Below are 57671 nucleotides of genomic sequence, written 5' to 3' on the forward strand. Positions count from 1 at the left end.
ACTGATGGGCATATTGTTGCTGCTGTTACTGCAAAGGGTAAGGTAGAAGAATATAAGAATGGTAGTCATAAAAGAACCTACTAGAAAATAGGGTAATAGCGACAAAAGTTTTGATACATTCAGCTAGTGGGGGGTGTTGCTGTTTTTTTGGCAGTATTTTAATGAGCAGTTGCGATAGAAAAAGTCTTTATTGGCAATAGGGGGGGTTGTCTCGTTGTTTTAATGAAGCGATTGATAGGGCGTGCGGTGTTAAAAAACGATCATCGTTTCACATAGGATTGATTAGTTGGTTTTAAGATTATTGTAATTGTGGGGGTTAAGACTTATTCATAATCAAGTTATGTTACAATACATAAAATTTAATTTTAATAATAGCCATACTTATTTTAAAGAAGCATACAAACACGGATCAATGAACTATATCGGCTCTAAATACAAGCTCATTCCCTTTATTAAGGAAAATATCCATGCGGTTGTAGGGGACAACCTTTCTGGTGCGATTTTTTGTGATCTGTTCGCTGGGACGGGCATTGTGGGGCGCGCGTTTAAAAAAGCCGTTAATAAGGTTATTTCTAATGATTTGGAATATTATAGCTTTGTTTTGAATCAAAATTATATCGGCAACATTCAAGAAATCCCTAACCAAGAAGAGCTTATTGATGAGATTAATAGCGTTGCTTTAAAAAAAGGCTTTATCTATTCGCATTATTCTTTAGGGGGGAGTTCAAGGCAGTATTTTAGCGAAACAAACGCTCAAAAAATTGATGCGATGCGTTTAAAAATTGAAGAGCTTAAGCTTTCTCAAAACATTGATAATTGCACGTATTATTTTTTGCTCGCATCGTTATTGGAGAGCGCGGACAAGGTGGCTAACACCGCTTCAGTTTATGGGGCTTTTTTAAAACGCCTTAAAAAAAGCGCTCAAAAAAAACTCATTTTAAAAGGCGCTCATTTTGATGTGAGTTTAAACGCTAATGAAGTGTATCAACAGGATTCTAATGATTTGATTGGAAAGATTTCAGGGGATATTTTGTATTTAGACCCTCCTTATAATGCGAGGCAATACGGGGCGAATTACCATTTATTGAACACGATTGCTGCTTATACGCCCTTTATTCCAAAAGGCAAAACCGGCTTGCCCAGTTACCAGAAATCCTCTTTTTGCTCTCGTTCTCAAATCTTAAACGCTTTTGAAAATTTAATCAAAAAAGCGCGATTCAAATATATCTTTTTAAGCTATAACAATGAAGGGCTTATGAGCGAGACAGAGATTAAAAATATCTTAAAAAAATACGGCGCTTACTCCTTAGTTACTAAAACTTACATGCGTTTTAAAGCGGACAACAAACGCGCCCATAAAGCCGCGCACACCAAAGAGTGTTTGCATATTCTTATCAAATAAGAGTCAAAATAACCCAACCTTTAAAAAGGGGCTTTAAGTTAAAAATCTAAAGAGCGTTAGAGTTTTTAAATAAGGCTTTAGCCGGCAGTATTTGATTAAAACCAATCCAAACACTTCAATGATGGCAAAAATAATCGCTTAAATAAGGTAAAATGAAACCAAAATAAGCCTATAAAAAGGGGAAATCATGGCGCTTGAAGTGGTTTTATGGGATTTTGATGGCGTGATTTTTGACAGCATGCATTTAAAATATGAAGGGTTTAAGGCGTTGTTTCAAAAGCATGGCAACGATAGTAAAGAGGATTTGAAACAATTTGAAGTTTATCACTATCAAAGTGGGGGGATTTCAAGGAATGAAAAGATCCAATACTTTTATAATGAGATTTTAAAAACCCCTATCGCTCAAGAAGAAATAGATGCATTAGCCCTAGAGTTTGGCGCTATCATAGAGCAAAAGCTTTTTGATAGGGGGCATTTGAACAGCGAAGTGATGGCGTTTATTGATAAGCATTATCAAAATTACATTTTCCATATCGCTTCAGCGGCCTTGCATAGCGAATTGCAAGTGTTGTGCGAGTTTTTAGGGATCATTAAGTATTTTAAGAGCGTTGAAGGGAGTCCGCCTAATAAACCCAAAATCATCGCTAATATCATTCAAAAATACGCCTATAACCCAAGCCGCATGCTAATGATAGGCGATAGCATCAACGACTATGAAAGCGCTAAGGCTAATAAAGTGGCGTTTTTGGGCTATAACAGCAAGGTTTTGAAAAATTTAGTGGGTCAAAACGGCTATCAAGGGGAGTATTTAGAGGGCTTTAAGGGGTTTGATTTGCAAAATTTCATGAAAGAGTGAAGCCGCTTGATCAGCCAAGCTTGTCTTTGTGCTGGCTCATGTCAATGATGACTTCACAGCGTTCAATCGTGCTTAAGCGGTGGGCGATAACGATTAGGGTTTTATTTTTGGCAATTTGATAGATTTCATCCATGATTTTACTCTCGGTTTCATTGTCTAGGGCTGAAGTGGCTTCATCTAAAACCAAAATTTCTGGGTTATCGTATAAGGCTCTTGCGATGCCTATGCGCTGTTTTTGACCGCCGCTAAGCTTAGCGCCCCCTTCGCCCACTTGGGTTTTAAGGCCCTCATGCTCGCATAAAAAATCATAGATATGAGCCATTTTACACACCTTAATCAAGCGTTTTTCATCAATCGTGCTCCCAAAAGCGATATTATCCCCCACAGTGCCATCAAAAAGGTAAATATTTTGGGGGATATAGCCTATTTTTTTACGCCATGATCGTATATTTTCTTTGGTTAAAAGGGTGTTGTCAATAAAAATTTCCCCACTTTTAGGGTAGGTAAGCCCCATAATAATATCCGCCAGCGTGGATTTCCCGCACCCGCTATGGCCTATAAGAGCGATTTTTTGACCTTTTTGAATGGTGAGGTTGAAATCCTTTAAAACCGGGTGTTTTGACTTGTAAGCGAATGAAATGTTTTGGAGAGTGATTTTTTCATTAAAGTCTAAAGGGACTAAATCCTCTTCAACGATGGTCTTAGAAAGGCTTTTAAAAACAACATTGGTTGCAAGCTGGTTGTAAGCGATTTCATTGTAATAGCTGATCACTCCAGTCACAGAAGGGAGTATGCGATAAAGCGCTAGGGCATACATAGAAATGGTAGGGAGCACCATTCTAGCTTCGCCGTATTTGAATAAGATGTAAGCGACCGCTAAAATCAACAAACTAAAACCCACGGTTTCTATTGAATACCTGGGGACCACTTGCAAAGTGGAGTAAATGATCTCAGTGTCATGGGCTTTACGGCTATTTTCTCCAAAAAGCTTGTGGGCTTCTTCGTGGTTGTCTTTGAGTTTAGTGATCTTGAAATTGCTGAAAAATTTTGAAAAGACTTTAAGCGTTTGCGCTTTGGATTTGGCGGCCATCTCACCCTTTTTTTTGATAAGGACGGTGACTTTTTTGACAATAAAAAAAATTTGTAAGGCGAGGATCGTGGTAAAAACGAGCGTTATTTTCCAATTAGTCAATATGAGCGTGGAATAGAAAAAAACGATCACGGTTATTTCGGTCAATAAACTCAAAAAAGCGTTAAAGCTCATAAACATGCCCTCCGCTTTATTGTTGATAATGTCTCTTAAAGAATCCAGGTTGTGGTTGAGATGCGATAAATAGTTGTTTTTGATGTGTTGCAAGAAGAGTTGTTGTTTGATTTGATAAGCCTTCTTGTTTGAAAAACGCCCTCTTAAATAGGTAAAAAACACCCCATAAAACATCCTAAACAAATAAATCCCCACCAAACAGAAACTAAAGAAATACATGAGACGAACAGGAGATGAAAAATGGAAAAAATCATAGACCATTTTCCAATCTTTATCGTCTAAAGCCCTGCTAGGATCGGAAGCGAGAGTGATGAAAGGCATCAGAAGAGTTAGGGACATCACTTCCACAAAAGAAGAAAAAACAGCCATCAACACAAGCAGGAAAAAAATCATTTTTTCCTTGAAAGTGATGAGCCTATAGATTTGCTTTAAAGAACGTAAAAAATATTTTAAAGTAGGAATTTTATGTTTTTTTTTCGCCATAATTTAAGTGTCCATAAATTCTTTTATATGTAATAAGTTTGAGCTGTGTTAAGCCAAATTGAGCTAGATTATAGCTAAAATTTTAACCATGCTCTGTGCCATACTAATAATTTAGCTTTCTGTCATCATTTCTTGACAAATTAAGTATAAAACTGCTATAATCCCAAGTCTTTGATTATTTAATTTAGTCGCTGGCTTAGCTCAGTTGGTAGAGCAGCTGCCTTGTAAGCAGCAGGTCGGGGGTTCAAGTCCCTTAGCCAGCTCCAGTTGAAATGTTATTTTGCAAAGTTTTTGGTGAGATACTCAAGTGGCCAACGAGGGCAGACTGTAAATCTGCTGACTATGTCTTCCGTGGTTCGAATCCACGTCTCACCACCATTTTGTTTTATAGATGCGGGAATAGCTCAGTTGGCTAGAGCATCAGCCTTCCAAGCTGAGGGTCGCGGGTTCGAGTCCCGTTTCCCGCTCCATTTTTAGGATAACATTTTAGTTTTTGAGACGCCTATATAGCTCAGAGGCAGAGCACTTCCTTGGTAAGGAAGAGGTCGGCGGTTCAATTCCGCTTATAGGCTCCAGTTTATAATCTCTTGAATGGCGATAAGACAAAAATGTCTTAAATTTTGTGGTAGCATTTAGGAATACTTAGGATTTTGTTTAGTATAATTCTAAAATCCATTTCAAAAAATTAAGGAGAAATACAAATGGCAAAAGAAAAGTTTAATAGAACTAAGCCGCATGTTAATATTGGAACCATTGGGCATGTAGACCATGGTAAAACGACTTTGAGTGCAGCGATTTCAGCGGTGCTTTCTTTGAAAGGTCTTGCAGAAATGAAAGACTATGATAATATTGATAACGCCCCTGAAGAAAAAGAAAGAGGGATCACTATCGCTACTTCTCACATTGAATATGAGACTGAAAACAGACACTATGCGCATGTGGATTGCCCAGGACACGCTGACTATGTAAAAAACATGATCACCGGTGCGGCACAAATGGACGGAGCGATTTTGGTTGTTTCTGCAGCTGATGGCCCTATGCCTCAAACCAGGGAGCATATCTTGTTATCTCGTCAAGTAGGCGTGCCTCACATCGTTGTTTTCTTAAACAAACAAGACATGGTAGATGACCAAGAATTGTTAGAGTTGGTAGAAATGGAAGTGCGCGAATTATTGAGCGCGTATGAATTTCCTGGCGATGACACTCCTATCGTAGCGGGTTCAGCTTTAAGAGCTTTAGAAGAAGCAAAGGCTGGCAATGTGGGTGAATGGGGCGAAAAAGTGCTTAAGCTCATGGCTGAAGTGGATACTTATATCCCTACTCCAGAAAGGGACACTGAAAAAACTTTCTTGATGCCGGTTGAAGATGTGTTCTCTATTGCGGGTAGAGGGACTGTGGTTACAGGTAGGATTGAAAGAGGCGTGGTGAAAGTGGGCGATGAAGTGGAAATCGTTGGTATCAGAGCTACACAAAAAACGACTGTAACCGGTGTGGAAATGTTTAGAAAAGAGTTAGAAAAAGGTGAGGCCGGCGATAATGTGGGCGTGCTTTTGAGAGGAACTAAAAAAGAAGAAGTAGAACGAGGTATGGTTCTATGCAAACCAGGTTCTATCACTCCGCACAAGAAATTTGAGGGAGAAATTTATGTTCTTTCTAAAGAAGAAGGCGGAAGACACACTCCATTCTTCACCAACTACCGCCCGCAATTCTATGTGCGCACGACTGATGTGACTGGCTCTATCACCCTTCCTGAAGGCGTGGAAATGGTTATGCCTGGCGATAATGTTAAGATCACCGTAGAGTTGATTAGCCCTGTTGCGTTAGAGTTGGGAACTAAATTTGCGATTCGTGAAGGCGGGAGAACCGTTGGCGCTGGTGTTGTGAGTAATATTATTGAATAATCTTACTCATATGGAAGTAAAAAAGTTACCATAAAGGTCGCTAATAAAGGGTTATCATGAAAGTTAAAATAGGGTTGAAGTGTTCTGACTGTGAAGACATCAATTACAGCACCACTAAGAACGCCAAGACTAACACTGAAAAACTGGAGCTTAAAAAGTTCTGCCCAAGGGAAAATAAGCACACTCTTCATAAAGAAATCAAATTGAAGAGTTAGCTCTTTCTTTTGCGTTGCAATTTAAAGGGAGGGGAGGTTAGGTCAGTAACTCCAATGGTAGAGTGTCGGTCTCCAAAACCGGTTGTTGGGGGTTCGAGTCCCTCCTGGCCTGCCATCTACTAATTTATTCTATCAAATTTTATGTTTCAATTGGGTTGTTTTTTAATTTTAGTTTAAGCTATTTTGGATAAAATTGAAAACTCTTTTAATTAAATGTATTAAGTTTAAGTGAGGGCAACAAGAGACTATGGATAAATGGCTCATGCAATACAGATTGGCTAGAGAAGAGCTTTCTAAAGTGATATTTCCCATTAAAGAGCAGATACGCAACGCGCTTGTTTCTGTTTTAGTGGTGGTGAGTGCGATCACGCTATTTTTAGCTTTGTTGGATTTTTCTCTAGGGGCTTTTGTCTCTAGTGTTTTATAGGTTGGTGGCTTTAAATAAGGAGAATGATAATGGATTGGTATGCCATACAAACTTATTCAGGGAGCGAGCAGTCCGTTAAGAAAGCGATTGAGAATTTAGCGAATGACCATGATATAAGAGATAGGATACAAGAGATCATTGTGCCTACTGAAGATATCATAGAGGTTTCTAAAAAAAGCAAGACAAAGGTAACGGAACGAAGCCTTTATCCTGGATATGTGTTTATTAAGGTGGATTTAGATACGGTTTTGTGGCATAAGATACAATCTTTGCCAAGAGTGAGCCGTTTTATTGGAGAAAACAAAAAGCCAACCCCATTGAGTGAAGCGGATATTGGGCATATTTTAGAAAAAATGAATAACCGGGCAGCCCCCAAGCCCAAAATCTTTTTTGAGCAAGGCGAAGTGGTACGCGTGGTGGAAGGCCCTTTCGCAAACTTTACCGCTACGGTGGAAGAGTATGATGTGGAGCATCGTAAGCTCAAGCTCAATGTTTCTATTTTTGGTAGGAACACTCCAATAGAGATTTTGCATTCGCAAGTGGAAAAAATTATATAACTTTTTAAGGAGACAACATGGCTAAAAAAGTAGTCGGAGAAATCAAACTTCAAATCCCTGCCGGTAAGGCAAACCCTTCACCTCCCGTAGGGCCAGCATTGGGTCAAAGAGGGGTTAATATCATGGAGTTTTGTAAAGCTTTTAACGAAAGAACTAAAGACATGGGGAGTTTTAATATCCCGGTCATTATCACGGTTTATCAAGATAAGAGTTTCACTTTTATCACTAAAAAGCCCCCAGTAACGGATTTGATCAAAAAAGCTTCTGGGGTTGAAAAAGGCTCTGATAACCCGCTTAAAAACAAGATCGCAAAGCTCACCCACAAGCAAGTAGAAGAAATCGCGCAATTGAAAATGGAAGATTTAAACACAAGCACCATGGAAGCGGCTAAAAAAATCGTTATGGGCAGTGCTAGGAGCATGGGCGTAGAGGTTGTGGATTAATCTTATTATTGGTTTTGTTGGAATTGAAAGAAATTTTTAAGGATTAGAATCGTGGCAAAAAAAGTATTTAAAAGATTGGAAAAACTTTTTTCTAAAATTCAAAACGATAAAGCGTATGGCGTAGAACATGGCGTAGAGGTGGTTAAATCTCTCGCTTCAGCCAAATTTGATGAAACCGTGGAAGTGGCGTTGAGACTAGGGGTTGATCCAAGGCATGCGGATCAAATGGTGCGCGGTGCGGTGGTGCTTCCTCATGGGACAGGGAAAAAAGTAAGAGTGGCTGTTTTTGCAAAAGACATTAAGCAAGATGAAGCCAAAAACGCTGGGGCTGATGTCGTTGGCGGAGACGATCTGGCTGAAGAAATCAAAAACGGCCGTATTGATTTTGACATGGTGATTGCAACGCCTGATATGATGGCGGTTGTCGGTAAAGTGGGTAGGATTTTAGGCCCTAAGGGTTTGATGCCAAACCCTAAAACCGGAACCGTTACGATGGATGTTGCTAAGGCGGTTACCAACGCTAAAAGCGGTCAAGTGAATTTTAGGGTGGATAAAAAGGGTAATGTTCATGCCCCTATTGGCAAGGCGAGTTTTCCTGAAGAAAAAATCAAAGAAAACATGCTTGAGTTGGTTAAAACGATCAACCGCCTAAAACCCAGTAGTGCGAAAGGCAAGTATATTAGAAACGCCGCCCTTTCACTCACCATGTCGCCTTCAGTGAATTTGGATGCGCAGGAATTGATGGACATTAAATAGCGTTAGGAGTTTTTAATCTTAGGCTGAAGATCGTAAGAGCTAAAAAGCTTAAAATTTCTTTTTTAAAAAGATAATCTTGCAGAGGTCTAGTCTAGAAAGGAGGAAAAGATGCAAAAACAACATCAAAGGCAGCATAAAGTAGAGCTAGTCGCTAACTTAAAGTCGCAATTTGTAGATGCCAAAGCCCTTTTAATTTGCGATTACAAGGGTCTTAGCGTGAGAAAGTTGGAAGCTTTAAGGAATAAGGCTCGCATTCAAGGCATTAAAGTGCAAGTGATTAAAAACACGCTTGCTCATATTGCCATGAAAGAAGCGGGTTGCGCTGATTTGGATTTGAAAGAAACCAATGTGTTTTTGTGGGGCGATGATCAAATCGCTCTCTCTAAACTCGTGTTTGATTTCCAAAAAGAGCATAAAGATCACTTTGTGTTGAAAGCGGGCTTGTTTGATAAAGAAAGCGTTAGCGTAGCTCATGTGGAAGCGGTTTCAAAACTCCCAAGCAAAGAAGAGCTTATGGGAATGTTGCTTTCTGTTTGGACGGCTCCAGCACGCTATTTTGTGACCGGTTTAGACAATTTGCGTAAAGCGAAAGAAGAAAACTAAGAGCCTTACGGCTTAATTTAAAAAAATTTGAAGGATTGGATTATGGCAATTTCAAAAGAAGAAGTGTTAGAGTATATTGGTTCATTGAGCGTTTTAGAGCTTTCTGAATTGGTTAAAATGTTTGAGGAAAAATTTGGCGTGAGTGCGACTCCAACGGTCGTAGCCGGTGCGGCTGTAGCCGGTGGTGCTACGGCTGAGAGCGAAGAAAAAACCGAATTTAATGTGATTTTAGCCGATAGCGGTGCTGAAAAAATTAAGGTGATTAAAGTGGTTCGTGAAATCACCGGGCTTGGCCTGAAAGAAGCTAAAGACGCTACCGAAAAAACCCCTCATGTGCTTAAAGAGGGCGTGAATAAAGAAGAAGCTGAAACCATCAAGAAGAAACTTGAAGAAGTAGGCGCTAAGGTTGAAGTCAAGTAAGACTTAAACAATAGAAAGGCCTTTTGCGCCTTTCTCTGCTCTAGTGTGGCAGATTTTGCTCCATGATTTTGTTTGTGAGCGTGTGGCCTAAAGTGGTTAGTATTGCAAGTGGGTTTGGTATTTTTATCATGGTATGGTTATGAAGTTTGGAAATCCTTTTGCAATGCTTACTTGAATTAATGCATTAATAACTCAAAATTTTTGATCAAAGGCTTGAAATATGTCAAAAAAAATTCCCCTAAAAAACCGCTTGAGAGCTGATTTTACAAAAACCCCAACAGATTTAGAAGTTCCTAATTTATTATTATTGCAACGAGACAGCTACGATTCTTTCTTGTATTCTAAATATGGTAAAGAGAGTGGGATTGAAAAGGTTTTTAAATCCATTTTCCCTATCCAAGATGAGCATAACCGCATCACTTTGGAATATGCGGGTTGCGAATTTGGCAAGTCTAAATACACTGTTAGAGAAGCGATGGAGAGGGGCATTACCTACTCTATCCCGCTCAAAATTAAAGTGCGCTTGATTTTGTGGGAAAAAGACACCAAAAGTGGCGAAAAGAACGGAATCAAGGATATTAAAGAGCAAAGCATTTTCATTCGTGAGATCCCTTTAATGACGGAACGCACTTCGTTTATCATTAATGGGGTGGAGCGCGTGGTGGTCAATCAGCTCCACAGAAGCCCTGGTGTGATTTTTAAAGAAGAAGAATCTAGCACTTCTTCAAACAAGCTCATTTACACAGGGCAAATCATTCCTGATAGGGGTTCGTGGTTGTATTTTGAATACGATTCTAAAGATGTTTTGTACGCTCGTATCAACAAACGCCGTAAAGTGCCTGTTACTATTTTATTCAGGGCGATGGATTATCAAAAACAAGACATCATTAAAATGTTCTACCCGCTTGTGAAAGTGCGTTATGAAAACGATAAATATTTGATCCCGTTTGCTTCATTAGACGCCAATCAAAGAATGGAATTTGACTTGAAAGACTCTCAAGGCAAGATCATTCTTTTAGCGGGTAAAAAGCTCACTTCAAGAAAGATTAAAGAGCTTAAAGAAAACCATTTAGAATGGGTGGAATACCCTATGGATATTTTAATCAATCGTCATTTAGCTGAGCCTGTTATGGTAGGGAAAGAAGTCTTATTGGACATGCTCACGCAGTTGGATAAAAACAGACTAGAAAAAATCCACGATTTAGGCGTGCAAGAATTTGTGATCATTAACGATCTAGCGTTAGGGCATGACGCTTCCATTATCCATTCTTTCTCAGCCGATCATGAGTCTTTGAAATTGCTCAAGCAAACTGAAAAGATTGATGATGAAAACGCTCTAGCGGCGATTCGTATCCATAAGGTTATGAAACCAGGCGATCCTGTTACGACTGAAGTGGCTAAGCAATTTGTCAAGAAACTTTTCTTTGACCCTGAACGCTATGATTTGACCATGGTGGGGCGCATGAAAATGAATCACAAGTTAGGCTTGCATGTGCCTGATTACATCACGACTTTAACGCATGAAGATATTATCACCACCGTTAAATACCTCATGAAGATCAAAAACAATCAGGGCAAGATTGATGACAGGGATCACTTAGGCAATCGTAGGATTAGGGCGGTAGGGGAATTACTAGCCAATGAATTGCATTCAGGCTTAGTGAAAATGCAAAAGACCATTAAAGACAAACTCACCACCATGAGCGGGGCTTTTGATTCGCTCATGCCCCATGATTTAGTCAATTCTAAAATGATCACTAGCACGATCATGGAATTTTTCATGGGCGGTCAGCTCTCGCAATTCATGGATCAAACCAACCCTTTGAGTGAGGTTACGCACAAACGACGCCTTTCAGCGCTCGGTGAAGGGGGGTTAGTGAAAGACAGGGTAGGGTTTGAAGCCAGGGATGTGCACCCCACGCATTATGGCCGAATTTGCCCCATTGAAACCCCAGAAGGTCAAAATATCGGTTTGATCAACACCCTTTCCACCTTCACAAGAGTGAATGATTTAGGCTTTATTGAAGCCCCTTATAAAAAGGTTGTGGATGGCAAGGTGGTAGGCGAGACGATTTATTTGACCGCTATTCAAGAAGACAGCCACATCATCGCTCCCGCAAGCACCCCCATTGATGAAGAGGGGAATATTTTAGGCGATTTGATTGAAACGCGCGTGGAAGGCGAGATCGTTTTAAACGAAAAGAGTAAAGTTACCTTAATGGATTTAAGCTCTAGCATGCTAGTAGGGGTCGCCGCATCGCTCATTCCTTTCTTAGAGCATGATGACGCCAACCGCGCCTTAATGGGGACTAACATGCAACGCCAAGCCGTGCCTTTATTAAGAAGCGACGCTCCCATTGTAGGCACAGGGATTGAAAAAATTATCGCTAGGGATTCTTGGGGAGCGATCAAGGCCAATCGCGCAGGCGTTGTAGAAAAAATTGATTCTAAAAACATTTACATTTTAGGCGAAGGCAAAGAAGAAGCCTATATTGACGCGTATTCTTTGCAAAAAAACTTGCGCACCAACCAAAACACCAGTTTCAATCAAGTCCCTATCGTTAAAGTGGGCGATAAAGTGGAAGCCGGGCAAATCATCGCTGATGGCCCTAGCATGGATAGAGGCGAGTTAGCGTTAGGGAAAAATGTGCGCGTGGCGTTCATGCCTTGGAATGGCTATAACTTTGAAGACGCGATCGTGGTGAGTGAGCGCATCACTAAAGATGATATTTTCACTTCCACCCACATTTATGAAAAAGAAGTGGATGCTAGGGAGCTTAAGCATGGCGTGGAAGAATTTACCGCTGATATTCCTGATGTGAAAGAAGAAGCGCTCGCTCATCTTGATGAAAGCGGGATCGTTAAAGTCGGCACTTATGTGAGCGCTGGCATGATTTTAGTGGGCAAGACTTCTCCTAAAGGCGAGATTAAAAGCACGCCTGAAGAGCGGCTTTTAAGGGCTATTTTTGGGGATAAAGCCGGGCATGTGGTCAATAAGAGTTTGTATTGCCCCCCAAGCTTGGAAGGCACGGTGATTGATGTGAAAGTCTTCACTAAAAAAGGCTATGAGAAAGACGCGCGGGTTTTGAGCGCGTATGAAGAAGAAAAAGCCAAGCTTGATATGGAGCATTTTGACCGCTTGACCATGCTCAATAGAGAAGAATTGTTGCGCGTTAGCTTGCTCCTTTCTCAAGCGATTTTAGAAGAGCCTTTCAGCCATAATGGCAAGGATTATAAAGAAGGCGATCAAATCCCTAAAGAAGAAATCGCTTCAATCAACCGCTTCACTTTGGCCAGTTTGGTGAAAAAGTATTCTAAAGAAGTGCAAAACCACTATGAAATCACTAAAAACAATTTCTTAGAACAAAAGAAAGTTTTGGGCGAAGAGCATGAAGAAAAGCTTTCTATTTTAGAAAAAGATGATATTTTGCCTAATGGCGTGATCAAAAAAGTCAAGCTCTATATCGCTACAAAACGAAAGCTTAAAGTGGGCGATAAAATGGCAGGAAGGCATGGGAATAAAGGGATTGTGTCTAATATCGTGCCGGTTGCGGATATGCCTTATACCGCTGATGGCGAGCCTGTGGATATTGTCTTAAACCCTTTAGGCGTGCCAAGCCGCATGAACATCGGGCAGATTTTAGAAATGCATTTAGGCTTAGTGGGGAAAGAATTTGGGAAACAAATCGCTAGCATGCTAGAGGATAAAACCAAAGATTTTGCCAAAGAATTGCGCGCTAAAATGCTAGAAATCGCTAACGCCATTAATGAAAAAGACCCCTTGACAATCCATGTTCTTGAGAGTTGTTCTGATGAAGAGCTTTTGGAATACGCTAAAGATTGGAGCAAGGGCGTTAAGATGGCTATCCCTGTGTTTGAAGGCATCTCGCAAGAAAAATTTTATAAACTGTTTGAGTTAGCCAAGATCGCTATGGATGGCAAAATGGATCTGTATGATGGGCGCACCGGCGAGAAAATGAGGGAGCGCGTGAATGTGGGCTATATGTATATGATCAAACTCCACCATTTAGTGGATGAAAAAGTCCATGCCAGAAGCACAGGTCCTTATAGCTTAGTAACGCACCAGCCTGTGGGGGGTAAAGCGCTCTTTGGGGGTCAAAGGTTTGGGGAAATGGAAGTGTGGGCGCTAGAAGCTTATGGTGCAGCGCACACTCTAAAAGAAATGCTCACCATTAAATCTGATGATATTAGAGGCAGAGAGAACGCTTATAGGGCTATCGCTAAAGGTGAGCAAGTGGGCGAGAGCGAAATCCCTGAGACTTTCTATGTTTTGACTAAAGAATTGCAATCACTCGCTTTGGATATTAATATTTTTGGGGACGATGTGGATGAGGATGGAGCGCCTAAACCCATTGTCATTAAAGAAGATGACAGGCCTAAAGACTTTAGCTCTTTCCAGCTCACACTAGCCAGCCCTGAAAAAATCCATTCTTGGAGTTATGGGGAAGTTAAAAAGCCAGAAACGATCAATTATCGCACCTTAAAACCTGAACGAGACGGCTTGTTTTGCATGAAAATCTTTGGCCCCACTAAAGATTATGAATGCTTGTGCGGTAAATACAAAAAGCCTCGCTTCAAAGACATTGGCACATGCGAAAAATGCGGCGTAGCGATCACGCACTCCAAAGTCAGGCGTTTTAGAATGGGGCATATTGAATTGGCCACTCCTGTAGCGCATATCTGGTATGTCAATTCCTTGCCTAGCCGTATCGGCACGCTTTTAGGCGTTAAGATGAAAGACTTAGAACGCGTGTTGTATTATGAAGCTTATATCGTTAAAGAGCCAGGCGAAGCCACTTATGACAATGAAGGCACTAAGCTTGTGATGAAATACGATATTTTGAATGAAGAGCAGTATCAAAATATCTCACGAAGATACGAAGACAGGGGCTTTGTAGCGCAAATGGGCGGCGAAGCGATCAAGGATTTGCTAGAAGAAATTGATTTGATCACCTTATTGCAGAGTTTGAAAGAAGAAGTGAAAGACACTAATTCTGATGCGAAAAAGAAAAAACTCATTAAGCGTTTGAAAGTGGTAGAAAGCTTTTTAAATTCTGGTAACAGGCCTGAATGGATGATGCTCACGGTGTTACCGGTATTGCCACCGGATTTAAGGCCTTTAGTCGCGCTAGATGGCGGGAAGTTTGCGGTCAGCGATGTGAATGAATTGTATCGCCGTGTCATCAATCGTAACCAACGCTTGAAACGCTTAATGGAGCTTGGGGCGCCAGAAATCATTGTACGCAATGAAAAAAGGATGTTGCAAGAAGCCGTGGATGTGCTTTTTGATAACGGCCGCAGCACCAATGCGGTTAAAGGGGCTAACAAGCGCCCTTTAAAATCGCTCAGTGAAATCATTAAAGGCAAGCAAGGGCGTTTCAGGCAAAACCTTTTAGGCAAGCGCGTGGATTTTTCAGGCAGAAGCGTGATTGTGGTTGGGCCAAATCTCAAGATGGACGAGTGCGGATTGCCTAAAAACATGGCGTTAGAACTCTTCAAACCGCATTTATTATCCAAGCTTGAAGAGAGAGGCTATGCCACCACGCTCAAACAGGCTAAACGCATGATTGAACAAAAAAGCAATGAAGTGTGGGAGTGCTTGCAAGAAATCACAGAAGGGTATCCGGTGCTACTCAACCGCGCTCCTACCTTGCACAAGCAATCCATTCAAGCGTTCCATCCAAAGCTTATTGACGGCAAAGCGATCCAATTGCACCCGTTGGTGTGTTCAGCGTTCAACGCTGATTTTGACGGGGATCAAATGGCGGTGCATGTGCCTTTAAGCCAAGAAGCGATCGCTGAATGCAAGGTGCTCATGCTAAGCTCTATGAATATCCTTTTGCCTGCTAGTGGTAAAGCCGTAGCCATTCCTAGCCAGGATATGGTTTTAGGGCTTTATTATCTTTCTTTAGAAAAGAGCGGGGTCAAGGGCGAGCATAAGCTTTTTTCTAGCGTGAATGAAATCATCACCGCTATTGACACGAAAGAATTAGACATCCACGCAAAGATTAGGGTTTTAGATCGAGGGAATATTATCGCTACGAGCGCGGGGCGCATGATCATTAAGTCCATTTTGCCTGATTTTATCCCTACTGATTTGTGGAACAGACCCATGAAGAAAAAAGATATTGGCGTGCTTGTGGATTATGTGCATAAAGTCGGTGGTATCGGCATTACCGCAACCTTTTTGGATAATTTAAAAACGCTTGGCTTTAGGTATGCGACTAAGGCTGGTATTTCTATCTCTATGGAAGATATTATCACGCCAAAAGACAAGCAAAAAATGGTGGAAAAAGCCAAAATAGAGGTTAAAAAAATCCAGCAACAATACGATCAAGGGCTGCTCACTGACCAAGAGCGTTACAATAAGATCATTGACACTTGGACTGAAGTCAATGACAAAATGAGTAAAGAAATGATGAGCGCTATCGCACAAGATAAAGAGGGCTTTAACTCTATTTATATGATGGCAGATAGCGGTGCAAGGGGGAGCGCGGCGCAAATCCGTCAGCTTTCAGCGATGAGGGGCCTTATGACAAAGCCAGATGGTAGCATCATTGAAACGCCCATTATTTCTAACTTTAAAGAGGGGTTGAATGTCTTAGAATACTTTAACTCCACGCATGGCGCTAGAAAGGGATTAGCAGATACAGCACTAAAAACAGCCAATGCGGGGTATTTGACCAGAAAACTCATTGATGTTTCGCAAAATGTCAAGGTGGTGTCTGATGATTGCGGCACGCATGAAGGGATTGAAATCACGGATATTGCGGTGGGGAGTGAGCTGATTGAACCTTTAGAAGAGCGTATTTTTGGGCGCGTTTTATTAGAAGATGTGATCGATCCTATTACGAATGAAATCTTGCTTTATGCGGACACTTTGATTGATGAAGAGGGCGCTAAAAAGGTGGTTGAAGCCGGGATTAAATCCATTACGATCCGCACCCCAGTAACTTGTAAAGCGCCAAAGGGCGTGTGTGCGAAATGCTATGGCTTGAATTTAGGCGAAGGCAAGATGAGCTATCCGGGTGAAGCGGTGGGCGTGGTAGCTGCGCAATCTATCGGGGAGCCTGGAACGCAGCTCACTTTAAGGACTTTCCATGTGGGCGGGACAGCGAGTAGGAGTCAGGATGAGCGCGAAATCGTGGCGAGCAAAGAAGGTTTTGTGCGTTTTTACAACCTTAGGACTTACACGAATAAAGAGGGTAAAAACATTATCGCTAACCGCCGTAACGCTTCTATTTTAGTGGTAGAGCCTAAGATTAAAGCGCCTTTTGATGGGGAATTACGCATTGAAACGGTCTATGAAGAAGTTGTTGTGAGCGTGAAAAATGGCGATCAAGAAGCTAAATTCGTTTTAAGAAGAAGCGATATTGTCAAACCAAGCGAATTAGCCGGCGTTGGCGGTAAGATTGAAGGGAAAGTGTATTTGCCTTACGCTAATGGGCATAAGGTGCATAAGGGGGGAAGTATCGCTGACATTATCCAAGAGGGCTGGAATGTGCCTAATCGCATCCCTTATGCGAGCGAATTGCTGGTCAAAGATAATGACCCTATCGCGCAAGATGTGTATGCCAAAGAAAAAGGCGTGATCAAATACTATGTTTTAGAGGCCAATCATTTAGAGCGCACCCATGGAGTCAAAAAGGGCGATATGGTGAGCGAAAAAGGCTTGTTTGCGGTGGTAGCTGATGATAACGGTAGGGAAGCCGCTCGCCATTATATCGCTAGGGGTTCTGAGATCTTGATTGATGATAATAGTGAAGTGAGCGCTAATAGCCTTATTTCTAAACCCACGACCAACACTTTCAAAACGATTGCCACATGGGATCCTTACAACACCCCTATCATTGCGGACTTTAAGGGTAAGGTGAGTTTTGTGGATATTATCGCAGGGGTTACGGTCGCTGAAAAAGAAGACGAAAATACCGGTATCACCAGCCTAGTGGTGAATGATTACATTCCAAGCGGGTACAAACCAAGCTTGTTTTTAGAGGGGGCTAATGGCGAAGAAGCGCGTTATTTTCTAGAGCCAAAAACTTCTATCGCTATTAGCGATGGTTCTAGCGTGGAGCAGGCTGAAGTGTTAGCGAAAATCCCTAAAGCGACCGTTAAATCCAGGGATATTACCGGAGGTCTCCCAAGGGTTTCTGAACTCTTTGAAGCGAGAAAGCCTAAACCTAAAGACGTGGCGATCCTTTCTGAGGTTGATGGGATTGTGAGTTTTGGCAAATCTATCCGTAATAAAGAACACATCATCGTAACTTCCAAAGATGGTCGTCTCACAGATTACTTTGTGGATAAGGGCAAGCAAATTTTAGTGCATGCCGATGAATTTGTGCATGCGGGAGAGGCGATGACGGATGGGGTGGTTTCAAGCCATGATATTTTAAGGATCAGCGGCGAAAAAGAGCTTTATAAATACATTGTGAGCGAGGTCCAGCAAGTGTATCGCAGGCAGGGGGTAAGCATTGCGGACAAACACATTGAAATCATTGTGTCTCAAATGTTAAGGCAAGTGCGCATCTTAGACAGCGGGGATAGCAAGTTTATTGAAGGGGATTTGGTCAGTAAAAAACTCTTCAAAGAAGAAAACGCTCGTGTGATCGCTTTAAAAGGCGAGCCAGCGATTGCTGAACCGGTGCTTTTAGGGATCACTAGAGCGGCTATTGGGAGCGATAGCATCATTTCAGCGGCCTCTTTCCAAGAAACGACTAAGGTTTTAACAGAAGCCAGTATTGCGATGAAAAAAGACTTTTTAGAGGATTTGAAAGAGAATGTGGTGTTGGGGAGGATGATCCCTGTGGGAACGGGCATGCATAAGAATAAAAAAATCGTGTTAAGAGCGCTTGAGGATAACTCTAAATTTTGATATAAAAAATCGGTTAAGATTTTTAAAAGAAAAATTAGGGTAAAATGGGGGAACTTTTAGTTTTAAATTTTTAGAATAAGGAAGAATAGTGCCTACTATCAATCAGTTGATTAGAAAAGAAAGGAAAAAGGTGGTTAAAAAAACCAAATCACCTGCATTAGTGGAATGCCCTCAAAGGAGAGGGGTTTGTACTAGGGTTTATACGACTACCCCCAAAAAGCCTAACTCGGCTTTAAGAAAGGTCGCCAAAGTTCGTTTGACCAGTAAATTTGAAGTGATCAGTTATATCCCTGGTGAAGGGCATAACTTGCAAGAACACTCCATTGTGTTAGTGCGTGGGGGTAGGGTTAAGGATTTACCCGGTGTGAAATACCACATCGTTCGTGGTGCTTTAGACACTGCAGGGGTGAATAAAAGAACGGTTTCACGCTCTAAATATGGGACTAAAAAAGCTAAAGCGACCGACAAGAAAGCGACCGACAACAAGAAAAAATAAGAGGAAAACAAAAGCATGAGAAGAAGAAAAGCACCCGTTAGGGAGGTTTTGGGCGATCCTGTTTATGGGAACAAGGTGGTAACGAAGTTTATCAATAAAATGATGTTCGATGGCAAGAAAAGCGTAGCGGAAAAAATCATCTACAAAGCTTTCAATAAGATTGAAGAAAAAAGCGGTGAAAAAGGGATTGAAGTGTTTGAAAAAGCCCTAGAAAGAGTGCGTCCTTTAGTGGAAGTGCGCAGCAGGAGAGTGGGTGGGGCTACCTATCAAGTGCCGGTAGAAGTGAGGGTGAGCCGCCAGCAGTCGCTATCTATCCGTTGGATTTTAGAAGCGACCAGAAAACGCAATGAAAGAATGATGGTGGATAGATTGGCTAACGAGCTTATGGATGCGGCTAACGATAAGGGTGCGGCTTTTAAGAAAAAAGAAGATGTGCATAAAATGGCAGAAGCGAATAAAGCGTTCGCGCACTATCGCTGGTAATTGGAGTTAGAATGGCTAGAAAAACCCCATTAAACAGGATCAGAAATATCGGTATCGCCGCTCACATTGATGCCGGGAAAACCACCACTTCTGAAAGGATTTTATTCTATACAGGCGTGAGCCATAAGATTGGCGAAGTGCATGACGGCGCGGCGACAATGGACTGGATGGAGCAAGAAAAAGAAAGAGGGATCACTATCACTTCTGCGGCAACGACTTGCTTTTGGAGGGATCACCAAATCAATTTGATCGACACCCCAGGGCATGTGGATTTCACTATTGAAGTGGAGCGATCCATGCGCGTGCTAGATGGCGCGGTTTCGGTGTTTTGCTCGGTGGGGGGCGTGCAGCCTCAAAGCGAGACCGTGTGGCGTCAAGCGAACAAATACGGCGTGCCTAGGATTGTTTTTGTCAATAAAATGGATAGGATTGGGGCGAATTTCTATAATGTGGAAAACCAGATCAAGCAACGCTTGAAAGCTAATCCTGTGCCTATTAATATCCCTATTGGGGCTGAAGACACTTTCATTGGCGTGATTGATTTAGTCCAAATGAAAGCGATTGTTTGGAATAATGAAACCATGGGAGCCAAATACGATGTGGAAGAAATCCCTAGCGATTTGTTAGAAAAAGCTAAAGAATACCGAGAAAAGCTTGTAGAAGCCGTAGCCGAGCAAGATGAAGCCTTAATGGAAAAGTATTTGGGCGGTGAGGAATTAAGCGTTGAAGAGATCAAAAAAGGCATTAAAACAGGTTGTTTGAACATGAGTCTTGTCCCCATGCTTTGTGGTTCTTCTTTTAAAAATAAGGGCGTGCAGACTTTATTAGATGCGGTGATTGATTACTTGCCAGCACCCACAGAGGTTGTGGATATTAAGGGGATTGATCCAAAGAGCGAAGAAGAAGTTTTTGTGAAGTCCAGCGATGATGGCGAGTTTGCCGGTTTGGCGTTTAAAATCATGACGGATCCTTTTGTGGGCCAACTCACTTTTGTGCGCGTGTATCGTGGCAAGCTAGAGTCCGGTAGCTATGTGTATAACTCCACCAAAGACAAAAAAGAGCGCGTGGGAAGACTCCTTAAAATGCACTCCAATAAGAGAGAAGACATTAAAGAAGTTTATGCGGGCGAGATTTGCGCGTTTGTGGGCTTAAAAGACACGCTGACTGGGGACACGCTTTGCGATGAAAAGAACGCCGTTGTTTTAGAAAGGATGGAATTTCCTGAGCCGGTCATTCACATCGCTGTAGAGCCTAAAACGAAAGCAGACCAGGAAAAAATGGGCGTAGCGTTAGGCAAGCTTGCTGAAGAGGATCCAAGCTTTAGGGTGATGACTCAAGAAGAAACCGGGCAAACTCTCATTGGCGGTATGGGTGAATTGCACCTAGAAATCATTGTGGATAGGTTGAAGAGAGAATTTAAGGTGGAAGCTGAAATCGGTCAGCCGCAAGTCGCCTTTAGAGAGACTATCCGCTCAAGCGTGAGCAAAGAACATAAATACGCTAAGCAAAGCGGTGGTCGTGGGCAATACGGGCATGTGTTTATCAAGCTTGAACCTAAAGAGCCTGGCAGTGGGTATGAATTTGTGAATGAAATTTCTGGGGGCGTGATCCCTAAAGAATATATCCCTGCGGTGGATAAGGGTATCCAAGAAGCGATGCAAAATGGCGTTTTGGCAGGCTATCCGGTGGTGGATTTTAAAGTTACCCTTTATGATGGGAGCTACCATGATGTGGATTCTTCAGAAATGGCGTTTAAAATCGCTGGCTCTATGGCGTTTAAAGAAGCGAGTCGCGCGGCTAACCCGGTGTTACTAGAGCCTATGATGAAAGTGGAAGTGGAAGTCCCTGAAGAATACATGGGCGATGTGATTGGCGATTTGAATAGGAGAAGAGGGCAAATCAATTCTATGGACGACCGATTAGGCTTGAAAATCGTGAACGCTTTTGTGCCGTTGGTGGAAATGTTTGGTTATTCTACGGATTTACGATCAGCCACTCAAGGGCGTGGGACTTACTCTATGGAGTTTGATCATTATGGCGAAGTGCCTAGCAATATCGCTAAGGAAATTGTAGAAAAGCGCAAAGGCTGATTTTATCATAACGCTCTCTTGTGAGAGGGTGTTGTAGGTGGTTTTTAAACTTTTTCTCTTTTGGATTTGAAAAGACTTTTTGAGGGTTTTTAACCCTTTTTATCTCTCTAATTACCTTTTTTGCTATAAAATTGATTCTTGGCTCTATTGTCAAACAGGAGTAACTAAAATTTTTTAATTTTTTAAAAAATGGGGTTTTGGTTACTTTGTTTTATAGTAAAGTTTATTTTCTTTATTTAAGACTCATTTTTTTCAAGGGATAGGGGTATTTTGGAATAACTTTTTCTCTTAACATCCATAAGATCGCATTATAAGAAATTCCGCTTGACTAATCGCAAGCTTTTTTGTCTTCAATCTTAAAACGCTTTTGAGCGTTTTTATTTTTTAAGAAAAATGGCTGATTGCTCCCAAGCGTTTTTTATATGACAAAACGCAATCTGCAAATTTCTTAGTGAAAATCCTATTGGTTTCTATTCATTTACTTTTGAGAAATATAATTCTCTCGCTTTTAAAATCATCATAAGGAGTTTTCGTATGAAAAAGCAAATCTTGACAGGTGTTTTATTATCAGTTTTGGCTGTGAGTTCTGCATACGCTCACAAAGATAAAAAAGACGCCAAAAAACCTGAGTTAAGCTCTCAATTAGTGGCTCACAAAGATAAAAAAGACGCCAAAAAACCTGAGTTAAGCTCTCAATTAGTGGCTCACAAAGATAAAAAAGACGCTAAAAAACCTGAGTTAAGCTCTCAATTAGTGGCTCACAAAGATGAAAAAGGCGCTAAAAAACCTAAAAACTCAGTGGCTTAATAGCTTTGTCTCCAAAGAAAGCGTTTTCAAAACGCTTTCTTTAAACTACTCTATCAATTCTACTTTTTAAGTCTTTTATATACAGAGTGTTATCAATATGGTTACATTTTTAAAAAAGCCCATGAAGGGCGTTTAAGGCTCTTCTAAAAGAGTGTGAGCGGCTTCTAGGACTTCAAGGGGCGTGATGGATTTCATGCACAAATGGTTTTTTTCATTTTTTAAAGGGCAAACTCGTTTCTTGCAAGGCGAACAGCTTAAATGGTGGTTCAACACAATCGTTTTTTGAGCTTTATAGGGGCGAGTTTCTTTTTCATCAGTGGGGCCAAAAAGAGCGATTAAGGGGGTTTGCGTGCTAGCGGCTGCATGCATGGGACCGCTATCGTTAGTGATGAATAAATCTAAAACAGCGATGCGTTGTATCAATTCTTCAATGCTTGTTTTCCCGCACAGGTTGTAAGCGTTATGGGATAATAAGGGGTTTTTCAATAAGCTTTTAACGGATTTTAAAATCTCTTCAGAAACGATAGCGTCTTCTTTAGCCCCAAAAAAATAAATTTCATGCCCTTTTTCTAACAAAGCAACAGCGACTTCAGCGTAATAAGAAGCTGGCCATCTTTTAGCGCTCCCATAGCTTGCGCTAGGGTTAAAGCCGATTTTTTTAGGGGTGTTTGGGGTGTGAGTGGGGAGATCAAAGGCTAATTTTAAGGGTAAAACGCTTTTTTGATCCAATTCTTTTTTTAAAAATTGCGAAAATAAAAAGCAATACTTTTCCACTTGATGATACTCTTTAGGGGCAGCAGTTATCGCATGGCTGAGAAACAAAGAACGGAAAAATTGAGCAAAGCCGATGCGAATAGGCGTTTTTGTCGCATAGAGCAAAAAAGCGGAATAAAAATGGTTGTTTAATGCGATCGCTATGTCGCAACGCCCTATTTTTTGAGCGAACTTGTAAGTGGCTAGCAGCCTGAAAAAGGATTTTTTGGTGTCATCTATGAAAACGGCTTCTATTTTTTCATCTTTTTTGAAAAGTTCGCACGTAATGGTTGGGCCTACTAAGACAAAATACGCGTTAGGGTAGTGGTTTTTAAGGGTGTAAAAAAGCGAGCTTGCCATCACCCCATCGCCTAGCCAATTAGGCAAACGCAATAAAATACGCATGCGTTTGGGCGCATTTACGCTCATCAATAGCCCTTTTTTAAAGATTTTAAGCTAAAATTTTAGCATACAAATACAAGGAAATTGAATGATTACCCCTAAAGTGTTGAGCGGGTTTAAAGACCGCTTGCCTAAAGATGCGATACAAAAAGCCCAGTTGCTCGCTAAAGTTTCAGTCGTGTTTCAAAGTTTTGGTTTTGTGCCGATTGAAACCCCCCATTTGGAATACGCTGAAGTATTATTGCCTGATGCGAGCAGTGATATTCAAAAAGAAATTTATCGTTTTAAAGACCATGGGGATAGGGATGTGGCTTTAAGGTTTGATTTGACCGTGCCATTAGCCCGCTTTGTCTCTTTGCACCACCAAATATTAGGCATGCCCTTTAAACGCTACGCCATAGGCAATGTCTTTAGGGGTGAAAGGGCGCAAAAAGGGCGTTATAGGGAATTCACGCAATGCGATTTTGATTTTATAGGGAGCGAGAGTTTGGTGTGCGATGCTGAGATCATTCAAGTGATTATCGCTTCCTTAAAAGCTTTGGATTTAGAAGATTTTTGCGTCTCTATCAACCACAGAAAAATTTTGAACGGCATATGCGAATGTTTTGGCATTGCTCAAGTGAATGAAGTGCTACGCATTGTGGATAAATTAGAAAAGATTGGCTTGAATGGGGTTGAAGAAGAATTAAAAAAAGAGTGCGATTTGGATTCAAACACCATTAAAGAGCTTTTAGAAATGATTCAAATCCAACAAAACGATTTAAGCCATGCGGAATTTTTTGAAAAAATTGCTTATTTGAAAGACTATAATGAAAATCTGAAAAAGGGTATACAGGATTTAGAAAGGTTATACCAGTTGCTAGGGGATTTACAAATTTCTCAAAACTTGTATAAAATTGATTTTTCTATCGCTAGGGGATTAGGGTATTATACAGGGATTGTGTATGAAACCACGCTTAATGATATGAAGTCTTTAGGGAGCGTGTGTTCAGGGGGGCGTTACGATCATTTGACTAAAAATTTTTCTAAAGAAAATTTACAAGGGGTGGGGGCTTCTATTGGGATTGACCGATTGATTGTGGCTTTGAGTGAAATGCAATTATTAGACGAGCGTTCCACCCAAGCTAAAGTCTTAATCGCTTGCATGCATGAAGAGTATTTTTCTTACGCCAACCGCTTAGCGGAGTCTTTAAGGCAAAGCGGGATTTTTAGCGAAGTCTATCCAGAAGCTCAAAAAATCAAAAAACCCTTTTCTTATGCCAACCACAAGGGGCATGAGTTTGTGGCTGTCATTGGCGAAGAAGAATTTAAAAGCGAAACTTTAAGCTTGAAAAACATGCATTCAGGCATGCAGTTGAATTGTTTGAGTTTTTTAAAAGCCCTTGAAATCATTGGAGAAAACGATGAAGACTTATAATGTCGCTATTGTCGGGGCTAGTGGGGCGGTAGGGCAAGAGCTGATTAAAGGTTTAGAAAATTCCTTTTTCCCGATTAAAAAATTTGTCCCGCTCGCTAGCGTTAGGAGTGCTGGTAAAAAGATTAGAGCTTTCAATAAAGACTATGAAATTTTAGAAACCACGCATGAGATTTTTGAAAAAGAAGAAATAGACATCGCCTTTTTTAGCGCTGGGGGGAGCGTGAGCGAAGAATTTGCTATAAGTGCTTCAAAAACGGCCTTAGTGATTGATAACACGAGCTTTTTTAGATTGAATAAAGATGTGCCTTTAGTCGTGCCTGAAATCAACGCTAAAGAAATTTTTAACGCTCCTTTAAATATCATCGCTAACCCTAATTGCTCCACCATTCAAATGACGCAAATTTTAAACCCCTTACACCTCCATTTTAAGATAAAAAGCGTGATTGTTAGCACCTATCAAGCCGTGAGTGGGGCAGGGAACAAGGGCATAGAGAGTTTGAAAAATGAGCTAAAAACCGCATTAGAGTGTTTGGAAAAAGACTCCGCTATTGATTTAAACCAAGTCTTGCAAGCCGGGGCTTTCCCTTATCCGATCGCTTTCAATGCGATCGCTCATATTGATGTTTTTAAGGAGAATGGCTACACCAAAGAAGAGCTAAAAATGGTGCATGAAACCCATAAGATCATGGGCGTGGATTTCCCTATTAGCGCGACTTGCGTGCGCGTGCCGGTATTAAGGAGCCATAGCGAGAGTTTGAGTATCGCTTTTGAAAAAGAATTCGATCTCAAAGAAGTCTATGAAGTCTTAAAAAACGCCCCTAGCGTGGTTGTTTGCGATGATCCTAGCCATAATCTCTACCCCATGCCCCTAAAAGCGAGCCACACGGATAGCGTCTTTATAGGGCGCTTGAGGAAGGATTTGTTTGATAAGAAAACCTTGCACGGCTTTTGCGTGGCGGATCAATTAAGAGTGGGGGCAGCCACCAACGCGCTCAAAATCGCCATGCATTACATTAAGAACGCTTGAGTTTATTCAAAGATAACAAAGATGAATGCGCATGCGCTTGAATTAAGGATAAGGATCAATCTAGCCCAATCTTTCAAAAAGAGCTTTAAGTTACTAGGCTTACGATGTTAAACAAGGGTGTAATTGAATTTCTCAAGGCTTGATTGAGAGAAATGCTAATATTTGGTAGATCAAAAGGAATGATAAAGGCTTACACTCAAGCAGAGAGTGAATGCTTAGCTAGCGAGTTATTGCCTATTATTCCATTTAAAAGGGTATGAGTTTAAGGTATAAGGAAAACTTGTATCAAGTTTTGTTGGAATGGATTAGAAAAATCTGATTGGATTGACCCTTACAATTTTTCAAACCAATCGTTTAATAGCGATTAAATATGGCTATATACACTACAATAATAAGATTTTGAAAGGTTGGTAATGGAATCAGTAAAAACAGGAAAAACAAATAAAGTTGGCAAAAACGCAGAGACAGCTAACGCAAAGGCAAGTAAAGAGACTCATTTTAAACAAGCGAGTGCCATTACAAATATAATCAGATCAATTGGTGGGTTTTTTACAAAGATCGCAAAGAAAGTTAGAGAACTTGTGAAAAAACACCCCAAGAAAAGCAGTGCGGCATTAGTAGTATTGACCCATGTTGCGTGCAGGAAAGCGAAAGAATTAGACGATAAAGTCCAGGATAAATCCAAACAAGCTGAAAAAGAAAATCAAATCAATTGGTGGAAATATTCAGGATTAACAATAGCGACAAGTTTATTATTAGCCGCTTGTAGCGCTGGTGATATTGATAAACAAATAGAACTAGAACAAGAAAAAAAGGAAGCTGAAAATGCTAGGGATAGAGCAAACAAGAGTGGGATAGAACTGGAACAAGAAAAGCAAAAGACCATTAAAGAACAGAAAGATCTCATTAAAAAAGCAGAACAAAATTGCCAAGAAAATCATGGCCAATTCTTTATTAAAAAAGTAGGAATTAAGGGTGGCATTGGTATAGAAATAGAAGCTGAATGCAAAACCCCTAAACCCACAAAAACCAATCAAACCCCTATCCAGCCAAAACACCTCCCAAACTCTAAACAACCCCGCTCTCAAAGAGGATCAAAAGCGCAAGAGCTTATAGCTTATTTGCAAAAAGAGCTAGAATCTCTGCCCTATTCACAAAAAGCTATCGCTAAACAAGTGGATTTTTATAAACCAAGTTCTATCGCTTATTTAGAATTAGATCCTAGAGATTTTAACGTTGCAGAAGAATGGCAAAAAGAGAATCTAAAAATACGCTCTAAAGCTCAAGCTAAAATGCTTGAAATGAGAAATTTAAAACCAGACCCACAAGCCCACCTTTCAACCTCTCAAAGCCTTTTGTTCGTTCAAAAAATATTTGCTGATGTTAATAAAGAAATAGAAGCAGTTGCTAATACTGAAAAAAAAGTAGAAAAAGCGGGTTATGGTTATAGTAAAAGGATGTAGGCATAAGAAAACACCATAAAATCGTTCTTAGCTTATTTATGGTATTTTAAAAACTCTGTGTTACCCAATCAGAACAGAGCCTTTTTTAAACTCCTTAGTAGGAATCCCAATCGTTTTTAGCGTTTGAGCGTTTCACAAAATACAAGCGTTTGCAATTTTTAGCGGTGTTTTATTGGAATAATTTTTATCTCCCTCTTTATAAAGAGAGAGTCTTCATTTTAGCGGATCTTTAACGGGTCTCAGCTGAGCTTTTAATGATCACGGTGTTGTAGTCAGGTTGGACGGGGCGTTGGTTGGGCGAATTTTTCATGCGTTTTTTGATTTCAGCCAATTGTTTGGCAGAGACTTCCAAAGGCTCTTCTATCACAAACCATGCCACCCCTTCTGTGCAAGGAGGAGCGGTGAGAGAGCCGTTAAAATGGTAGTAATTGATGCTTTTAGGCAAGAAAGCGTCTAAAGCCACCTCTTTAAAATTTTGTTTCTTTTGAATGCCTTCTAAAATAGGATCAAGGTTGGGGTTTTCTTTCCCTTCTTCAAAACCAATCGCTAACACTAACAAACGCCCTTTAGCGTCTTTATGCACGAAATGCGCACTCAAAGGCCTGGTTTTATTATTGATTAAAAACTCCATAGGGGCGTGGAAATGCACATTATCCAGCACATAGTCATGCCCTCTATAATTAATGTGGTTAGTCGGCTCAAACGAAGCTTTTAAAGTGTGGTGGGTGAAAAAGACCGCTTTAGGCTTAGAAGCGGCGTATTTGAATTGCAAATCGGCTTTATCTTGCGTGTGGTAGTAATGCTCAATGTTGATGGGCGATTGGCTTTTACCGCTTTTGCACACTTCAAAATCTTTGTGCAATTTGTCCCAACGGTGCGGGCCATTTTCTTTATTTTTATAATCCCATTTGGTGTTTTCAGCGCCTATAAGAGAAGCGGCTAACGCTAAAGCGATCAAAAAAGTTTTTTTCATTTTAATTATCCTTTGTTCTAAAATTCTAAAATTATAGAAAGGCAACGGCTTAATTTTAGCGCTTAATAAACAATGACCGCAGTTACAAAAAATAGATTGGTTAAAAGTTGGAAATGATTTTAAATTCTGTTTTATATGGTAACAACTCTATTAAATTTTAATGCGCCTATGGAGCGGGAATATTTGTTTCAATCAGCCCCCAATTTACAAGCGGTTAAAATTTTTGTCTTATACTCCAAGTTTTCAAATGGAATAAAATTTAACCCCTTAAGATTTAAATGATGATGACCAAACAATCGTATCAAAGATTCGCTTTAATGCGGGTTTTTGTGTTTTCGCTTTCGGCGTTTATTTTTAACACCACGGAGTTTGTTCCTGTCGCATTGTTATCAGATATTGCGAAAAGTTTTGAAATGGAGAGCGCGACAGTGGGGCTTATGATCACTGCTTATGCATGGGTGGTGTCTCTTGGATCATTGCCCTTGATGCTGCTTAGCGCTAAAGTTGAAAGGAAACGCTTACTGCTTTTTCTTTTTGCCCTTTTTATTGCTAGCCATATCCTTTCAGTGCTAGCGTGGAATTTTTGGGTGTTACTCATTTCTCGTATAGGTATTGCTTTTGCCCACTCTATTTTTTGGTCCATCACGGCTTCTTTAGTCATTCGTGTCGCACCCATTGGCAGGAAACAGCAAGCCTTAGGGTTATTAGCGCTAGGGAGTTCGTTGGCGATGATTTTGGGGTTACCGCTTGGGAGAATCATCGGGCAAATGTTAGATTGGCGCTCCACTTTTGGCGTGATTGGGGGTGTTGCGACTCTTATAATGCTGCTTATGTGGAAATTGCTCCCGCATTTACCGAGTAGAAACGCCGGCACGCTCGCAAGTGTCCCTATATTAATGAAACGCCCGCTTTTAGTGGGGATTTATTTGCTTGTGATCATGGTTATCTCTGGGCATTTCACCACTTATAGCTATATTGAGCCTTTTATCATTCAAATCAGCCAATTTTCTCCTGACATTACGACGCTAATGCTGTTTGTGTTTGGGTTAGCAGGCGTGGCAGGGAGTTTTTTATTCGGCCGTTTGTACGCGAAAAACTCAAGAAAATTTATCGCTTTTGCAATGGTTTTAGTTATTTGCCCGCAACTCTTGCTTTTTGTGTTTAAAAACTTGGAGTGGGTGATCTTTTTGCAGATTTTCTTGTGGGGGATTGGGATCACTTCGCTTGGGATCTCCTTGCAAATGAGAGTGTTGCAACTTGCACCGGACGCTACGGACGTTGCGAGCGCGATCTATTCAGGGAGCTATAATGTGGGGATTGGATCAGGTGCGTTGTTTGGCAGTATTGTGATCCACCAATTAGGGCTAGGGTATATTGGCTTTGTGGGTGGGGCTTTGGGGTTGTTGGCGCTATTTTGGCTTAGATTCATTACGATAAAGTTTAAAAAAACTTAAAGGGCGTTAATGGACTACCCAATAAAGGAAAATCCCTTTCGCACTAAAAACCATTTTTTAAACTTTAATGGTGCTGCTTAAATCCAATTGCGCGAATGGGTAGATTGCCTCTCTTTTTATGTTAAAATAAAAGAATTTGTCATGAATTTTAAGCGGTGTGGGGTTTAAATGCTCAAAAAAAAGATTGATTTGCATAAAGATTCTATTAGGAAGCTCTTTTTTTATTATTTTATCCCTTTAGCTTTTTCTATGATCTCACTTTCCACTTACTCTATGATAGATGGCATGTTTGTGGGCAAGAAACTGGGTAAAGAAGCTATCGCTGCGGTCAATATCGCATGGCCTATTTTTCCAGGACTCATTGCGTATGAATTGCTTTTTGGTTTTGGGGCAGCGAGTATTGTGGGGTATTTTTTAGGTCAAAATAAAACCCATAGGGCTAGGCTTGTGTTTAGCAGCGTGTTTTATTTTGTCGCTATAAGCGCCTTTATTTTGAGCATGGCGCTACTGCCTTTTAGCGAAACTATCGCGCGTTTTTTTGGGAGCAATGACGCTTTATTGAGCATGTCCAAACGCTACATTGAAATCATTTTAATGGGCTCTGTTTTTATGGTTTTGCACCCTTTAGCGGATGTCTTTGTGGTGAATGACAAACGCCCCGTTTTAGCGATGGTGGCGATGTTAATTGGCTCGTTAGCGAATATCTTTTTTAACTACTGGTTTATTTTTGTGTTGGAAGTGGGGGTTCAAGGCAGCGCGATAGCCACCGTGATAGGGCATGCGATAGGGGTTTTAGTCTTAATGCAGCATTTTTGGCGCAAAAAAGGGCAGTTGTATTTCATCAAACGATTTTCTTTGTCTTCGGTCATTTCTTCAGCTAAAAGCGGCGTGCCTCAAAGCACGGCAGAATTTAGCGCTTCTATTATGATTTTATTGTTTAATACCGCTATCATGCACACGGCAGGGGAAAGGTTTGTGAGCATGTATGGGATCGTTATGTATAATGCGATTATCTTTTTTACGACTTTGTTTGCGATCTCTCAAGGCATCCAACCGATTGCGAGTTTTAGCTATGGGGCTAGAAATTTAGAGCGCGTGCGAGCCGTGTTTGTCTTTGGTTTGAAAGCAGCGTTTTGTATAGGGATTTTTTTCTATGGCGCTTATTATTTCCTAGATGAATTTTTAATCAAGCTTTATTTGCAGCCAAGCGAGCAAGACCCCCTTTTTATGCAAGAGACTAAAAGAGCGATGAATATTTACTACATCGGCTATGTTTTTTTAGGCATGACTTTGTTGTGCGCGGTGTTTTTCCAATCCATCCAACGCACTAAAAGTTCGTTTATCATCACTCTTTCGCACACGCTGGGGTTTATTATTGTCCTATTGCCGATTTTAAGCCATTTCTATGGGATTAATGGCATTTGGGTAACTTACCCTATCGCGCAATTTTTAGCGTTTTTGGTAGCGTTAGGGGTAACTTATTATGAAATTAAAAAAGGGGTTTTCACCACTTATAAAGAGAAAAACCCTATCGCTTTGAAAACTTAACCAATAAATAAGGTAAAATTAAAACATGCATGCAGAATTTTTCACTTTCGCGCTCATTATGCTTTTAATCGTGATAGCCCCTTATGTGTCTAGAATCTCTCGTTTGCCTATCACGGTTGTGGAGATTTTATTTGGGTCTGTTGGGGCGTATGTGGGTTTTATTGAGCCAACTAAGGGCTTTGAAATCATGTCTGAAATTGGCTTTTTGTTTTTAATGTTTTTATGCGGTTTGGAAGTGGAAATTTATTTGTTTAAAAAATTAGGGGTTTCTCTTTTAAAACGCATTTTTGCTTATCTGTTGATCTTATACACGCTTTCGTTTATCCTTACTTTTAGCCTTAATTTAGAGCCTATTTTTATGGTGATTTTCCCTATCATTAGTTTGGGCATGATCATGACTTTAGTCAAAGATTATCGTAAAGAGATTTTGTGGCTTGATTTGGTTTTAAAAGTGGGCGTTATTGGGGAGTTGTTAAGCATTTTTGGTTTGGTAGTCGTGGATGGGGTGTATTCGCATGGTTTGGGCATGGATTTGATTAAAGATTTGGGCATTCTCATTGTTTTTCTCATCTTAATTATCGTGGCGTTTCAAATCTTTAAGACTTTGTTTTGGTGGTTCCCGCATTTAAAGCTTTTTGTGATGCCTAAAAGCAGTCAGTTCAACCAAGACGTGCGTTTTTCGCTCATGCTCTTTTTTTCCTTGGTTGCGATCGTGGTGTGGCTCAAAATAGAAATGGTTTTAGGGGCGTTTTTGGCGGGGTTAGTCGTTTCTACTTTTTTCCCTCATAAATCAGAGCTGATCCACAAGCTCAATGATGTGGGTTTTGGGTTTTTTGTGCCTTTGTTTTTCATCCATGTAGGCTCTACTTTAGACTTAAAATTAGTGTTTTTAAACCCGCATTTGATCCTTCAAGGGATATTGATTGTCATAGCGATGTTAAGCTTGCACTTGATCACTTCAACCTTATTGTGGCGCAAATACTTTAAAGAAGCTAAGCATTTATTTTCATTCGCCTTAGGGGCTTCTATGCCTTTAACTTTTTTAGTCACCACCGCAGCAGTGGGTTTAAAAGCGCAAGCGATCTCGCAAAACACCTATTACGCGTTGCTCATGGCGGCTATTTTTGAAGGGGTGTTATTCACCATTGCGATTAAAATGCTCAACAAAAAAGCTTAAAGCTTTAAGCGTCTAAATACTTAGCGTCGCTAAAGCTGTTCGCTTGAACGTTATTAAACGCGTTTTCTAAGCTGTCAAAGAAATGAGGGTGCAAGTTTTGCATTTCTTTTAAGAAATTTTTAGTGGCTAATCGCGCGATAGGGGGTTTATCGGAAGTGGGCTGTTTGGCTGGGCAATTGCAATCAGGAGCAACCGGGATATTTTGAGAAGTGACAAAATGAATGCTACTGGCTTCTCGAACCTTAATCAAAGGGCGGATCACTAATAAGCCGTTTTCAGCCCTATAAATGGGGGGCATGCTCCTCAAACTCCCGTTATAAGTGAAATTCATAAAAAAGCTCTCCACCGCATCATCTAAATGGTGCGCGATAGCGACTTTATTATAGCCTTCTTCTAAAGCCTTAGAATACAAAGTCCCTCTCCTCAAACGAGAGCAAAACGAACAAAACGAGCTTTTTTCACGGCGTTTTTCGTTGATCGTGGCAGCGATTTGGGTGTAAATGATCTCATGCTCAATGCCTTGTTCTTGGCACAAATCGCTCAACCATTTTAAATTTTCGCCCAAACCATAATGCACGGTAACCGCTTTAAAATCAAATTTGAAAGGGGCATGTTTTTGCATCCTGGCTAAGATGCAAGCGAGCATGATAGAATCCTTACCCCCGCTCAACCCTAACAAGATTTTATCGCCTTCTTCTATGAGTTTGTAAGTGGCGTTGGTCTTGCCTACAATGTGCAAGACTTTTTTGGAAATTTCATAAGCCATTTTTGATCCTTGATTATGTTTATTTTCTAAAGTTTCGCGCTAAGCGAATGATTTCTTCTTCGCTAATGTGATCGGAATTATATTTCACAATAATGATTTCTTCGCTAATATTGACATACCATTCAATGATTTTGTCCCCTAAAGTTTCAAATTGTTCCTCACTATAAGCGTCTAAGGGGAAATAGACATTTTTTTGCTTGGAAGGGTTATGGAGCAAAAAGAGCGATAGTCCCCAAATAAGCCCTAAAGCTACAATGATTAAACTCGTGTTAGAAACGCCTAAATGATGATAGCTTAACCCCCCGCTCACGCCCCCAACAAAGCTCCCTAAATAGCCAAAAGTAGTGAATTGCCCTAAAACCTTGCCTTTTTCATTTGCTCTGGCGAACTTAGACGCTAAAGATTGCATGATAGGCTCTAAGGTGGCAAAGCCAATAAAGAAAAACGCCACCCCAACAATAAAAAGCCATAAATATTTACCCAAAAAGCTAGAGTCCGCTAAAAACAAGCACAAATAACTCACAATAAACAACAACACGCCAGAAAGCATCACCCCCTTAGGCTTGTTGTATTTTTCAGCCATAACGCTCGCTATCCCCATGCTTAAAACCCCCAATAAGGCTCCAGGCACATACACTAAGATTAAAAAGCTTTCATCTTTATGAAATTCATTCACTAAGGCTAAAGGGATTAGCACAAAAATAAGCGTCATGAACGCTTTTTCAAAAAAAGAGCTTATGTATAAAAGATACAAGGCTTTAGAGTTGGGTTGATAAGCCTTTATGTTTTTGATTTGGTAAGAAATTTTAGGGGCGTCTTTGACTTTTAAAAGCATCAATAAACTCAATAAGGTTAAGATCGCCGTGAGCAAGAAGAGCCATTTTGCCCCCCCCAAAAACGCCACAACCCCAGGACCTATGGCCATGCTTATGGTAAAACTAATGAAAATAAACGCCCCCATGATGGCCATGGCTTTGGTGCGCTCTTCTTCTTTCACTTCATCCGCCACCATCGCACTAACGACCCCCCCTAAAGCCCCCATGCCTTGAATGAAGCGCCCGATAACGAGCGTGATAATATCGTTCGCCACAAAGCACACTAACGAGCCAATTAAAAACAATAACAAGCACACCATAACGACCACTTTACGGCCGATTTTATCGCTAAGAATGCCCATGGGGGTTTGAAAAATGATTTGCGTGAGATACGCTCCGCCCACCGCCAAACCTATAAGCAAAGGACTGCTTGAATGGAAACTATCCGCATACAAACTGATGACAGGCAAAACGATAAAAAGCCCTAAAAACCGCAACGACGACACTAACGCTAATGGAAAAATTTTCTTAAACATGCGGGTTATTTTACAAGAAAATCTCTAATTTTTATCATTAATTTAGGAAAGTAGGATTGATAATAAAAGTTTAATGGATTTTTAATGGATTTTTAAGAAAATTTTTTGTATAATCTTATTCTTTATTTTTTTGCTTTGTATTTTGCTTGCGTCAAGGTAGCTCAGCTGGTTTAGAGCGCTGGTCTCATAAGCCGGAGGTCGGGGGTTCAAGTCCCCCTCTTGACACCATGATTTGATTTAATCTTCATTTAATTTTCGTTTAATCTTTTTTTTAGCAAACCTAAACTACAATAGCGTTGCATCTTTTAATTTCTTAACATTAGGGATTTGACGATGATTTTTAGCTCTCTTTTTAGTGTTGTAGGGATGGCGGTGCTTTTTCTTATTGCTTGGGTGTTTTCTGGCAATAAAAGGGCTATAAATTATCGCACGATTGTCAGCGCCTTTGTGATTCAAGTGGCTTTAGGGGCGTTGGCTTTATATGTGCCTTTGGGCAGAGAAATACTGCAGGGTTTAGCTAGCGGCATACAAAGCGTGATTGGTTACGGCTATGAGGGGGTGCGCTTTTTATTTGGCAATCTCGCTCCAAACGCTAAGGGCGATCAAGGGATAGGGGGCTTTATCTTTGCAATCAACGTTTTAGCGATCATTATCTTTTTTGCTAGCTTGATTTCACTTCTATATTATTTAAAAATCATGCCTTTAGTGATCAACCTCATCGGCGGGGCGTTGCAAAAATGCTTAGGAACTTCTAAAGCAGAAAGCATGAGCGCAGCGGCTAATATTTTTGTAGCGCACACCGAAGCGCCCTTAGTCATTAAACCCTATTTGAAAAGCATGAGCGATTCAGAGATTTTTGCGGTCATGTGCGTGGGCATGGCTAGCGTTGCGGGGCCTGTGTTAGCCGGGTATGCGAGCATGGGCATTCCTTTGCCTTATTTAATAGCCGCTTCGTTTATGTCCGCTCCTGGGGGTTTGTTGTTCGCTAAAATCATTTACCCGCAAAACGAAACCATTTCTAGCCATGCAGATGTTTCTGCAGAAAAGCATGTCAATGCCATAGAAGCTATCGCTAATGGGGCAAGCACAGGGTTAAATTTAGCTTTGCATGTGGGAGCGATGCTTTTAGCCTTTGTGGGGATGCTTGCGCTCATTAACGGGCTTTTAGGGGTTGTAGGGGGATTTTTAGGCATGGAGCATTTGTCTTTGGGGTTGATTTTAGGCACGCTCTTAAAACCCTTAGCCTTTATGCTAGGCATTCCTTGGAGCCAGGCCGGGATTGCTGGAGAAATCATAGGCATTAAAATCGCGCTCAATGAATTTGTGGGCTATATGCAATTTTTACCTTATTTGGGCGATAACCCTCCTTTAATCTTGAGCGAGAAAACTAAAGCGATCATCACTTTTGCGTTGTGCGGGTTTGCTAACTTAAGCTCAGTCGCTATGCTCATTGGGGGGCTTGGCAGTTTAGTGCCTAAAAAGAAAGATCTCATTGTAAGGCTTGCTTTAAAAGCGGTGCTTGTAGGCACGCTTTCTAATTTCATGAGCGCGACTATCGCTGGGTTATTCATAGGGCTAAACGCTCATTAAAAGGACAAAACATGCAAAAAAGAGTGGTAATCTTATTACTGGATTCTTTTGGTATAGGGGCTAGTGAAGACGCTAGAGATTTTGGCGATTTGGGAGCGAACACTTTAGGCAATATCGCTAAGGCTTGTTTTAACAACCTAGCTGATTCTAACGATCGCAATGGGGCTTTGAAACTGCCTTATTTAGAGAGTTTGGGTTTAGGGTTGAGCGCTTTAAAAGCCGCCAATGAATTGCCCTTAGGCTTTGAATCTAAACCGAATCTAATAGGGGCTTACGCTTATGCGCAAGAACTTTCTAGCGCTAAGGATACGATTTCTGGGCATTGGGAGATGATGGGCGCGCCCGTTCTTTTTGAGTGGGGGTATTTTAAAGACAAAAACAATTCCTTCCCTAAAGAAATTTTAGATGAGATTATGCGTAAAACTAAGATTAAGGGTTATTTAGGGAATTGCCACGCATCAGGGACAGAAATCATCAAAGATTTAGGCGAAAAGCATTTAGAAACTCTATACCCCATTTTTTACACTTCAGCGGATTCGGTGTTTCAAATCGCTGTGCATGAAGAAAAGTTTGGATTGGATAATCTTTATACTCTTTGTGAAGAAGCGTTTCAAATTCTAGAACCTTTAAAGATCGCTAGAGTGATCGCACGCCCCTTTGTTGGCGCAAATAGAGAGGATTTCAAACGCACCGCTCATCGCAAAGACTATGCGATAAAGCCCCATAAAAAATTGCTTTTTGAAACATTCATTGAAGAAAAACAAGGCGAAGTCATTAGCATTGGAAAAATCGCTGATATTTACGCTCATGTGGGGATCACTCAAAAGTTCAAAGCCGGTAGTTTAATGGAATTATGCGATGTTACTTTAGAGCAGGTCAAAAACGCTAAAAACAACAGCTTGATTTTTACGAATTTTGTGCATTTTGATAGCGATTATGGGCATAGGCGCGATATTAGCGGGTATGCTAACGCTTTAGAGTATTTTGATGCGCGCTTAAAAGAGGTTTTAGAAAATTTAAGAGAAAACGATTTGCTCATTCTTTGCGCCGATCATGGGTGCGATCCCAGCTTTAAAGGCACGGATCACACCCGAGAATACATTCCTGTTTTGTTCTATCATAAAGATTTGCAACCAGCCTTTTTAGGCAAGAGCGAGTCGTTTGCGGATATTGGGCAAAGCATTGCCCACTTTTTGGGATTAAGCCCCTTAGATTATGGCAAAAACTTATTAAACTTTAAAGGACAATCATGACCCCTCACATCAACGCCAAAATCGGCGATTTTTACCCTCAATGCCTTTTATGCGGCGATCCTTTAAGGGTGAGCTACATTGCGAAAAAATTCTTACAAGACGCCAAAGAGATCACGAATGTGCGTAACATGCTAGGCTTTAGCGGGAAGTATAAGGGTAAGGGGATTTCTTTAATGGGGCATGGCATGGGCATTGCGTCATGCACGATTTATGTAACAGAGCTCATTAAAACCTATCAGGTTAAAGAGCTTTTAAGGATTGGCACTTGCGGGGCGATTAGCCCAAAAGTTGGCCTGAAAGACATTGTCATGGCCACTGGAGCTTCAACGGATTCTAAAACCAATCGGGTGCGTTTTTTAAACCACGATTTGAGTGCAACGCCTGATTTTGAATTGAGTTTAAGGGCGTATCAAACAGCAAAGCGTTTGGGTATTGATTTGAAAATAGGCAATGTTTTTTCAAGCGATTTTTTCTATTCTTTTGAAACGCATGCTTTTGATTTAATGGCCCAATACAACCACTTGGCTATTGAAATGGAAGCGGCAGGGTTATACGCCACGGCGATGGAATTGAACGCTAAAGCTTTATGTTTATGTTCTGTCTCAGATCACTTGATCACTAAAGAAGCCCTAAGCCCTAAAGAAAGAATAGAAAGCTTTGATAACATGATCACTCTAGCCTTAGAGATGATGAGTTAGCCTTTTTTGTTGCCCCCATAAGTTAAGGATAAACTTTTAAGGAAAACCCTTAAAGCTAAAAGCCTTAAGGGAACTTTGGAAAAACAAAAGCTATCGTTTTACAGAAACTTCGTTTTACAAAACTATCGCTTCAATAAAACAACCACTTTACACCCCAAAAACGAAATTTCAAGGTATAATGTTTTCCAAGAGTTTTTGCCATTTTTGTCGTTCATGGCAAACTCCTTATTTAAAGGTTATCCCCATAAAGCTACTTATGGGGGTGTTTATTTTACAACAATCTTTCTAAAAACCAAATCCCAATTAAATAAAAACACTCTTAAAAGCTTGATTGAGCGCATCAAAACACCCTAAAACTTTTTTTGAAATCCAATAAATTTATGATAAAATTAAACGTATTGTAAATAAATTCTCATTTTGATACATTTTTTGCAATAAAACATTACTTTAAGGAACATCTTATGAAAAAAACGAAAAAAACGATTCTACTTTCTCTAACTCTTGCGGCGTCATTGCTCCATGCTGAAGATAACGGCGTTTTTTTAAGCGTGGGTTATCAAATCGGTGAAGCGGTTCAAAAAGTGAAAAACGCCGACAAGGTGCAAAAACTTTCAGACGCTTATGAACAATTAAGCAAGCTTTTAACCAACGATAATGGCACAAACTCAAAGACAAGCGCGCAAGCGATCAACCAAGCGGTTAATAATTTGAACGAACGCGCAAAAACTTTAGCCGGTGGGACAACCAATTCCCCTGCCTATCAAGCCACGCTTTTAGCGTTGAGATCGGTGTTAGGGCTATGGAATAGCATGGGTTATGCGGTCATATGCGGAGGCTATACCAAAAGTCCAGGCGAAAACAATCAAAAAAATTTCCACTACACCGATGAGAATGGCAACGGCACTACAATCAATTGCGGTGGGAGCACAAATAGTAATGGCACTCATAGTTCTAGTGGCACAAATACATTAAAAGCAGACAAAAATGTTTCTCTATCTATTGAGCAATATGAAAAAATCCATGAAGCTTATCAGATTCTTTCAAAAGCTTTAAAACAAGCTGGGCTTGCTCCTTTAAATAGCAAAGGGGAAAAATTAGAAGCGCATGTAACCACATCAAAGTATCAACAAGATAATCAAACTAAAACGACAACTTCTGTTATTGATACGACTAATGATGCGCAAAATCTTTTGACTCAAGCGCAAACGATTGTCAATACCCTTAAAGATTATTGCCCCATGTTGATAGCGAAATCTAGTAGTGGAAGTAGTGGCACAGCTACTACAAACACCCCTTCATGGCAAACAGCCGGTGGCGGCAAAAATTCATGCGAGACTTTTGGTGCGGAGTTTAGTGCCGCTTCAGACATGATTAATAATGCGCAAAAAATCGTTCAAGAAACCCAACAACTCAGCGCCAACCAACCAAAAAATATCACACAACCCCATAATCTCAACCTTAACACCCCTAGCAGTCTTACGGCTTTAGCTCAAAAAATGCTCAAAAACGCGCAATCTCAAGCAGAAATTTTAAAACTAGCCAATCAAGTGGAGAGCGATTTTAACAAACTTTCTTCAGGCCATCTTAAAGACTACATAGGAAAATGCGATGCGAGTGCTATAAGCAGCGCGAATATGACAATGCAAAATCAAAAGAACAATTGGGGGAACGGGTGTGCTGGCGTGGAAGAAACTCTGAATTCATTAAAAACAAGTGCCGCTGATTTTAACAACCAGACAACGCCCCAACTCGATCAAGCGCAAAACCTAGCCAACACCCTTATTCAAGAACTTGGCAACAATCCTTTTAGGAATATGGGCATGATCGCTTCTTCAACCACGAATAACGGCGCCTTGAATGGCCTTGGGGTGCAAGTGGGTTATAAGCAATTTTTTGGAGAAAAGAAAAGATGGGGGTTAAGGTATTATGGTTTCTTTGATTACAACCACGCCTATATCAAATCCAGCTTTTTTAATTCGGCTTCTGATGTTTGGACTTATGGGGTGGGTAGCGATTTGTTGTTTAATTTCATCAATGATAAAAACACCAACTTTTTAGGCAAGAATAACCAGATTTCTTTTGGGCTTTTTGGAGGAATCGCCTTAGCAGGGACTTCATGGCTTAATTCTCAATTCGTGAATTTAAAAACCATCAGCAATGTCTATAGCGCTAAAGTGAATACGGCTAACTTCCAATTTTTATTCAATTTAGGCTTGAGAACCAATCTCGCTAGGCCTAAGAAAAAAGATAGTCATCATGCGGCTCAACATGGCATGGAATTGGGCGTGAAAATCCCTACCATTAACACGAATTACTATTCTTACTTGGGAACTAAACTAGAATACCGAAGACTCTATAGTGTGTATCTCAATTATGTGTTCGCTTATTAAAAGCTCTCTTTTTTAAAAAAGGGGGGGCTTTAAAAAACCTCTAAAGCTAAAAATTTTCAAAAAAATAGTTATTAAACCTAAAAAAAGAAATTTTAAGGTATAATGTTTTAGCCATTTTTATTTTTCGTTTTTAGTTTTCCATGGCAAACTCCTTTTTAGAATTTATCCCCATAATCGCTCTTATGGGGCGTTTGTTTTATAACAATCTTTTCAAATTTAAAAAACGCTTTCTTTAAAAACCATTAAAGAGTAAAATTGTCTTATAAGATGAGCTTTTTTTGTGGTTTTCATTAAAAACGATCATTTTTTAGCGGAGGTTTTAAAAAAAGGATTTTTTACTCACTTCTTTTGATTGAAACAACACAATCAAGCGTCTTAAGGCAATTTAAAATAAAATAGCGCTAGCATGACCCCAAAGCCCCTTATTAAATTAATCTATACCAAATAGTAAGGAGTTATCTAACATGGGGTTTTTCAAGCTTAAAGAACACAACACTAACGTTGCCACCGAGTTTAGAGCGGGTTTAACGACTTTTATCACCATGATTTACATCGTGCCACTAAACGCTCTTATCCTTTCTCAAGCCAACATGCCTTATGAAGCCCTTTTGAGCGCAACGGCCATTATCACTATCTTATCAAGCGTGTTTAACGGATTGTGGGCAAACACTCCCATCGCTATGAGCGTGGGCTTAGGGCTGTCAGCTTATTTTAGCTTTGGGTTAGTTCAAGGGCTAAAACTCCCTTGGCAGAGCGCTTTAGGCATCGTAGCGCTCTCGGGAGCGATTTTTGTGATTTTGTCTTTCACTAAATTTAGAAGTTGGGTCATGCGAAGCATTCCTAGCGATTTAAGGCGCGCGGTGAGCGCGGGGATAGGGGCTTTTATTGCGTTTATTGGCCTTAAAGAAATGCATATTGTCGTTACCCATAAGGCTACGCTTGTAACCTTAGGCGATTTTGGCGATCCGCATGTGTTATTGGGGGTTGTGGGGATCATTTTGACTTTCGCGCTCTACACGCTTAAAATCAAGGGTTCTTTCATTATAGCGGTCTTAATCACTTCCATTCTCGCATGGGTTTTAAAGCTAGCCCCTTACCCTAGCGAATTTTTTTCCATGCCCGCTAGCATTGGCCCTATCGCCTTTCAATTAGATTTTAAGGGCATTTTTTTTGATGCGAGTGGGGCTTTCACTTTAGCGTTAGTGCCAGTCATCATCACTTTTTTTGTAACCGATTTGTTTGATTCTTTAGGCACGCTTGCAGGGATTGGCCACAAGACTGATTTTTTCAATGATGAAGAAAAAAACAAGGAATTGGAAAAGACTTTAGAAGCGGATGCGGTGGCTTCTTTAGGGAGCGCGGTGGTAGGCGTTTCTACCACGACCGCTTTTATAGAGAGCGCGAGTGGGGTTGAAGAGGGGGGCCGCACAGGGCTTACAGCGGTTTTTACCGGATTATTTTTTGTTTTAACGCTCTTTTGCTTGCCTCTTTTAAAAGCCATTCCCAGCAACGCAATTTATCCGGTGCTAGTGGTAGTAGGGGTTTTGATGTTTAGCGTGTTAGAAGGGGTGAATTTTAAAGACATGGCCATTAGCGTTTCCACTTTTTTAACCGTGGTGATGATGCCTTTAACCTTCTCTATTGCCGATGGCTTAGCCTTTGGCTTTTTGTCTTATAGTATCATCAAATTGGTTCAAAAAGACTTCAAAGCGCTCAATTCAGGCATCATCATTCTCTGCATCATTTCTGTTTCTGTATTTATCTTTCGTTAAGCTCTTTTTAAGGGGCTTTGCATTTTTTACCCATTTCATGCCTCTTTTTCTTTATTTAGACAGATTATTATCTTAAAATAATTGTAATATCATTATTATTATATCAACTCAATAAAAAAGGAGAAGGTATGCAAAAAACTTCTAACACTCTGGCGCTGGGGAGTTTGACAGCGCTATTCTTTCTAATGGGTTTTATCACGGTTTTAAACGACATTTTAATCCCACACTTAAAGCCCATTTTTGACTTGACCTATTTTGAAGCTTCGCTCATTCAATTTTGCTTTTTTGGGGCGTATTTCATCATGGGAGGAGTTTTTGGGAATGTGATCAGTAAAATCGGCTACCCTTTTGGCGTGGTGCTTGGTTTTGTGATCACAGCGACGGGGTGCGCGTTGTTTTATCCGGCGGCGCATTTTGGTTCCTATGGGTTTTTTTTAGGAGCGTTGTTTATTTTAGCGAGTGGGATTGTGTGCTTACAGACTGCCGGCAATCCCTTTGTAACCTTGCTTTCTAAAGGTAAAGAAGCCAGAAACCTGGTTTTAGTCCAGGCGTTCAATTCGCTTGGCACGACTTTAGGGCCTATTTTTGGGAGCTTGTTGATTTTTAGCACAACTAAAATGGGCGATAATGCAAGTTTGATAGATAAATTAGCCGACGCTAAAAGCGTTCAAATGCCTTATTTGGGCTTGGCGGTGTTTTCGCTTCTTTTAGCGCTCATCATGTATCTTTTGAAATTGCCTGATGTGGAAAAAGAAATGCCCAAAGAGATAACGCAAAAAAGCCTGTTTTCGCACAAACACTTTGTTTTTGGGGCTTTAGGGATCTTTTTTTATGTGGGCGGAGAAGTTGCGATTGGCTCATTCTTGGTGCTAAGCTTTGAAAAACTTTTGAATTTAGACCCTCAATCAAGCGCGCATTACTTGGTGTATTATTGGGGAGGCGCGATGGTGGGCCGTTTCTTGGGTAGCGTTTTGATGAATAAAGTTGCCCCCAACAAATACCTGGCTTTCAACGCCTTAAGCTCTATTGTTCTCATTGCTTTAGCCATTATCGTTGGAGGCAAGATCGCTCTATTCGCTCTGACTTTTGTGGGCTTTTTCAACTCTATCATGTTCCCTACAATCTTTTCTTTGGCTACGCTCAATTTAGGGCATCTCACTTCTAAGGCTTCTGGAGTGATTAGCATGGCGATTGTAGGAGGGGCGTTAATCCCCCCCATTCAAGGTGCGGTTACAGACATGCTAACAGCAACCGAATCAAATTTGCTCTACGCTTATGGTGTGCCGTTGTTATGCTATTTTTATATCCTCTTCTTTGCGCTTAAAGGGTATAAACAAGAAGAAAACTCCTAAAAAAGGGGGGTTTCTCTCCCTACTTGTTTTCTCTCTTACTTTCTTTGGTTTTGTTTTAAAAATTGAAAATGCCAAAGTTAAATAAGGTTTTATTTGTCAGTATTTGATGAGGACAGAGCTTTTTTAACAACTTGAGGCAAAAACACAAACAGGGTTTTTAAAATTTTTAAGATGCAATCAAAAACACTGCTAATGAATAAAAAAATCCCCTAACCACAAAAGATTAAGAGATTTTAAGAATGAAGCAAAGAATAAAGACTAGTAAATGGGTTTAGCGTCTTTGAATTTATATTCCGTAAGAAACCCAGTGCCATCAAAATTACCTACCAAAGAGATCTTTGCAATATCACCCACTTGGCAATCGGTTTCTAAAATAAGATAAGGCACTTCATCTTTACCGATTAAGGTGATCACTCGGCCCTTTTTTTCACGACTTTGCTTGGGGAACTCTTTAGAATCAAGACCTGTGGTATTATCGCCGGTTTGGAGCATTCTAAAAGCATAGCACATGCCATCATTGATTTGAGCGCTATAAATCTTGCCTTTTTTAACTTCTTTTTTAACCCCCGGTTTAACCGCAATGCGTATTTCTGAGTGGATCTCAGCTTCTTGCATTTTGCCCTTATAATCTCGCACCTGAACCTTATGCACGCCATTAGGATCTCCCTTTTTAAGTAGAGAATCTTCATAGCTGAATTTTTGAATGTCTAAATCCCCATCAACAAAACTCCTAGCATCAAGCTGAACGCTCAAAAGCCCTAGCAACCCAATTAATGAAAATTTCAAACAACGCTTATAAAAATAACTCATCAACAAATCCTTTCAATGTAAAATCAAACAAATATATTCCAAAATGAAAAACAAAAAGATCACAAAATTGCTAATTTAGCAATAAAAACGCACCCTGTCAAGAAATCAAAGCCTAAAGAAATCATTCAAAAATAATTTCTTCCGGTTTGATTCCATCGCCATAAACAGGCTCTAAAGTTTCCTTGTAAGCTTCTTTTAAAAAGTCGCTAGAAATGAGGGAATCAATTTCGTTGTTCAACCATTCTAAAAGCTTAGGGTTGCCCTTTTTAATCGCTGGAGCGATCACATCTTTATCGCCAAGGCTTGTAATGCCTAATTTAAACTCAGGGTGCTGTTTTATCCAAGCGAGCAATAAAGTGTTGTCATGGGCTAGAGCGATAGCCTTATTGTTTAAAAGGGCTAAAAAAGTCTCTGTGTTTTGCTCAAATTTCAAAAGTTTGATATTGGGGTAATTTTTAGTGAAATAAAAATCCGCTGTCGTGCCTTTATTCACAATCAGCTCTTTATCTTTCAACTCTTCTATATTTTTAATGACCCCATCTTTAGAAACCACCCCCAAAGCGACTTTCATATACGGCTTAGCGAAATCCACGACTTTTTCTCTTTCTTTAGTGCACGTGAAATTAGCCATGATAATATCCACTTTATTGGCTTTTAAAAATTCCACCCTAGCTGAGGCTTCTACAGGAATAAACTCTATTTTATTTTCATCGCCCAATAAATCAAGGGCCATGCGTTTAGCAATGACCACATCATAGCCTTGATATTTCCCTTTAGAATCCACAGATCCAAAAGGAGGCTTATCGCTAAAAACCCCCACTTTTAAAACCCCTCTTTGTTTAATGACTTCTAAAGCGTCCTTTTTTTCTTTATGGCTATCAGAACATGCGCTAAAGACTAAAGCGATTAAAACTAAAAATAGCCCCCACATTTTAAAAAGCCCGTTTGTTTTCATAAAACCACCTTTTTTTAAAATTAAAACTATCTTTTTAGCAAACTTTATTTAACAGCTCCCTAAAAAATGGAAAGTTTCTAAAAATTTTTGCGCTCTTTGAGATTTCGGGTGGTTAAAAAACTCTTTGGCGCTGTTTTCTTCAGCGATCTTACCGCTATCAAAAAACACGATTTTATGAGCGATTTTTTGCGCGAATTTCATTTCATGCGTTACAATCACCATGCTCATGCCCGTTGTGGCTAATTCTAAAATCACTTCTAAAACTTCTTTAACCATTTCAGGGTCTAATGAGGCGGTTACTTCATCAAAAAGCATGATTTTTGGCCGCATGCACAAAGAACGCACGATCGCTACTCGTTGTTTTTGCCCGCCGCTCAATTCTTTAGGGTAAGCTTGTTGTTTATGCTCCAAACCCACTCGCTTTAAAAGCTCTACGGCTTGAGCAATGACCTCATCTTTGGATCGTTTTTGCACTTTTAAGGGGGCGAGTAAGATATTATCCAGCACGTTTAAATGCGGGAACAACTCATAATTTTGAAACACCATGCCTATTTTTTGGCGCATTTGATTCCAGTTGGTGGCCTTATTGTTAAGGTTAGTGTTTTCAAAAAGGATTTCACCTCCATCAATCTTTTCAAGCCCGTTTAGGCATTTTAAAAAAGTGCTTTTCCCGCACCCGCTAGGCCCTAAAATCACTGCCGCTTCACCCTTATTTAAAGTGAAATTGATGCCGTCTAAAACCAAATGGTTTTGATAGGTTTTTTTTAACCCTTTGGTTTCTAAAATCGCGCTCATTTTACCCTCTAATGTGTTGGAATTTTTTTTCTAAATAGGAACTATACAGGCTCAAACTATAGCATAAACTAAAATAAAACATTAAGATAACGCCATAAACCACAAAGCTCGCATTGGGCATGCGTAAGAGGTTAAGCTCTATGATTTGCTGGCCCACTTTTAACAAATCAATCGCTCCAATGAGAGAGACTAAGGCTGTGGTTTTAATCATGCGCGTGAATAAATTAAGGCTTGAGGGCAATAAAGACAAAAAGCTTTGAGGGAAAATAATATTAAAAATCACCTTTTTTGAATCTAAGCCTAAAGCCAGAGCGCTTTCTACTTGGTGTTTGCTCACGGAAGTTAAAACCCCTCTAGTCAAATCCATCATTTCAGCACCCCCCCACAAGCTAAAAACAATAACGCTCGCTAAAACGGCGCTAATATGCAAATCAAACCAGCTCGCTAACCCAAAATACACGATAAACAGCCATGCTAAAAGCGGGATAATGCGAATGCTTTCTAAATACACACGACACGCCAAAACCATTATTTTAGAGCCAAACGCCATCAAACTCCCTAAAAGCATTCCAACAATGATTGAAATAACCGCAGAGCTAAGAGCGATTAAAAGAGTGGTTTCAAACCCTTCTAACAAACGCTTAAGGTTGTCTAATTCTAACAAAACTCCCATTTTAAGCCACTTTCTTTTTAAAGGAACGCTCTAAGATCACAAACAAAACGCTTAAAGGGAGCAAAGCGATCAAATAAGTGAGGCTTAACATCAAAAGGCTTTCAGTCGTTTTGTAATAAATGCCAATAAAATCTTTCGCCACAAACATGATATCGGTTAGGGCTATCGCGCCCACCACCGAAGTTTCTTTGAGTAAAAAAATCACATTCGCCCCTATGGAAGGCATAGAAACGCTTAAACTTTGAGGCAGAATAATATAATACATCATCTTCAAAGGGCCAAACCCTAAACTCAAAGCGCTTTCTTTTTGAATGGAAGCCAAGCTCTTAAACCCAAGCAAAAAACTTTGACTCATATACCCCCCACCCAAAAACCCTAACGCTAAAATCGCGCACTCTAAAGCGCTCAAACCGATTTCATTCAACCCGTAATACAAAAAGAAAAGCTGGATGAGTAGGGGCGTGTTCCTAGCGATTTCGCCATAGATATAGACGATAGGAGAGATAAAGCGCGTTTTAAAATACAAAACGATCGCGCACAAAAACCCCACCAAAAGAGAGAGCAAAATCCCAAAGAAAGAAATATAAAGCGTGAGTTCTAACCCCTTAAGAAACGCAGGGATGGAGTGCAACATAAAATCCCAATCTAATGCCATAACGCTTACCTTAAAATTGATGGTGTTTAACGCACCACATTAAAAAACAGCTCTCATTTGCCCCAATTGTTAGAAGTTTGGAAAACCCAAGCCTTTATGCGGGAAGTTTATGAGCCATTTTGCCACTATTCAAAGAAAATTTGGATTATAATAAAAAAACTGGCTGAAATTAACAACAATGATTAAACAATCATTAAATGGAGAGGACATGAAAAAAAGTTTAGTTTCTTTGGCTTGGGTTTTTGCCGCTATTTTAGGGGCGATCTGTTTAGGGGTGTTAGCCTTACACAAGGGCGAGAGCATTAACACGCTATGGCTTGTAGTAGCGAGCGCTTGCATTTATAGCATAGGCTATCGTTTTTATAGCCATTTTATCGCTTATCGGGTGTTAAAGCTAGACGATAACAGAGCCACGCCCGCATGCGTAAGGAATGACGGCAAGGATTTTGTGCCAACCGATAAAGCCATCACCTTTGGGCATCATTTCGCCGCTATTGCTGGGGCTGGCCCTTTAGTAGGCCCGATACTAGCCGCTCAAATGGGTTACTTGCCCTCTATCTTATGGATTTTGATAGGCTCGGTTTTAGGGGGTTGCGTGCATGATTTTGTGGTGCTTTTTGCTTCTATTAGGCGCGATGGCAAGTCTTTAGGCGAAATGATCAAGCTTGAAATGGGTCAATTTGTAGGCATGATCGCAAGTCTTGGCATTTTAGGGATCATGCTCATTATCATTGCGATTTTAGCGATGGTGGTGGTGAAGGCTTTAGCGCATTCGCCTTGGGGCTTTTTTACGATCGCAATGACTATTCCCATTGCGATTCTTATGGGGCTTTACATGCGGTTTTTCAGGCCGCATAAGATTTTAGAAGTTTCTGTTATCGGCTTTATTTTGTTGATTATAGCGATTTATGCGGGTAAATACGTTTCTTTAGATCCTAAATTAGCGTCAATATTCACCTTTGATGCCAGTTCTTTAGCGTGGATGATCATGGGCTATGGGTTTGTGGCTTCTATTTTACCGGTATGGTTTTTACTCGCTCCACGAGATTATTTAAGCACTTTTTTAAAAATTGGCGTTATAGGGGTGTTGGTTGTGGCTATTATTTTTGTCGCTCCGCCTTTACAAATCCCTAAAATCACGCCCTTTGTAGATGGCAGTGGGCCTGTGTTTGCAGGAAGCGTGTTCCCTTTCTTGTTTATCACGGTGGCTTGCGGGACGATTAGCGGCTTTCATGCTTTAATTTCTTCAGGCACGACCCCTAAAATGCTCGCTAAAGAAAGCGACGCCAGGCTAGTGGGCTATGGCTCTATGGTGATGGAGAGCGTTGTGGCTCTTATGGCGTTGGTGTGTGCAGGGATCTTGCACCCAGGGCTTTATTTCGCTATCAATTCCCCAGAAGTGAGCATCGGTAAAGATATAGCTGATGCGGCTTCAGTGATTAGCTCATGGGGGTTTAATATCAGCGCTGAAGAAATCCGTGAGATGACTAAAAACATCGGTGAAAGCTCCATTTTGAGCCGCACCGGTGGGGCGCCCACTTTTGCGATCGGTTTAGCGATGATTGTGTATCACATTTTAGGGGATCCAAGCGTGATGGCGTTTTGGTATCATTTTGCGATCTTGTTTGAAGCTTTGTTCATTTTAACCGCTGTGGATGCTGGCACACGAACCGCTCGTTTCATGATTCAGGATCTGCTCGGTAATGTTTATAAACCTTTGGGTAATCTTAGCTCTTATAAGGCTGGGATTTTTGCCACTCTTTTGTGCGTGGCAGGGTGGGGGTATTTCTTGTATCAAGGCACGATCGATCCTAAAGGGGGGATTTATACGCTATGGCCTTTATTTGGTGTGAGCAATCAGATGTTAGCGGGCATGGCGTTGTTGCTGGTTACGGTGGTGTTGTTTAAAATGGGGCGTTTTAAGGGGGCGATGATAAGCACTTTGCCGGCAGTTTTGATTTTATTCATCACTTTTTATAGCGGTATTTTAAAGGTGATGCCAAAAAGTAATGATAGCGTGCTGAATAATGTTTCGCATGTGGCACAAATGCAAATCATCAAGGAAAAAATGGCTATTACTACCGATGAAAAAGCGCTAAAAACGCTCCAAAAATCCTTTTTTAACCACGCTATTGATGCGATTTTGTGCGTGTTTTTCATGCTTGTAGCGCTACTGGTTTTAATCGTGAGCGTTAGGATTTGCTCAAACGCTTATTTTAAGAATCAAATTTACCCGCCGCTGGCTGAAACGCCCTATATCAAAGTTGTTTAATAAATAAAAATATGTAAGGAAAAAAGAGAGCGATAAGCAAGTTTTAAATATTTGGCATGTCAAAAAGACACAATAAAAGCTTATCCTCTAGGGGTAAGTAAAGTGTGGGTTTAAGTATGATAACGATTGATTGGAGAGAAAATCCGGTTGAGTTATCTTGACCCATATTTAGTTGAAAATCTATTTCTATATATTTTTAACAAATCGCTAACAAATAAATCAAAACCTATGTCCGCATATTCTAACGCAAAATATTCAGAAACAATCTTGTCATGCTTAAGTTCGTAGCTATTATTATAAAAAAATGGCTTTTGAGAATCCAGATTAACAATCATTAGACAGCATTTTTCATATTTCCATAAATCTGTATTACTAGAATCTCGCCCACTTATTGCACTAAAAAATGATATATATTTTTCAATATTTGTGAGTTTATCTTCGAAACCTATTTGTTTTCTTTTAGAGCACTTAAGGCTATATTCTCTAACAGGTATGAGATAAAATTCACCCAGCACGATTTTTGGATAGCGCATGTGCAGATTTAGGCTTTCAGCAAATGTTCTCTCAAAAAGCGTGTCGGTATTTTTAGCGATACTTCTCATTTGTGAGCGGATATTTATCACTAGGCATTTTTGAGAAAATTCAAAACCATAAATATCCTCTTTGTTTTCAAAATTTAGTGGTCCCCAATTGATGAGAATTTTATTTTTATCCATATTATTTGGTATAACGCAAATATCTTGGTCTTTTTGCTTAAAAAAACCTGCCAATTTGATTTCTGGTTTTGAGCTGCCTAAAGGCGGAAATATATTTTCCTTTACAATGCCATTTTTAACCAAATCTTGCTTGATCATTTCGTGGATATAATTGATCGGTTTTTGCGATCGTATAATGTTACTAAAACCTTTTTCGCCTTTTTGCAAAATTGCATGTTCAAGACATTTTTTAAATTTTTGCAAGAGATAATATGCAAACATTATAAAATCATCTCATATTTATCAATTAAAAATGTATCAATTTCTTTTGGACTAGCTTTTAGCAAAAACTCTTTTTCTTTGAAATCAAAATAAGGAATACCAAATTTTTCAATATATTTCTTTTGATAGCAAAAATACCCACCATCAATTTGGTAGCTTGTATGTTGAATATAGTATTGAACAATGCAAGAATTTAACACTTTTTGTAAAATTTCAAGCTCTATACTATCATTTTCAACAATGGCATACCCATTACAAAACAACGCTGTCTTATTGTCTATAAATATAAAATTAGGCTTTGCTCCAAAGGTGCTAAAAAGCAATTTTTTGCCGCTTTTATTTAATCCCTGTGTGCGACCATAAGCATACCAAGATACAGGATTTGCCCTGCCTTTATCTCTTAAATCTAACTCGTTTTTTCGTGCTAACAGATACTCATAAGTATTGCTGAATTCTCTTTGCATTGTGCGTTCATCTATAATGGTAGCTATATTATTTTTAATTGTGTATGGAAATATAAAATATCCGCTTTGTTTTGAGTTTTTAAACTTTGGGATTTTATAGATTGGCTTTATTAAGTCCGAATCTATAATATACTTTTTGCCATTAACATTTTTAAAAAAAAATTTACCATCAAAATCCACGCAGTATACTTCATCTCTCAGCGTCGCAATGCCCGTATTTATAAAAGGTTTTAATACAAAAAATTGATTTTCAATTTTTTTGATATTTGACTCCACGCTAAAATCTAAAAATCGCCATTTATGTCCAAAAACACTTTTTTTATCCAACATTTTATACGCGATATTATCCAAATAAGTTGCTACTTGATTTGTTTTCTGTATGTCTGCATATTTTATGCACTTATTATCATTGAGCGAGAGAGTGATAATCGTGCTGTATGTCCTTGTAGGTTTAAATACCATATTATCCTTAAAGTCAATCAATTCGCAAAGATAAGGCTCTATAAAATCTCGCAACGGCTTTGCCGCACTAATGGTAAAAAAATTATTGGGGACAATGTAAGATAAAAATCCATTTGGTTTTATAAATTTCATTCCAAGTTCAATAAAAGCATAAAAAATGTTAAACACACCACTACTTGTTGTTTGGAAATTTTGTTTTAAAAATGCAGTTTGTTTTTTTGATAAAGAATGGGGATTGATATATGGGGGATTACCAATGATACAATCAAAATCTATATCAAATGCCAACTTCCAATCTGTTATCAAGCTATCACAATGCCTTATGTTAATGTCACAGTCTTCAATATTTTCGTTATACACTAATCCCATAATCTTCAGAAGCAATATTACTTTTTTGACATTGTCCTTATCAATATCAAGTCCAAAAATTTGATTTTTGATGATTTGCTTTATGCTTTTTTGGGTCTTGCTTTTAATTTGCTCTATTGCAGATATGAGAAATATTCCGCACCCACAACAAGGGTCTATAACTTTAATATTATTGAGATCTTCAAACTTAGCAAAAGTCTCATTACAAATAAAATCTGCAATATATTTTGGAGTAAAAATCATACCAAATTTTGTTTTTCTCTCTTGATCAAGTAGATTTTCAAATAAAGCATTAAACACATCAAAGCAAATTGGCGTTTTGTTATCTCTTAAAATATTTACAATATCTTCATTATGATTGCTGGCAAATAAGCTTAGATCGGTGTGATTCGGATTAATAGTTTCAATAGTGTATTTAACTATGCTTTTTTCTATATCATCAATGTGAAAGCGTTGAATACTTCGCGATAAACCTTTGCATGAAAGCTTTGTAGTCATTTGCTATTCCTCTAATCTACAATAGATTTCGTATTATAACAGAATACAATCAATCTCTCATTGTTATCGCAGTATCAAAAAGATGCCTACCATAATCATAGGATAGCGTCAAAATGACGCCTACCATAATCATAGGGTAGCATCAAAATGACGCCTACCATAATCATAGGGTAGCATCAAAAAGATGCTACTAGGGCCGTGTATAAAGCGCTCCTGTCAGAATAAAGGGCGGGGAAGTTTTTAGGCACAGGCCCGTTTTCACCCGGTTTAAAGCCTTTGTTAGTATGCACGCCATAATACGCAAGATCCACGCTACCGCTCAAGTATTCAGTGAATTTATAGCCTAAAGAGATCATCGCTCTCGCTTCCCAAGAGACTACTGAATTGGAGTATTGTGTGGCGAATTTCCATGTGAATTTTTTGGCAAAATGAGTGCCGCCACAAGAAAGGAAAATGGTAGCGGCGTCTCTTTTAAGGGCTGTGCCTGTAAAACCCGCATAGACGCTGTTACTCCCCATGATCACACCGCTTGGATTCCCCATATTGCCTATCCAACCATTAGCGTTTTGAAAGACTTTATAAAAAGCGATGGAAACATTGTAATTGTTGATGTCAAAGCGTTGGCGGATAATGAGGTTTTGCCCGTTTTGAGTGGCAGGCGTGTCGTATCTATAGACCGGGCTTCCATTGGATTTAACGATCATCCAAGGGTAGTAAATGGGGAAAAACCCTATGACAGCTGTATCAGAGCGAAAGCCTGTGCCGCTAAAATTAGGGTTAGAGTCCCAACCAATTTTAACGCCTGGAGCGTTAAAGATTTGAGGCGAAAGGTAATAAAAGCCTTCTATGAGGAAACGATGAGGTTTATAGGTGAGTTGCACTGCATGCGTGCCATAAAGCACCTTTCGCCCATGGCTATCATAACCTCCCTTATCGTTTTTGGTGAAGCCTCCGCTATAAGTGGTCCGTGCGGCAAACCAATCCATTAAAAACGAACCATAAGCGAACGCTCTCCCAAAAGAGCTAAACCAAGTCAAGCGCGCATGCTTGTATTGCCCAGAAACTTGAAAGCCTTGCGTTTGACCGCTTTTATAAGGCATAGTGGATAAATAGCGCCCGGCTTTTATTTCAAAATAATCTTTATAGCGGTATTCCAAATACGCATCGCTAAAGACATAATTGCGGACATTTTTATTGTATTTCATGTTCTGTGCTTCAAGGCTATCGGTTTGTAAGATGTTTGTATAACCCCCCATGAACCCATCATAATAACCAAAGAGATTGTAAGCTACAGATCCGTCTTCAAACTTCTTCGTGCCGTCATAGAAAATAGATCCCACCATGCCCCCTATTTTGCCTTTTAGAACATGGTCTGAAACCTTTTTGGGTAACAGGCTAAAACCAAGCCCTAAATAGCCCGCAATCGTTGCGAATTGCTGCATAGGGTAGATGCCTCTTTCTTTATTGATTTTATGCTGGTTAAAACCGATAGTGCTGGATTGATCCACAAAGCCATTGAGCTTAGCTTCAAAACCTTGTAAAGAAGAGCTTAAAAATGCCCCAAAGAATAAAACCTGACTTGCCTTTTTCATGCATGCCTCCTAAAATGAGATTGATAAATGCAAATACTTTTAAAGATAAATCTATTCTTTAGTTTTTATTATTCTTAGCTTTGAAATAATTATAATATGTAAAATAATGCGTATGATGAGAAAGTCAAGCTTTTAAAGGCTAAAAACGATTAATTTGTAGAAAATTTACTCCCTTTAAACTCAAATGGCTAATATATGGTGCTAAAATCCGTTATGATTAACGGATGATTTTGAATGGATCGCTTGAGAATGGGGTTAAGCTTCGCTTTATCGTTTTTTAGGTTTTATCTGGTCATAAAACAAAGCCTATTGGTTGTAATTCTTATACATTTCTATCAAATGCTTAGTGGAGCTGTCAAAATAAGCGTTGCTTTTATGCCCTTCTAATTCTTGTAAAATCGGCACGGCCAGTTCTTTCCCAAGCTCCACGCCCCATTGATCAAAGCTGTTAATATCCCAAATAACCCCTTGCACAAAGACCTTATGCTCATAAAGAGCCACTAATGCCCCAATATTGCTTGGTGAAATCTTTTCTAATAAAAGGATATTAGAGGGGCGGTTGCCAAAAAACACCCTGTGGTGGGCCAAGTCTTTGGCTTCATCTTTGTCTAAACCTTTAGAAAGCAATTCCCCAAGCGCTTCTTCATAACTCTTGCCTTTCATGAAAGCTTGCGCTTGCGCTAAAACATTGCTGAATAAAATCTCATGATGGCCTTTAGCGTTAGGCTTTTTATCTAAGGAAGCGATAAAATCAATGGGTATTAAATGCGTGCCTTGATGCAAGAGTTGGAAAAAGGCGTGCTGAGCGTTAATGCCCATATCGCCCCAAACAACAGGGCAGGTGTCATAGGGGATGGTTTCGCCTTTTTTGCTGATGCGTTTGCCATTACTTTCCATATCCAGTTGCTGAATGAATTTAGGGAAATGCCTTAAATACTGATCGTAAGGAGCGATCAAGTGGCTTTTGGATTGGAAAAAATTGATATACCACACGCCAATCAGTCCCATTAAAATGGGCAAATTGCTTTCAAAAGGGGCGTTTCTAAAATGCTCATCCATCAAATACGCCCCTTTCAAAAGAGCGTTAAAATTTTTCTTCCCTAAATAGATCATAATGGATAAGCCAATAGCTGACCACAAGCTATAACGCCCCCCTACAAAATCCCAAAATTCAAACATGTTATGCTCATCAATGCCAAATTGTTGCACGGCTTCTTTGTTGGTGGATACCGCTACAAAGTGCTTAGCGATATGCTTTTCATCGCCGCTCCTTTCTACAAACCATTTTCTAGCGGTTAGGGCGTTGGTTAAGGTTTCTTGAGTGGAAAAAGTCTTAGAAGCTACGATAAAAAGCGTGCTGGCCGGATTGATTTTTTCCAAAACGTCTAAAATCTGCGTGCCATCCACATTAGACACAAAATGCATTTTTAATCTCGGGTGGCCGTAGCGTTTTAAGGCGGTGCAAACCATTAGAGCGCCTAAATCTGACCCCCCAATACCGATATTGACAATATCGGTGATCACTTGATTGGTATAGCCTAATCTTTTACCGCTCCTCACGCTATCGCTAAAGGCTCGCATGCGTTTTAAAACGCTCCGAACGCTTTTTAACACTTCCATGTTGTCTAGCAAGATTTCAGTGTCGTTCAAACTTCTTAAGGCGGTGTGTAAAACAGCCCTTTTTTCGGTGGTGTTGATTTTTTCGCCCTTAAACATCGCTTCAATCTTTTCTTTTAAAGAGCAATCCTTCGCTAATTCAAAAAGAAGCTTTAAAGTGGTATCGTTCAAGCGGTTTTTGGAATAGTCCAAGCTCAAGCTTTCCAATTGCACGAAATAACGGCTCGCTCGCTCTTTGTCTTTAGAAAACCAATCGTGCATGTGCGCTTCTTTAATTTCTTCATAATGTTTGAGTAATTTTGGATAAGTTTTTAATTGGGTTAGCATCAATACCCCTTAATGAAAAGATATAACGCTGTATTATAAGCTAGTTTTAATTATAATTTTCAAATGTTAAGAAAAAACATTTTAGCTTACTATGGGGCGAATTTTCTCTTAATCATCGCTCAAAGCTTGCCCCATGCGATTTTAACCCCCTTGTTGCTTTCTAAAGGGCTTAGTTTGAGTGAAATCTTGCTCGTGCAAACCTTTTTTAGCTTTTGCGTGCTGGTGGCTGAATACCCGAGCGGCGTTTTAGCGGACTTGATGAGCCGGAAAAATTTATTCCTTGTTTCTAATGTTTTTTTAATCGCTAGTTTTTCGTTGGTGCTTTTCTTTGATAGCTTTATTCTCATGCTTTTAGCGTGGGGGTTGTATGGTTTGTATAGCGCATGCTCTAGCGGCACGATTGAAGCTTCACTCATCACGGACATTAAAGAAAATAAAAAGGATTTATCCAAGTTTTTAGCTAAAAACAATCAAATCACTTATTTAGGCATGATTATAGGGAGTTCTTTGGGATCATTTTTGTATCTCAAAGTCCATGCGATGCTGTATATCGTGGGGATTTTTTTAATCATGCTCTGTGCGCTAACGATCGTGATTTATTTTAAAGAAAAAGAAGCGGATTTTAAAAGCCAAAAAAGCCTGAAACTCCTTAAAGAGCAAGTTAAAGGCAGTCTTAAAGAGCTTAAAGATAACCCCAAGCTTAAAATTTTGTTAGTGGGGCATTTGATTATGCCCATCTTTTTTATGAGCCATTTTCAAATGTGGCAAGCGTATTTTTTAAAACAAGGCGTTAAAGAGCAATACCTTTTTGTGTTTTATATCGCTTTTCAAGTGATTTCCATCCTCATTCATTTTTTAAAAGCCTCCAATTACAGCCAAAAAATCGCCTTGAGTTCGCTTTTGGTGTTGCTTGGCGTTAGCCCCTTATTGCTTAGCAATATCCCTTATTGTTTCATAGGGGTGTATGCGCTCATGGTGGCGTTTTTCACTTACATGAGTTATTGCTTGGGGTATCAATTTTCCAAATTCGTTTCCAAAAACAACATTTCATCGCTCTCATCGCTTTCATCAAGCTGCGTGCGTGTGGTTTCTGTGCTAGTTTTATCGCTCAGCAGTTTGGAATTGCGTTACTTTTCGCCCCTAACCATCATCACCATGCACTTTGCCTTAACGCTTCTAATCCTCTTTTTCTTTTTGTATAAGGCTAAGCCGTTTGATGAGTGAGCGGCTTTAAGAGCACAATCTTTTAGCGATTTCTAAAGCGACATCATAGCCATGGTTTAGCGCGGTAGCGATGCTCGCTCCTGATTTGAATAAAATATCGCCCACGATGAACAAATTAGGGATATTGTTGCTCTCTAAATTTTCTTTCACCACAGGGATATTGGTGCTAGGATCCAACTCTAAAGAACAGCGTTTAAAAAACTCTAAAGGGGTAGAGCCGCCGATCGCATACAGCAAGCGATCAAAACTCTCGCTCGTGTTGTCGGTGAAGTTAACCTTAATTTGAGTGTTATCTTCTTCTAAGCTTTCAATATCCACTCCAAGCTTGCTTTTAAGCGTGTTATTGTTTAGGACTTCTTGCAAGTTTTTAGCGTTGTCTTCATTGATGCGGCTGAATTCTTTTTTGCGGTAATTGAGGGTGGTAGGGGTGGTTTTACACAAAGCAATAGCGTATTCCACCGCTGAGTTGCCTCCGCCGATCACAAGGGTTTTTTCATTT

44 protein-coding genes, 6 tRNA genes and 1 pseudogene (2 of these 51 only partly in view) are annotated in these 57671 nt (G+C 40.0%); 36 read left to right on the forward strand and 15 right to left on the reverse strand.

Going from position 1 to position 57671, the window contains the following annotated elements; translation table 11 throughout:
* The 3 genes and pseudogenes from H7O61_RS00655 to H7O61_RS00665 all read left to right on the forward strand — a co-directional run.
* A pseudogene (locus H7O61_RS00655) lies at positions 1 to 81 on the forward strand (IceA2 protein); its annotated part reaches 96 nt to the left of the window's first position; the annotation flags it as partial.
* A 331-nt stretch (positions 82 to 412) separates the two neighbouring features.
* Positions 413 to 1402 carry a DNA adenine methylase gene (locus H7O61_RS00660; protein ID WP_187874838.1) on the forward strand — a complete coding sequence of 330 codons (990 nt, stop codon included), beginning with the start codon at positions 413 to 415 and terminating at the stop codon, positions 1400 to 1402.
* Positions 1403 to 1589: 187 nt separating this feature from the next.
* The gene (locus tag H7O61_RS00665; RefSeq protein ID WP_187874839.1) at positions 1590 to 2258 is read left to right on the forward strand and encodes an HAD family hydrolase; all 669 of its coding nucleotides are present in this window, start codon (positions 1590 to 1592) and stop codon (positions 2256 to 2258) included.
* 10 nt (positions 2259 to 2268) lie between these two features.
* Here the strand turns inward: H7O61_RS00665 and H7O61_RS00670 are convergent, their stop codons facing one another.
* Positions 2269 to 4005 (reverse strand): ABC transporter ATP-binding protein/permease, encoded by a 1737-nt coding sequence (locus H7O61_RS00670; protein ID WP_187874840.1) that lies wholly within the window; start codon positions 4003 to 4005, stop codon positions 2269 to 2271.
* A gap of 190 nt (positions 4006 to 4195) precedes the next feature.
* On the opposite strand from H7O61_RS00670, the gene H7O61_RS00675 reads away from it, so the two are divergent.
* From H7O61_RS00675 to H7O61_RS00760, 18 genes are all read left to right on the forward strand, one after another.
* Positions 4196 to 4271: transfer RNA gene (locus H7O61_RS00675), tRNA-Thr, on the forward strand.
* Between the two features lie 27 nt (positions 4272 to 4298).
* Positions 4299 to 4383 (forward strand) — tRNA-Tyr (locus tag H7O61_RS00680).
* A gap of 15 nt (positions 4384 to 4398) precedes the next feature.
* Positions 4399 to 4475 (forward strand) — tRNA-Gly (locus H7O61_RS00685).
* A gap of 30 nt (positions 4476 to 4505) precedes the next feature.
* A tRNA-Thr gene (locus H7O61_RS00690) sits at positions 4506 to 4580 on the forward strand.
* Positions 4581 to 4706: 126 nt separating this feature from the next.
* On the forward strand, positions 4707 to 5906 hold the full coding sequence (tuf, locus tag H7O61_RS00695) for an elongation factor Tu (RefSeq protein WP_001040583.1): 1200 nt from the start codon (positions 4707 to 4709) through the stop codon (positions 5904 to 5906).
* A gap of 56 nt (positions 5907 to 5962) precedes the next feature.
* Positions 5963 to 6121, forward strand: coding sequence for a 50S ribosomal protein L33 (gene rpmG / locus H7O61_RS00700; RefSeq protein ID WP_000865159.1), 159 nt, complete (start codon positions 5963 to 5965; stop codon positions 6119 to 6121).
* Between the two features lie 39 nt (positions 6122 to 6160).
* A tRNA-Trp gene (locus H7O61_RS00705) sits at positions 6161 to 6236 on the forward strand.
* Between the two features lie 132 nt (positions 6237 to 6368).
* A complete protein-coding gene (gene secE, locus H7O61_RS00710) occupies positions 6369 to 6548 on the forward strand; it encodes a preprotein translocase subunit SecE (protein WP_000362130.1) in 180 nt (59 codons plus the stop codon).
* A 29-nt stretch (positions 6549 to 6577) separates the two neighbouring features.
* The gene (nusG, locus tag H7O61_RS00715) at positions 6578 to 7105 is read left to right on the forward strand and encodes a transcription termination/antitermination protein NusG (protein WP_000384125.1); all 528 of its coding nucleotides are present in this window, start codon (positions 6578 to 6580) and stop codon (positions 7103 to 7105) included.
* A 17-nt stretch (positions 7106 to 7122) separates the two neighbouring features.
* Positions 7123 to 7548 (forward strand): 50S ribosomal protein L11, encoded by a 426-nt coding sequence (gene rplK / locus H7O61_RS00720; RefSeq protein ID WP_001085997.1) that lies wholly within the window; start codon positions 7123 to 7125, stop codon positions 7546 to 7548.
* A gap of 51 nt (positions 7549 to 7599) precedes the next feature.
* Positions 7600 to 8304, forward strand: a complete 705-nt coding sequence (gene rplA / locus H7O61_RS00725; RefSeq protein ID WP_001941906.1) for a 50S ribosomal protein L1 — start codon at positions 7600 to 7602, stop codon at positions 8302 to 8304.
* Positions 8305 to 8412: 108 nt separating this feature from the next.
* Positions 8413 to 8907 carry a 50S ribosomal protein L10 gene (gene rplJ, locus H7O61_RS00730; RefSeq protein WP_079295652.1) on the forward strand — a complete coding sequence of 165 codons (495 nt, stop codon included), beginning with the start codon at positions 8413 to 8415 and terminating at the stop codon, positions 8905 to 8907.
* 42 nt (positions 8908 to 8949) lie between these two features.
* Complete coding sequence (gene rplL, locus H7O61_RS00735; RefSeq protein WP_001018233.1) at positions 8950 to 9327, forward strand: 50S ribosomal protein L7/L12; 378 nt, start codon at positions 8950 to 8952, stop codon at positions 9325 to 9327.
* Positions 9328 to 9547: 220 nt separating this feature from the next.
* Positions 9548 to 18220 carry a DNA-directed RNA polymerase subunit beta/beta' gene (locus tag H7O61_RS00740; protein WP_187874841.1) on the forward strand — a complete coding sequence of 2891 codons (8673 nt, stop codon included), beginning with the start codon at positions 9548 to 9550 and terminating at the stop codon, positions 18218 to 18220.
* A gap of 88 nt (positions 18221 to 18308) precedes the next feature.
* Positions 18309 to 18716 (forward strand): 30S ribosomal protein S12, encoded by a 408-nt coding sequence (gene rpsL, locus H7O61_RS00745; RefSeq protein WP_001142321.1) that lies wholly within the window; start codon positions 18309 to 18311, stop codon positions 18714 to 18716.
* 15 nt (positions 18717 to 18731) lie between these two features.
* Complete coding sequence (rpsG, locus tag H7O61_RS00750) at positions 18732 to 19199, forward strand: 30S ribosomal protein S7 (protein ID WP_001918340.1); 468 nt, start codon at positions 18732 to 18734, stop codon at positions 19197 to 19199.
* Between the two features lie 11 nt (positions 19200 to 19210).
* Entirely contained in the window at positions 19211 to 21289 is a 2079-nt protein-coding gene (fusA, locus tag H7O61_RS00755) for an elongation factor G (protein WP_001952367.1), read from the forward strand.
* A 534-nt stretch (positions 21290 to 21823) separates the two neighbouring features.
* Positions 21824 to 22096, forward strand: a complete 273-nt coding sequence (locus tag H7O61_RS00760; protein WP_187874842.1) for a flagellar protein — start codon at positions 21824 to 21826, stop codon at positions 22094 to 22096.
* A 132-nt stretch (positions 22097 to 22228) separates the two neighbouring features.
* On the opposite strand, the gene waaF is transcribed toward H7O61_RS00760, so the two are convergent.
* On the reverse strand, positions 22229 to 23278 hold the full coding sequence (waaF, locus tag H7O61_RS00765; RefSeq protein ID WP_187874843.1) for a lipopolysaccharide heptosyltransferase II: 1050 nt from the start codon (positions 23276 to 23278) through the stop codon (positions 22229 to 22231).
* Between the two features lie 61 nt (positions 23279 to 23339).
* Between waaF and hisS the strand changes: the two genes are divergently transcribed.
* The 3 genes from hisS (at position 23340) to H7O61_RS00780 (ending at position 27158) form a co-directional block, all read left to right on the forward strand.
* Positions 23340 to 24668 carry a histidine--tRNA ligase gene (hisS, locus tag H7O61_RS00770; protein ID WP_187874844.1) on the forward strand — a complete coding sequence of 443 codons (1329 nt, stop codon included), beginning with the start codon at positions 23340 to 23342 and terminating at the stop codon, positions 24666 to 24668.
* Entirely contained in the window at positions 24655 to 25695 is a 1041-nt protein-coding gene (gene asd / locus H7O61_RS00775) for an aspartate-semialdehyde dehydrogenase (RefSeq protein ID WP_187874845.1), read from the forward strand. Before hisS ends, asd begins: the two co-directional genes overlap by 14 nt.
* 413 nt (positions 25696 to 26108) lie before the next feature.
* Positions 26109 to 27158 carry a DUF874 family protein gene (locus H7O61_RS00780; RefSeq protein ID WP_187874846.1) on the forward strand — a complete coding sequence of 350 codons (1050 nt, stop codon included), beginning with the start codon at positions 26109 to 26111 and terminating at the stop codon, positions 27156 to 27158.
* A gap of 229 nt (positions 27159 to 27387) precedes the next feature.
* Here the strand turns inward: H7O61_RS00780 and H7O61_RS00785 are convergent, their stop codons facing one another.
* On the reverse strand, positions 27388 to 28131 hold the full coding sequence (locus H7O61_RS00785) for a carbonic anhydrase (RefSeq protein WP_078215929.1): 744 nt from the start codon (positions 28129 to 28131) through the stop codon (positions 27388 to 27390).
* Positions 28132 to 28409: 278 nt separating this feature from the next.
* Between H7O61_RS00785 and H7O61_RS00790 the strand changes: the two genes are divergently transcribed.
* From H7O61_RS00790 to H7O61_RS00800, 3 genes are all read left to right on the forward strand, one after another.
* A complete protein-coding gene (locus H7O61_RS00790; RefSeq protein WP_187874847.1) occupies positions 28410 to 29585 on the forward strand; it encodes a sugar transporter in 1176 nt (391 codons plus the stop codon).
* 168 nt (positions 29586 to 29753) lie between these two features.
* Entirely contained in the window at positions 29754 to 31133 is a 1380-nt protein-coding gene (locus H7O61_RS00795) for an HP1184 family multidrug efflux MATE transporter (RefSeq protein ID WP_187874848.1), read from the forward strand.
* 25 nt (positions 31134 to 31158) lie between these two features.
* Positions 31159 to 32310: a cation:proton antiporter gene (locus tag H7O61_RS00800; RefSeq protein ID WP_000542841.1), complete on the forward strand. Its 1152-nt coding sequence runs from the start codon at positions 31159 to 31161 to the stop codon at positions 32308 to 32310.
* A 4-nt stretch (positions 32311 to 32314) separates the two neighbouring features.
* Here H7O61_RS00800 and H7O61_RS00805 read toward each other — a convergent pair whose 3' ends face one another.
* Together H7O61_RS00805 and H7O61_RS00810 are read right to left on the reverse strand one after the other, a co-directional pair.
* Positions 32315 to 33076, reverse strand: a complete 762-nt coding sequence (locus tag H7O61_RS00805) for a tRNA 2-thiocytidine(32) synthetase TtcA (protein ID WP_000312878.1) — start codon at positions 33074 to 33076, stop codon at positions 32315 to 32317.
* Positions 33077 to 33095: 19 nt separating this feature from the next.
* Entirely contained in the window at positions 33096 to 34388 is a 1293-nt protein-coding gene (locus H7O61_RS00810; protein WP_331459573.1) for an MFS transporter, read from the reverse strand.
* 189 nt (positions 34389 to 34577) lie between these two features.
* Here H7O61_RS00810 and H7O61_RS00815 point away from each other — a divergent pair.
* The 7 genes from H7O61_RS00815 (at position 34578) to H7O61_RS00845 (ending at position 43482) form a co-directional block, all read left to right on the forward strand.
* Positions 34578 to 34655: transfer RNA gene (locus H7O61_RS00815), tRNA-Met, on the forward strand.
* 105 nt (positions 34656 to 34760) lie between these two features.
* Positions 34761 to 36017 (forward strand): NupC/NupG family nucleoside CNT transporter, encoded by a 1257-nt coding sequence (locus H7O61_RS00820; protein ID WP_187874850.1) that lies wholly within the window; start codon positions 34761 to 34763, stop codon positions 36015 to 36017.
* A gap of 11 nt (positions 36018 to 36028) precedes the next feature.
* Positions 36029 to 37270 carry a phosphopentomutase gene (locus tag H7O61_RS00825; RefSeq protein WP_187874851.1) on the forward strand — a complete coding sequence of 414 codons (1242 nt, stop codon included), beginning with the start codon at positions 36029 to 36031 and terminating at the stop codon, positions 37268 to 37270.
* A complete protein-coding gene (gene deoD / locus H7O61_RS00830) occupies positions 37267 to 37968 on the forward strand; it encodes a purine-nucleoside phosphorylase (RefSeq protein WP_001947323.1) in 702 nt (233 codons plus the stop codon). The genes H7O61_RS00825 and deoD overlap by 4 nt, the downstream gene beginning before the upstream one ends.
* A 461-nt stretch (positions 37969 to 38429) precedes the next feature.
* The gene (gene hopQ, locus H7O61_RS00835) at positions 38430 to 40358 is read left to right on the forward strand and encodes a Hop family adhesin HopQ (RefSeq protein WP_187874852.1); all 1929 of its coding nucleotides are present in this window, start codon (positions 38430 to 38432) and stop codon (positions 40356 to 40358) included.
* Positions 40359 to 40822: 464 nt separating this feature from the next.
* Complete coding sequence (locus H7O61_RS00840) at positions 40823 to 42130, forward strand: NCS2 family permease (protein WP_079295624.1); 1308 nt, start codon at positions 40823 to 40825, stop codon at positions 42128 to 42130.
* Positions 42131 to 42258: 128 nt separating this feature from the next.
* A complete protein-coding gene (locus H7O61_RS00845) occupies positions 42259 to 43482 on the forward strand; it encodes a sugar MFS transporter (RefSeq protein WP_187874853.1) in 1224 nt (407 codons plus the stop codon).
* 258 nt (positions 43483 to 43740) lie between these two features.
* Here the strand turns inward: H7O61_RS00845 and H7O61_RS00850 are convergent, their stop codons facing one another.
* The 5 genes from H7O61_RS00850 to H7O61_RS00870 all read right to left on the reverse strand — a co-directional run bounded on the left by H7O61_RS00850 (position 43741) and on the right by H7O61_RS00870 (position 47370).
* Positions 43741 to 44292: a hypothetical protein gene (locus tag H7O61_RS00850; protein WP_000120141.1), complete on the reverse strand. Its 552-nt coding sequence runs from the start codon at positions 44290 to 44292 to the stop codon at positions 43741 to 43743.
* Between the two features lie 121 nt (positions 44293 to 44413).
* Positions 44414 to 45247 carry a transporter substrate-binding domain-containing protein gene (locus H7O61_RS00855; protein ID WP_187874854.1) on the reverse strand — a complete coding sequence of 278 codons (834 nt, stop codon included), beginning with the start codon at positions 45245 to 45247 and terminating at the stop codon, positions 44414 to 44416.
* A gap of 48 nt (positions 45248 to 45295) precedes the next feature.
* Positions 45296 to 46042 (reverse strand): amino acid ABC transporter ATP-binding protein, encoded by a 747-nt coding sequence (locus H7O61_RS00860; RefSeq protein ID WP_187874855.1) that lies wholly within the window; start codon positions 46040 to 46042, stop codon positions 45296 to 45298.
* A 1-nt stretch (position 46043) separates the two neighbouring features.
* Entirely contained in the window at positions 46044 to 46715 is a 672-nt protein-coding gene (locus tag H7O61_RS00865; RefSeq protein WP_077386600.1) for an amino acid ABC transporter permease, read from the reverse strand.
* 1 nt (position 46716) lies between these two features.
* Positions 46717 to 47370, reverse strand: a complete 654-nt coding sequence (locus H7O61_RS00870; RefSeq protein ID WP_187874856.1) for an amino acid ABC transporter permease — start codon at positions 47368 to 47370, stop codon at positions 46717 to 46719.
* 178 nt (positions 47371 to 47548) lie between these two features.
* Here H7O61_RS00870 and H7O61_RS00875 point away from each other — a divergent pair, with 178 nt between their 5' ends.
* Positions 47549 to 49642, forward strand: a complete 2094-nt coding sequence (locus H7O61_RS00875) for a carbon starvation CstA family protein (protein ID WP_187874857.1) — start codon at positions 47549 to 47551, stop codon at positions 49640 to 49642.
* A 152-nt stretch (positions 49643 to 49794) separates the two neighbouring features.
* Here the strand turns inward: H7O61_RS00875 and H7O61_RS00880 are convergent, their stop codons facing one another.
* The 4 genes from H7O61_RS00880 to pgi form a co-directional block, all read right to left on the reverse strand.
* Positions 49795 to 50619 (reverse strand): restriction endonuclease, encoded by an 825-nt coding sequence (locus H7O61_RS00880; RefSeq protein ID WP_187874858.1) that lies wholly within the window; start codon positions 50617 to 50619, stop codon positions 49795 to 49797.
* A complete protein-coding gene (locus H7O61_RS00885; RefSeq protein ID WP_187874859.1) occupies positions 50619 to 52412 on the reverse strand; it encodes an HsdM family class I SAM-dependent methyltransferase in 1794 nt (597 codons plus the stop codon). Before H7O61_RS00885 ends, H7O61_RS00880 begins: the two co-directional genes overlap by 1 nt.
* A gap of 176 nt (positions 52413 to 52588) precedes the next feature.
* Positions 52589 to 54004 (reverse strand): outer membrane beta-barrel protein HofH, encoded by a 1416-nt coding sequence (hofH, locus tag H7O61_RS00890; RefSeq protein ID WP_187874860.1) that lies wholly within the window; start codon positions 54002 to 54004, stop codon positions 52589 to 52591.
* A gap of 306 nt (positions 54005 to 54310) precedes the next feature.
* Positions 54311 to 55948, reverse strand: coding sequence for a glucose-6-phosphate isomerase (pgi, locus tag H7O61_RS00895; protein ID WP_187874861.1), 1638 nt, complete (start codon positions 55946 to 55948; stop codon positions 54311 to 54313).
* A 63-nt stretch (positions 55949 to 56011) separates the two neighbouring features.
* Here pgi and H7O61_RS00900 point away from each other — a divergent pair, with 63 nt between their 5' ends.
* Positions 56012 to 57172, forward strand: a complete 1161-nt coding sequence (locus H7O61_RS00900; protein WP_187874862.1) for an HP1165 family MFS efflux transporter — start codon at positions 56012 to 56014, stop codon at positions 57170 to 57172.
* Between the two features lie 6 nt (positions 57173 to 57178).
* Here H7O61_RS00900 and H7O61_RS00905 read toward each other — a convergent pair whose 3' ends face one another.
* Positions 57179 to 57671 carry the 3' portion of an NAD(P)-binding domain-containing protein gene (locus tag H7O61_RS00905; protein WP_187874863.1) on the reverse strand. 482 nt of this gene lie beyond the right edge of the window, so the window shows 493 of its 975 coding nt (coding positions 483–975); its start codon lies off the right edge, out of view — the gene reads right to left on this strand; it ends in the stop codon at positions 57179 to 57181.

Origin of the sequence: Helicobacter pylori (assembly GCF_014496965.1) — a bacterium.
Lineage (GTDB): Bacteria > Campylobacterota > Campylobacteria > Campylobacterales > Helicobacteraceae > Helicobacter > Helicobacter pylori_CZ.

Coding starts and splice junctions, on each gene's coding strand:
- H7O61_RS00795 (WP_187874848.1), top strand. CDS start 29,754: ATGCTCAAAAAAAAGATTGATTTGCATAAAGATTCTATTAGGAAGCTC.
- H7O61_RS00790 (WP_187874847.1), top strand. CDS start 28,410: ATGATGATGACCAAACAATCGTATCAAAGATTCGCTTTAATGCGGGTT.
- H7O61_RS00760 (WP_187874842.1), top strand. CDS start 21,824: ATGAAAAAGCAAATCTTGACAGGTGTTTTATTATCAGTTTTGGCTGTG.
- H7O61_RS00660 (WP_187874838.1), top strand. CDS start 413: ATGAACTATATCGGCTCTAAATACAAGCTCATTCCCTTTATTAAGGAA.
- pgi (WP_187874861.1), bottom strand. CDS start 55,948: ATGCTAACCCAATTAAAAACTTATCCAAAATTACTCAAACATTATGAA.
- fusA (WP_001952367.1), top strand. CDS start 19,211: ATGGCTAGAAAAACCCCATTAAACAGGATCAGAAATATCGGTATCGCC.
- hisS (WP_187874844.1), top strand. CDS start 23,340: ATGATTACCCCTAAAGTGTTGAGCGGGTTTAAAGACCGCTTGCCTAAA.
- H7O61_RS00670 (WP_187874840.1), bottom strand. CDS start 4,005: ATGGCGAAAAAAAAACATAAAATTCCTACTTTAAAATATTTTTTACGT.
- H7O61_RS00875 (WP_187874857.1), top strand. CDS start 47,549: ATGATTAAACAATCATTAAATGGAGAGGACATGAAAAAAAGTTTAGTT.
- H7O61_RS00785 (WP_078215929.1), bottom strand. CDS start 28,131: ATGAAAAAAACTTTTTTGATCGCTTTAGCGTTAGCCGCTTCTCTTATA.
- rplJ (WP_079295652.1), top strand. CDS start 8,413: ATGCAAAAACAACATCAAAGGCAGCATAAAGTAGAGCTAGTCGCTAAC.
- deoD (WP_001947323.1), top strand. CDS start 37,267: ATGACCCCTCACATCAACGCCAAAATCGGCGATTTTTACCCTCAATGC.
- H7O61_RS00665 (WP_187874839.1), top strand. CDS start 1,590: ATGGCGCTTGAAGTGGTTTTATGGGATTTTGATGGCGTGATTTTTGAC.
- H7O61_RS00740 (WP_187874841.1), top strand. CDS start 9,548: ATGTCAAAAAAAATTCCCCTAAAAAACCGCTTGAGAGCTGATTTTACA.
- H7O61_RS00845 (WP_187874853.1), top strand. CDS start 42,259: ATGCAAAAAACTTCTAACACTCTGGCGCTGGGGAGTTTGACAGCGCTA.
- H7O61_RS00805 (WP_000312878.1), bottom strand. CDS start 33,076: ATGGCTTATGAAATTTCCAAAAAAGTCTTGCACATTGTAGGCAAGACC.
- hofH (WP_187874860.1), bottom strand. CDS start 54,004: ATGAAAAAGGCAAGTCAGGTTTTATTCTTTGGGGCATTTTTAAGCTCT.
- H7O61_RS00850 (WP_000120141.1), bottom strand. CDS start 44,292: ATGAGTTATTTTTATAAGCGTTGTTTGAAATTTTCATTAATTGGGTTG.
- tuf (WP_001040583.1), top strand. CDS start 4,707: ATGGCAAAAGAAAAGTTTAATAGAACTAAGCCGCATGTTAATATTGGA.
- H7O61_RS00780 (WP_187874846.1), top strand. CDS start 26,109: ATGGAATCAGTAAAAACAGGAAAAACAAATAAAGTTGGCAAAAACGCA.
- hopQ (WP_187874852.1), top strand. CDS start 38,430: ATGAAAAAAACGAAAAAAACGATTCTACTTTCTCTAACTCTTGCGGCG.
- rpsG (WP_001918340.1), top strand. CDS start 18,732: ATGAGAAGAAGAAAAGCACCCGTTAGGGAGGTTTTGGGCGATCCTGTT.
- H7O61_RS00870 (WP_187874856.1), bottom strand. CDS start 47,370: ATGGCATTAGATTGGGATTTTATGTTGCACTCCATCCCTGCGTTTCTT.
- H7O61_RS00825 (WP_187874851.1), top strand. CDS start 36,029: ATGCAAAAAAGAGTGGTAATCTTATTACTGGATTCTTTTGGTATAGGG.
- H7O61_RS00860 (WP_187874855.1), bottom strand. CDS start 46,042: ATGAGCGCGATTTTAGAAACCAAAGGGTTAAAAAAAACCTATCAAAAC.
- H7O61_RS00820 (WP_187874850.1), top strand. CDS start 34,761: ATGATTTTTAGCTCTCTTTTTAGTGTTGTAGGGATGGCGGTGCTTTTT.
- H7O61_RS00855 (WP_187874854.1), bottom strand. CDS start 45,247: ATGAAAACAAACGGGCTTTTTAAAATGTGGGGGCTATTTTTAGTTTTA.
- H7O61_RS00800 (WP_000542841.1), top strand. CDS start 31,159: ATGCATGCAGAATTTTTCACTTTCGCGCTCATTATGCTTTTAATCGTG.
- waaF (WP_187874843.1), bottom strand. CDS start 23,278: ATGAGCGTAAATGCGCCCAAACGCATGCGTATTTTATTGCGTTTGCCT.
- rpmG (WP_000865159.1), top strand. CDS start 5,963: ATGAAAGTTAAAATAGGGTTGAAGTGTTCTGACTGTGAAGACATCAAT.
- secE (WP_000362130.1), top strand. CDS start 6,369: ATGGATAAATGGCTCATGCAATACAGATTGGCTAGAGAAGAGCTTTCT.
- H7O61_RS00865 (WP_077386600.1), bottom strand. CDS start 46,715: ATGGGAGTTTTGTTAGAATTAGACAACCTTAAGCGTTTGTTAGAAGGG.
- H7O61_RS00885 (WP_187874859.1), bottom strand. CDS start 52,412: ATGACTACAAAGCTTTCATGCAAAGGTTTATCGCGAAGTATTCAACGC.
- asd (WP_187874845.1), top strand. CDS start 24,655: ATGAAGACTTATAATGTCGCTATTGTCGGGGCTAGTGGGGCGGTAGGG.
- H7O61_RS00880 (WP_187874858.1), bottom strand. CDS start 50,619: ATGTTTGCATATTATCTCTTGCAAAAATTTAAAAAATGTCTTGAACAT.
- rplK (WP_001085997.1), top strand. CDS start 7,123: ATGGCTAAAAAAGTAGTCGGAGAAATCAAACTTCAAATCCCTGCCGGT.
- H7O61_RS00840 (WP_079295624.1), top strand. CDS start 40,823: ATGGGGTTTTTCAAGCTTAAAGAACACAACACTAACGTTGCCACCGAG.
- H7O61_RS00900 (WP_187874862.1), top strand. CDS start 56,012: ATGTTAAGAAAAAACATTTTAGCTTACTATGGGGCGAATTTTCTCTTA.
- rplL (WP_001018233.1), top strand. CDS start 8,950: ATGGCAATTTCAAAAGAAGAAGTGTTAGAGTATATTGGTTCATTGAGC.
- nusG (WP_000384125.1), top strand. CDS start 6,578: ATGGATTGGTATGCCATACAAACTTATTCAGGGAGCGAGCAGTCCGTT.